Source organism: Mesorhizobium sp. WSM4887, assembly GCF_029625865.1.
Taxonomy (GTDB): domain Bacteria; phylum Pseudomonadota; class Alphaproteobacteria; order Rhizobiales; family Rhizobiaceae; genus Mesorhizobium.
This window is the reverse complement of record NZ_JARTVP010000004.1, coordinates 433328-489043: the sequence shown is the minus strand read 5'-3', so window position 1 is coordinate 489043 and position 55716 is coordinate 433328. Positions and strand designations below refer to the sequence as shown.

Below are 55716 nucleotides of genomic sequence, written 5' to 3'. Positions count from 1 at the left end.
CAGCGCGGCTTCATCACCAATCTGGAGCGGCTGCTGGTGGTGGTCGACGAGGGCGTCGTCGGCCGCTTCGCCGCCTACCTCGCCGGTGTCATCGGAGCCGGCAAGCCGACGACCGTGCTCCGTACAAGCGGCGAAAGCGAAGCCGACCCCGTCGAGGCGGCGCATCTGGACGAGATCGAGAAAGGCGCTGAGCAGGGCCGCGAGGCGGCGAAGGAAGCCGACGAGGAGCCCGCGCATGAAGCCCCCCTCACGCGCCGCCCGCATGACGCTCCGCTCTCCGCCGAGGCGGTCGCCAAGGAGGCGCGCAAGGGCTACGGCATGCTGCTCATCGGCCTCGGCCGAGCGGTGACCGCGAAGGGCGGCTTCTCGCGCCGGCTCAACGAGGTCGCGGGCGCCTTCGAGGGCCCGCTCTGCCTAGTGCTTAAGCCGGCCGGCGTCGGCCGGCAGATGCCGCGCCTTGGGCCGGGATCCGGCAGGATCCTGGTGCCGGTCAACGGCACGGCGAATGCGCGCCGCGGCGCGGAACTCGCGCTTGCCGTCGCCTCCGTCACCGGCGCGCCGGTCAAGGTCCTCTATGTCGCGCGTCCGGGTCGCGACGAACCGCGCGACACCGTCTCGCATCGCCGCAGGGAGGCTGTGCTGAAGGACATTGTCGCGCTTGCCGACCGTTATGGCGTCGAGATCGAGACTGCCATCCGCTCGAGGGCCGCCGCCGCCGATGCCATTGCCCGTCAGGCGGGCAGGAACGTGGCGCTGATCGTCATGGGCGTGGCGCGGCGGCCGGGCGAGGAACTCATCTTCGGCGAGACGACGAGCGGCGTGCTGCAGCGCTGCCCATGCCCGGTGATGCTGATCTCCGACGCGCGGCTGCGCCGCGACGACGAGGGCAGGGAGGCGCTGAGGTCAGGTACGGGCACGGGCTGAGGGCAGCTTCGGCCTGACGGTTCCAATGGCTGACGGCCGCACTTCACTTGCCTTCGAAAAAGCGATGGATCGCGGCGTCCAGCTTGCCGATGAGTTCGGCGTTGCGCGTGCTGCCAGCCCAGATCAGCGCATTGAGCCGCATGTCCTTGTTGAGGAAGTTCACCTTGCGGGATTCCAGCAGATATTGCGCGACTTCGAAGTGGCGTCCCTTGATCGCCTCGATGAGCGCGCTGTTGCGTCCCGTCTTGTCGGCGAGATTGACGTCGGCGCCATGCTCGACCAGCAGCTTGACGATATCGAGATGCCCGTTCCTTGCGGCTTCGATGAGCGGCGTCCTGCCGTAATAGTCGGCGCGGGCGTCGATATCGATCTGCGGATGCTTCAGCAGCGCCCGGATACAGGCGAGGTGACCCCTAGCCGCAGCCAGGCTCAATGGTGTGCTCTTCCATTTGTTTCTGCAGTTCACGTCGACCGCCGGGTGGCCGATCAAAGTTTCGAGCACGGCGGTGCGGCCGTTATGCGCCGCGAGGTGCAGGCTTGACCAGCCGTCTTCATCGGTCTGGTTGATATCCGCGCCCGCTGCGAGCTCCGCGCGCGAGGCTTCGGCATCGCCGCTCTCGGCCGCGACCAGCAGGCGGGACCAATTCCTTGTTTCTGCGGCTTCCAGGCCTGTGTCCACTGCAATATTCCCGACCACGGATGGCGCCGGCCCGGCCGGCATTCAGATGCAGCGTCTTCTCTCGCGGAGAGTTTCACACTCGCCGTCGTCGGGCAATGGATTTCGCGTCGGCGGTGCGGGCAACTCGAGGGGAGATGCCGGCAGGGCAGGTCCGAGCGTGGATCGCCGGCGCCCCATGCGACGGAGAGGGGCGTCGGCGCTTGACGCGCCGCGACCCCCTCTGTCGCCTTCGGCGACATCTCCCCCTCGAGGAGGGAGATTCATCTCGCTATGCCATCTGCAGCCGCTGCCGGCTCGGCTGCGGCGGGAAGGCGATCGCGATGCCGGCGGCGCCCAGGCCGACCAGCGCCGAGCCGATGAACAGCCAGGAATAGCTGGCATAGGCGTCGTAGATCATGCCGCCGGCGAGCGGGCCGAACGACATGCCGAGGCTGGAGAGCATGGTGGCGGCGCCGAACACCGTGCCGATGATGCGCGGCCCGAAATATTCGCGTGCCAGCACCGCATAGAGCGGCATGACGCCGCCATAGGTGGCGCCGAAGATGACGGCCAGCACGTAGAACTGCTCGAGCCGGCCGACCGCGAGATAGGCGGCGATCACGGCGGCCTGGATGGCAAGGCCGGTGATCAGCACCGGCTTGACCCCCAGCCGGTCGCCGAGCACGCCGTAGAGCAGGCGTCCGCCAAGGCCGGCAAGGCCCTCGACGCTATAGATCGAGACGGCAGCCATCGGCGCAACGCCGCAGGCCATCGCATAGCTGACCATGTGGAAGATCGGCCCCGAATGCGCCGCGCGCAGCAGGCGAAGAAGGTCATGCCCAGCACCAGGAACTGCGGCGAGCGCAGCGCCTGGCCGACGCTCATGCCGGGGTCGTCGGCGGCACGCGCCGGCATGCCGCCGTCGGCCGCCGCGCCGGCCGCCGGCGGCTGGCGTACCAGGAAGACGGCGGGCAGCAGGAGCACCCAGGCCATGACGCCGATGTCGAACATGGCGGTCCGCCAGTCATAGGCCGAGATCAGCCAGCGGGCGAAGGGCGAGATGGTCATCGGCGCCACTCCCATGCCGGCCGAAACCAGCGACACGGCAAGGCTTCGGTTGGTGTCGAACCAGGCGGTGGTGAGCGCGATCATAGGCGCGAAGAACGCGCTGGCCGCCAGCCCGACGATCACGCCGTAGCTGAGCTGGAAGATCAGCAGCGAGTTGGCGCGGCTCGCCACCACCAGCGCCAGCCCGAGCAGCACCGCGCCGGCAAGCACGACGGGGCGGGCACCGACGCGGTCATAGATCGCGCCCCAGGCGAAGCCGCCGATGCCCATCACCAGAAAATTCAGCGTCATGGCGCTGGAAATGCCGGCGCGCGACCAGCCGGTGTCGATCGACATCGGCTCGAGAAAGATCGCCAGCGAGAACATCGCGCCGAGCGCCACACAGGTCATCAGCGCGCCGGCCGCGACGATGACCCAACGATAGGAAGGATTCATGATTTTCTCCCGTGCCCAACGGCATCCTGTTTGATGCGGCACGGTTTTTCCAGGTCCATCGCGCCGCTTGCGCCCGAAGGACGCCGCTGCGGACACCGATCCTACAATCTGGTTGCATTTTTTATCCGGATTTTTGGGGGATGTTGGCCGATCGCCTTATGCTGGCGTTCCTTCACACCCCCTCTGTCCTGCGGGACTGTCCGACAGGACAGAGGGGGGTGCCTCGCGCCGACCCTCTTTAACTGTCAGCAGTCTTCCGCACCCACATTGACCATGTACCAGGCCCTTCTAGATTGAGCCGCAGCAGTCGGGAGGAGGCAACACGCCATGCAACTATATCGCGGCCGGCTCATCGACCACCTTCATCTGGTGGTGCGCGACGTCAAGGCGAGCCGGCGTTTCTACGGCGCGGTGCTCGAGGTGCTGGGCGTCCCGATCGGCGGCGAGGCCGAGGATTACTTCTGGGCGGACGAACTGTTCGTTTCCAGCGCCGATAGCCGTGCGGCCCAGGGCGTGCTGACCGGCCGTCACCATCTCGCCTTCCAGGCCAAGGACCGCGCCATGGTCGACTCCTTCTACCAAGCGGGCCTCGCCGCCGGCGGCAAGGACAACGGCGCGCCGGGCGAGCGTCCCTACCACCCCGGCTACTACGCCGCCTTCCTGCTCGACCCCGACGGCAGCAACATCGAGGCGGTGTTTCATGGCGAGGCGAAGCGTAGTGCGCCGGCGGTGGAGGTGAGTTTTTAGCGCGGCGGCGGGCGCCGTTATCTCCCCCCTAGCGGCCCCTAGCTAGCGGGGGAGAAAGCGCGACGCACCACCCCCTCGGCTACTTGCTCGCCACCCCGTCGGAGCATCGGGGCTGGGCATCGACGGGCATGAGTTCGAAACCGGCGGCGATGAGTTGCAGCTTCGTTTTCTCGAAATGCCGCTTGGCGCCGCTGTCGATCGCGGCCGGTGCTATCCCGTCACCAATCCGGACGCCATCCGCGTCATCCGCGAGGCTGCCATGCTGGTGCCGATCCGCTAAAATCCATCGATAGGGGGGTGCCTCGTGCAATGGCCATGACCGCCAAAGCGAACGCTATTCCTTCACCGCGCCCGTCATCGAGGAGACGTAGTGCTCGACGAAGAACGAATAAAGCACCACCACCGGCAGCGAGCCGATCAGCGCGCCCGCCATCAGCGCTCCCCATTCGTAGACGTCTGAGCGGACGAGCTCGGTGAGCACGCCGACTGGCACCGTCTTCTTCTCCGACGACTGGATGAAGGTCAGCGCGTAGATGAATTCGTTCCAGGACAGCGTGAAGGCGAATATGCCGGCCGAGATCAGACCGGGCACCGAAAGCGGCAGCACGATCTTGGTCAGGATCTGCCAGCGGGTGGCGCCGTCGATAAGCGCGCATTCCTCCAATTCGAAGGGGATCGAACGGAAGTAGCCCATCAACAGCCAGGTGCAGAACGGGATCAGGAAGGTCGGGTAGGTGAGGATCAGCGCGAAGGGCGTGTCGTAGAGACCGAGGTTGAACACCATCACCGACAGCGGGATGAACAGGATCGAGGGCGGCACCAGATAGGCGAGGAAGACGGCAAGGCCGACCTGGCGGGCGCCGGAGAACCGCAGCCGCTCGATCGCGTAGGCGGCGAGCACCGCAGCCGCCAGCGACAGGAAGGTGGCCGCCGTCGATATGATCACCGTGTTGAGCAGCCAGCCGGGGTAGGAGGTTTCCAGGAGCAAATAGCGTATGTGCTCCAGCGTCGGATGCACGACCCAGAACGGATTGTAGTTCACATAATCGGTCATCTCGACATTGGGCTTAACCGCCGTGATCGTCATCCAATAGAATGGAAACAGCAGCACGATGAGAAACACCAGCAGCGGCAGATAGACCGTGACCACCCGGCGCGGCAGGCTCTGCAGGTAGCCCATGCCGCCTTCGTCGGTGTCCAGGCGCTCGACTTCTCTGATCGCGGCCATATCAGTCTCCGCCGCCTTGCTGCCACCTGCGCCGTTGCAGGCCGAAATAGCTGAACAGGATCGCCGCCAGCAGGAAGGGGATCATGGCGACCGCGATTGCCGCGCCTTCGCCGAGCTGGCCGCCGGCAATGCCGCGCTGGAAGGACAAGGTCGCCATCAGGTGGGTGGCGTTCACCGGCCCGCCGCGGGTCAGCACATAGATCAGCTGGAAATCGGTGAAGGTGAAGAGCACCGAGAAGGTCATGGTGATGGCGATGATGGGCGTCAAAAGCGGCAGCGTCACATGGCGAAACAACTGCCAGCGGCTGGCGCCGTCCAGCGTGGCGGCTTCATAGAGCGACTGCGGGATGGTCTGCAGGCCGGCAAGCAGCGTGATGGCGACGAACGGGATGCCGCGCCAGACATTGGCCGCGATGACGGAAGCGCGCGCGTTGGTCGGATCGCCAAGGAAGTTGATGCGGTGGTCGATCAGCCCCATCTGCTGCAGCGCCCAGGACAGGATCGAGAACTGCGAATCGTAGATCCACCAGAAGGCGATGGCCGACAGCACCGTAGGCACCACCCAGGGCAGCAGCACCACCGCGCGGAAGAACGACTTGAAGGGCAGCTTCTCGTTGAGGATGAGAGCCAGCCAGAGGCCGAGCACGAATTTCAGGATCGAAGCGCTGACCGTGTAGAGCACGGTGTTGAAGACCGACAGCCAGAACACGCTGTCGCTCCAGAGATATTCATAGTTCTCGACACCGATATAGATGCCGGGCCGGCCGATGCGTGTGTCGGTGAAGCCAAGCCAGACGCCGAGTCCCAGCGGATAGGTGAGAAAGACCAGGAGCAGCGCCGCCGCCGGCAGCATGAAGCCGAGACCAAGAGTGTTCCGGCTCTCGGCAAGTCGCGAAAGCATCGACGGACGCCGCTGAACGGCAACGGATGACACGGCCATGGGCGCGGATTCCTCGCAACATGCGGTGGAGTGGTGGTGGCCGCGTGGTCCTTCCGTGCCCCGGAAGATCCCGACGCGGCCACCCTTGCTTCAGGTGCCCGGCAGGATCAGACGCGATAATAGCGGTTGGCGCGCTTTTCGGCCTCTTCCATCGCCTCTTGCGGCGTCGCCTGTCCCGTCACCGCCTTGGCGAACATGTCGACCAGCACATAATCGGCCATGGTCGCGGCCGAGGCATAGCCGAGCGGCCCGGCATAGCCGTTGGGTCGCAGCGTCGCCGAAGCTTTCGCGTAAGCGGCATTGTTCGGGTCGGCCTTCCACACCGGATTGTTGTCGAAAGCCTTCAGCGTCTGGCAGCAATAGCCGGCCGACGACGTGATCCAGTCCGACATCTGCGGGTCCTCGAACATGAACTGCAGATAGGCTTTGGCCGCATTGGGGTAGGGCGTGTAGTTGAAGATGACGGCTGTGGTCACCTGGAACAGCTCGACCGATTTCCCGACCGGACCGATCGGCAGATTGGTGGTGCGGATGTCCTTGGCTATCTCGGCCAGCTTCGGGTCGTTGTCCTTGTTGACCTTGGCGGTGTTGTAGGCCGAGATGCCGTTGGCGATCACGCTTATTTCGCCGGCCAGGAAGGCGCGGTTGTTGTTGACGTCGAGCCAGCTTTCCGTGCCGGGGATGAAGGTCTTGTAGAGCTCCTGCGCATACTGGATCGCCTTCAGCGTCTCGGGGCTGTTGATCGTCACCTTGCCGGCTTCGTCGACCATCTGGCCGCCATGGCTCCATAGCAGCCAATGCGCATAGTTGTTGCCGTCGCCGACGCCGTGGCCATGGGTGAACCCGGCGGGATGGCCCTTTGCCTTCAGCGCCTTGCACAGGTCGAGGAAACCCGCCGTGTCCTTCGGGAATTCCGAGAAGCCGGCCTCCTTCACCCAGCTTTCGCGATAGACGATGGCGTTGCCGATGGTGGCGAGCGGCAGGCCGAGGAACTTGCCCTCGCGCGTCGCATACTGCTTCGGGCCGTCGTGCCAGCCGCCATACTTCTTGCCGAGATGGTCGCCGAGTTCGGTCACGTCGAGCAGCTTGTCGGGATATTGGTGCGGGTCGTCGAACCAGACGAACATCAGGTCGGGACCGGAGCCGACATTGGCGGCGACGGCCGCCTTGGGCCGGATGTCTTCCCAGCTCTCCTTGTCGACGCGCACCTCCACGCCGGTCGCCTCGGTGAACCGCTTCGTATTCTTCAGCCATTGGTCCTCGTCGCCCTGCACGAAAGGCGACCAGCGCAGCAGCCGGAGCTTGGCGCCTTCCTCCGGCTTGTAGGTCAGGCCCTCCTGGGCGAAGGCGCTCGAGCCGACGAAGCGGCTGCCCAAGGCCCCGGCGGCCGCGCCGGCGGTCGTGCGGATCACGTCGCGTCTGGTGAACTTCATGCTCGTCTCCTCCTGTGGGTTTCCTCGTTGCGTGGTCTATGGCGCCGCTTCGATCCGCTGGCCCGTTTCGCCGTGAAACAGATGAATGGGGCCGGGTTCCACCGACAGCCGGATGGTTTCTCCCGGCGCGAAGGAATGGCGTTCGCGGAAATTGGCGACGATATCCTCTCCGCCGGCCGTCCGGCCGATGATCTGCACTTCCGAGCCGGTCGGCTCGATCACCACCACGGTGACCGGAATGCCGTCCTCGGCCAGCCGCAGATGCTCGGGCCGAACGCCGAGCACGACGGCTTCGCCGTTGCCGATCGCGGGTGGTTTCGACAGAGGCACGGAGACGCCACCCGAGCCCCGGAACGACGACGGCGCGCCGTCATTGGCGAATGTGCCCTTGAGCAGGTTCATGGCCGGCGAGCCGATGAAGCTCGCGACGAAGAGGTTGTTCGGCCGGTCGTAGAGCTCGAGCGGCGGCCCGATCTGCTCGACGAGGCCGTCATGCATGACGACGATCTTGTCGGCCATGGTCATGGCCTCGATCTGATCGTGCGTGACATAGATCGTCGTGGTCTTCAGCCGCTGGTGCAGTTCCTTGATCTCGGCGCGCATCTGGACCCTCAGCTTGGCGTCAAGATTGCTGAGCGGCTCGTCGAACAAAAACACCTGCGGATTGCGCACGATCGCCCGGCCCATGGCGACGCGCTGCCGCTGGCCGCCCGAAAGCTGGCGCGGATAACGCGACAGAAGCGGCACCAGCCCGAGGATCTCGGCCGCCCGCTTCACCCCGGCATCGCTCTCCGCCTTGGCCACTCCCTTCAGCATGAGCGAGAACGCCATGTTCTCGGCAACGGTCATGTGCGGATAGAGCGCGTAGTTCTGGAAGACCATGGCCACGTCGCGCTCCTTCGGCGCAACATCGTTGACGACACGGCTGCCGATCGAAATATGGCCGCGGGAGATTTTTTCCAGCCCGGCAATCATCCGCAGAAGCGTCGATTTTCCGCATCCCGACGGCCCGACCAGCGTGACGAACTCGCCGTCCTCTATGTCGACGCTGACGCCGTGCAGGATCTGGGTGGCTCCGAACGACTTGTAGACATCGCCAATCGCGACAGACGCCATCGAACTCCTCCCGATGGTCCCTGCGGGTTTCGCGGGGAGCCGTTTCCAATCAAGGTGTGGCTGAAACGGATGCCGGCAAGCATCCACCACTGGCGTCGGCGACGTTTGCCCCAGCTCCCCCCGGGTCACGCGACTGTGAAACGGTAGCGCTACCAAACCCGCCTGTAAAGCTGCGGCGCATGCCCTTAGACTTTCGTCTCAAAGGACAAATGAGCCAGCCTGCCGTGAGCTAAGTCAATCCAGGGCCGTGCCGCGTGGCCGCCGATCAGTCGGTGAAGAGCGCTGAATGCGCATTAGCAAGTACTAAGGTGTAGATTTCAACCTAGCCGAGAAAGAGCCGACAGTGCCCGTTTCCGCGCAGACGGGATTGGCAGCTGTCCCATTCGAGATGCGGTAATGCTGATAGCGGTGCTTCCGGTGTGGCCCTGCTGCCACCGCGGGAAGGGCGCGGCCGCTCCTTGGCCGTGTTCACCCGCCGATCAGAAACGCCGCAATCAGCTTCTGCAAGTTCCCGCCCGGACCGAACTCGACCTTGTCGAAGTCGCGGCTGGCCCGGCGCTGCGCCTTGGAAAGCTGGTCGAGATAATTCGTCAGCTCCGCCCTGATCTTGGTGCAGCCGGGGTCGTCGGCAACGGTGAGGCCGGTGCTGAAGGCGACGATCTTGTCCACCATGTCGACGATGCCGGCGCCGTGGACCTTCTCGTGTGCGGCGAGGCCGTCGGCAAACGCGTCCCACCGCGCCTGCACGGCGGGGGCAAGTTTTGCGGCGGGCTTCGGCAACGTGTAGGTGATGATCAGCTTCGGGCGAGCGGTCTTCAGCACGCAGGCGTCGCCTTCAGTCTGATAATCGCGCTGCCAGGTCAGCTTGAAGTTGGTCTGCGCGATTGCCCGCCGCCCGTTACCGGCCGAGTCCCTGCCGATCACAGGGCCTTTCTCGCCGATCGAGACATAGAGCGCCTCCACGCTTTGTCCTGAGATCGCATAGGTCTCGACCTTCTCGCTCGGCTTCCATTGGGCGAGGGCGGGTGAGGAGAGGAGCAGGGCGGAAAGCAGCAAGACGGATTTCATGAGGACTCGGCAGAATTCCGGGACGAGCCTCCGTGCATAGCGGTTGTCGGGGTAAGAGCAAAGACCGCGCGGCGCTTTCTCCCACAAGGCGGAGACAACGCCGTCGGAACCCGCTCCACCCGTCCGCCGTTTCCTTGTCATCGTTCCGCCCCAGGGAGACAAGGATGACCCGCAACGAGATCATTTCCGTTCTTGGCCCTGTCGACGAGGCCGTCATCGCCGACGTCGCGCTCACCGGCGCCAGCCTCGAGGAATTGCGCGAGGCCTTCGCCTGGATCGGCGCCGACGAGGCGCTGATGAACGAGGGTCGCGCGATGCCGGGCGCCAGGGTAGCGCGGCTGATCGAGATTCTCGAACCGCCCGAGGACGAGGCCGAAGCGCCGAGCGGGACGGAGTAGAGCGCGAATCCTGATCTCCCCCCTTGAGGCCTGAGGGGTCGTCTCACGCAGATCGCCGACGTTGTATTCCTCCGCGCAACGCGCCGGCACTTCACGCGCAGCGATCGCTCCATCGCCGTCGGCGACATTTCCCGATAAGGAGCGAGATAAGACTCCGGCGCCTCGCTCGGCCATTCATCCGATTTCGCTCGGTGCACCCTGTCCCGCAAGTCTAGGTGATTCCCCTACTTGCTCCTCCGACACCTCGGGCATAGCTTCTTCCTGCCTTGGGGGAGGAGGCTGCCTTGGATACCAGTGTCGTCATTGTCGGCGCGGGACCGGCGGGGCTGGCTGTCGGGGCCTGCCTGAAGCGGGCCGGAGTCGATTTCATCATCCTCGAAAGGGCGAGCGAGCTGGCGCCGGCCTGGCGGCGGCATTACCGGCGGCTGCACCTGCACACGGTGAAGTCCTTCTCGTCACTCCCTTTCGTGCCGTTCCCGAAAAACCACCCACGCTACGTGCCGCGTGAAAAAGTGGTCGCCTATCTCGATGCCTATGCCGCGCGTTTCAGCCTGGAGCCGCGCTTCGGCGTCACGGTGAAATCGATCCGCCGGGCGGGCGAAAAAATCGTGGTCGAGACCGATGCCGGGCCTTTCAACGCCCGCAAGATCGTCATCGCCACCGGCAACAACGCAGAGCCGATAACGCCGGCCTTTGCCGGCATCGAAACCTTCAAGGGAGAGGTGCTGCACAGCGCCGCCTACACCGAGGCCACGCCCTATACGGCCAAGAACGTGCTGGTCGTCGGCATGGGCAACACCGGCGCCGAGATCGCGCTCGATCTTGCCGAGAGCGGCGCGCATCCGACGATCTCGGTGCGCAAGGGCGTCCACATCGTGCCGCGCCAGCTCTTCGGCGTGCCGATCCAGATGGTTGGCATCGCCAGCCGGCCGATGCCGCGGGCGCTGAACGACTGGATGTTCCCGAAAATCCTCGACCTGGCGCTGGGCAGGCTGGAGCGATACGGCATCGTCAGGCCGAAGGAAGGCATCCTCAAGCAGATCGACGCCGGCCGCATTCCGGTCATCGATGTCGGAACTGTAGCAGCGATCAAGGCGGGCAGGATCGGCATTCTCCCCGATATCGTCAGCTTCACCGAGGACGGCGCAACATTCGCCGGCGGGCAGGAACAAAACTTCGACGCCGTAATCTTCGCCACGGGCTACCGTCCTGGCTATGACGGCATCCTGCCGGCGGAGCTGCGGCCGGGGAAGAGTGGAGTGAATCCACTCGCGACGGCGCTGGGTGTCTACCTCGTCGGCTTCTACAATCCGGTCACCGGCCTGCTGCGCGAGATCGGCATCGAGGCGCAGGCGGTGGCGAGGGATATCGCGGGGTGAGGCGTGGCGGAACTGCCGATCTCCCCCCTTGAGGGGCAGATGGTCGGAAGACCAGAGGGGGTCGCAGCGCCTTACGCGGTCCGCCACGAACACGACGCTGACGATTTACGGGAGACGACCCCCTCTGTCGCCTTCGGCGACATCTCCCCCTCAAGGGAGGAAATCAAGGCGCATAAATCGGGTGGCGCCCGCGCACGCCCCATGCGAAGCCAGCCTGGCCAAGGAGGGACGCACCCATGCTCACGCTCTACGATTATCTGCCCTCGCAAAATGCCTGGAAGGTTCGTGTCCTGCTTGGCCTGCTCGGCATCGCTTATGAAACCCGCATTGTCTCGATCTTCGAGGGCGAGAGCCGTACGGAGGCCTTCCTGAAGCTCAATCCGGCCGGCGCCGTTCCCGTGCTCGCCGTGGAGAATGGGGCGGCGATCGCCGAATCCAACGCCATCCTCGCTTGCGTCGCGGAGGGGACGCCCTACCTGCCGGCGGACCGGCTCGCGCGCGCCAAGGCCATGCAGTGGCTGTTCTTCGAGCAGTACTATGTCGAGCCGGTCATCGGCTCGCTGCGCTTCTGGTCTCTGACCGGGCGGCTGGAGCGCAATCAGGCGATGGTGGCCGGCAAGCGTGAGGCGGGCGCCCGCGCGCTTGGCGCTCTCGAGCGCAGCCTGCAGGACACCCCGTTCCTTGTCGGCGGCTCGCTCACCATCGCCGACATCGCCGTCTATGCCTACGGCCATCGCGCCGAGGATTGCGGCTTTTCGCTTGCCGACTATCCGGCGGTCAGCGCCTGGATCGATCGGGTGAGCGGGACGATCGGCTCAGGCTATCCCGTGCATCCCTACAGCATCGACCCGCATTCGGGCGGTTGAGCGCCGGAACAGAAGGCCCGGGGAGGGCGTTTGCCCAACCGGTGCGCTGGTTCCGTCGACGAACGGCGCCGGCAGCGCCGGCCTGTTTTCCAGCAACTGACAATGGAGGCCAGGAATGGTTCGCACCGTCGCTCTCGCAATCCTCGCTACCGGCATTGCCAGCCTGCCTGCTGTCGCGGCCGAGGAATGGTGGGTCGCCAGGGACGCCGTTTCGAAACAGTGCGAGATCGTGCCGAAGAAGCCCGACGGAACGCTGGTCGTCGATCTGGGCAAGAAGAGATACGCCAGCGAGGCCGAGGCCAAGAAGGCGATGGCGGCGCTGGCGGATTGCAATAAGCAGTAGGATTGACCGAGTTGATCTCCCCCTTGAGGACCCGAGAGCGGGGAGATTACCGCACCCCTACCGATCCACCATCGACATCGTCCGCTCGTTATAGCGCGGCCCCGATACCTTCTCAGGCGTCAGCGCCATGTCGAGCCCCAGCATCTCGGTGGCGTCGAGCTTGATGTCGGCGGCGGCGACATTCTCCTCCAGATAGGTCCGTCGCTTGGTGCCGGGGATCGGCACGATGTCGATGCCGAATTCCGGCCCCTTGGCCAGCAGCCAGGCGAGCGCCACCTGGCCGGGCTTGACCCCCTTGGCGACGGCGATCTCGCGGACCGTGGAGGCCGCGGCGACATTGGCGTCGAAATTTTCGCCCTGATAGCGCGGGTCGCCGCGCCGGAAATCGCCTTCGGGATAGTCTTCCGCCCGCTTGACGTCGCCGGCGAGAAAACCGCGGCCGAGCGGTGCGAACGGCACCAGGCCGATGCCCAATTCTGCAAGCGCCGGGATGATCTCGGGCTCGAGGTTGCGCTCCCACAGCGAATATTCGCTCTGCAGCGCCGAGACCGGGTGCACGGCATGGGCGCGGCGGATGTTGGAAACCCCCGCCTCCGACAGGCCGAAGAAGCGCACCTTGCCCTCCGCAACCAGCTCGCCGACTGCGCCCGCGACATCCTCCATCGGCACATCAGGATCGACGCGGTGCTGGTAGAGCAGGTCGATGCGGTCGGTCGCGAGCCGCATGAGCGAAGCCTCGACCACGTCGCGGATATGCTCCGGCCGGCTGTCGCGCCCGGTGCCATCCTGCTTGCCGTCGACGATGCGGAAGCCGAATTTTGTCGCGATCGTCACCTCGTCGCGCCGGCCCTTCAGCGCGCGTCCAAGCAGCTCCTCGTTGATGAAAGGCCCGTAGACCTCGGCCGTGTCGAGGAAGGTGCAGCCAAGCTCGATCGCCCGGTGGATCGTCGCGATCGACTCCGCTTCGTCGGCCGGGCCGTAGGATTGGCTCATGCCCATGCAGCCGAGGCCGATGGCCGACACGACGAGCCCCTGGCTGCCGAGTTTCTGCTTGCCGAGGCTCATTCATCTGTCTCCGGTAAGAAATTAGCACCCGCGAAATTATAATGCCGGGACGCGATGCGTCCAGCGCGGCCTCAAGCCATCGGCAGCATTCGGCGCATGATCAGCGAGGCATGGCCGCCGACGCCATGTGCGGCCGGCCGGCGCTCGACCACCTCGAAGCCGTGCTTGCGGTAGAAGGCGATCGCCCGCTCATTGCCCTCGATCACCTCCAGGGCGATGCTTGGAATGCCGGCATGGGCCGCAAGCACCGCGTGCAAGAGGTCGACGGCGAGGCCGCTGCCGAACTCTTCCGGCTCGATATGCAGCCGGTCGAGCATGACATCGCCCCTCTCGTCCATCGCTGCCATGGCATAGCCGGCGATCGATCCGTCGGTCCGCTCGGCCACGAACGACATCTTGTTGTCGTCGGCGAGCTCTTCGGCGAGCTTGTCGGGCGCATGTTTTTCGTCGGAGAGCCGGGCCACGGTTTCCTCACCCATGATCGGCGAATAGGTCCGCCGCCAGGATCCTCCCAGCAGCCGCGAGACGGCTGGCAGATCGTTCTTCGTCATCGCCCGGATGTGAGACATGTGCTTCCCTCGTTGCACTCCAAGATAGGGCGCGGCGCTGGCGACAGCCAATCTTCCCCTTGTTGTGGCGGAGATGCCGGCAGAGCAGAGGGGGCGCTGTCCCGCCGACGCATCGTAGTTTCTTGTTGGGAGATCGATAGCAACAAAGCGGCGGCCCTTATTGGCTCAAACGCCTCGGTCCTTCCGGTGCCTCTCTGGTCTGGCCTGCCGGCCGTCTCGCCCGCTTGACGGGAGCTTGGCGCTCCGTCGCCCGGTAGTGTCTCAGTTTGAAATTTGACCGGCTATCAACCGGCACCTCTCGCCTGTCGCGCCGGCCAGCGAACTCCTATATGCTTAGCGGAAAGCAACGGAGGTTTCATGCGCGGGCTTTATCGAGACGGACAGTGGGCGCAGATTTCGGACGGGAAGAACTCGATTCCGATACCAAGGGCGCGATACGAAGAACAGGCTTATTAGCCTCCCTTCGATAAACTGCCCACGAAAGAGCAGTACGAGGCAAAGAATGCCGGTAGGACCTAAAGGCCAGAGGCGCCCAGCCGACGTGATCGGCAACGCCGTCCGCGTCATGCGCATTGCCACTGGCGAGGAAGCCGAGGACACGCCGGACGACGGCAAGAGTGCCGCCGCCAAAGAGCTTGGTTCAAAGGGCGGAAAGAAGCGCGCCGCCAATATGACGCCAGAGCGGCGCGCCGAGATCGCTAAGAAGGCTGCTGCGAAGCGCTGGTCGAAATAACCGGCTTCACTGTGATTTCGATTTCGTCAGCAGCCCCGTAGGTCAATTGAAAGGCCATCTTCATTAAGTTGAGCCAAGCGACCCTCTGGACAGCATCCCAAGGGCCGCTTTGGGGTAGCTTCTGGATCAACGCAGCAATCAGCGGGTCTTTCGGGCCGCTTCCTCCACCGCTGCCGCCATTGCCCCCATTCTCAGCGGATGGCTGTTGCTGCGGCGTCTCGCCCGCAATAACGCCAGGTTGCACCAGCCGGTTTCGCCCATGTTCAAAAAAACCAGCCTGATCGGCGGATCGCTCAAAAGCTTGTCGGGCCCTGTCCCTCTGCTTTTCAGCAACGCCAAGCTGCACCATGTCGCGCTCTAGCGCTGCTGCTGGGGGAATGACGCCGCCCTTGTATTTATCGAACACCGCTCGGTAGAGCGGGACATTCAGGAAAGCCCTTGCCTTTGCGGCGCGCGCTTGGTTGGGGTCAACGACTTGCCGCCCCAATTCGGTTAGGCGGTGACGTGGCCCATCTCCTTCGAGGACACCGAACATCCTGGCTGTGTAAACCTGCACCCGGAATGTCGAACTCTTGGCGCTTTGGCTTGTCCATGCGGCCAACTGGTCGTCGTCGCATTCGCCCGTTCCGACATGAGCGTGGATAGCATCCGCAAATGCGACTGCTGACCTCAGGTCCATGTACGGAAATGAAATTGTAGAGCGTTGGCGAGTCCGCTGTTCTGGCTTCGACGCGCTGTCGATGGTTTCGGTCTGTCCGGTCATGTGGCTAGCTCCAGTCCATCCGCACGGATGGTCGCAATCCTCATTTAATGCCCATTCCCGCATTAGTCAATCACATAACACGGAATTTGGTTTCTAACCGTTGACTGCGGATAATGGCTCGCATATACCTGAGCCTCGTTTCGAAGGAGATTCGAATGTCCAGAAGAGTTCCGGGCCCCGCCAGTTCGCCGACCGGCGACCGGGGCCTGTGCAAATAGAAAAGCCGCCGCGCAACCGGATCAGGGAAACGCGGCGGCTCTAGGTCGGCAACGGCGGCGGCTGGTCGATAGGCCAGCCGCTCAGCGCTCGTAGCTCAGTTGGATAGAGCGAGTGGTTCGTACCCTCTAGGTCACCAGTTCGAGTCTGGTCGAGCGCTCCACCAAATCACTACAGCTGCCACTGTTAACATAGTGGCAGCTGTTTGTGAATCAATGATTGATGTGAAAACCTATGCTTGACACTAAGCATAAAAGTTCACATATTAGGGGCATGAACAAGCTGCCCCTCCAAACCCGCGTGCAAATCCTCACGATGCTTTGCGAGGGTTCTTCGATGCGGTCGATTTCCCGCGTTGCTGACGTGTCAATCAACACGGTTTCCAAGCTGTTGGTTGATGCCGGCAAGTTCTGTGCCGACCTTCACGATCGCGAAGTCCGCAATGTCACTTCCAAGCGCGTCCAGTGCGATGAAATCTGGTCGTTTGTCGGTGCCAAGGCCAAGAACGTTTCGACCATGAAGCAGCCGGTCGAAGGCGCTGGCGACGTATGGACCTGGACCGCCTTGGACAGCGACAGCAAGCTTATCATTTCCTGGCTGGTCGGCGGCCGTGACGGCGAATATGCACTGGCCTTCATGGATGACGTGAAGGACCGTCTTGCCAACCGCGTCCAGCTTACGACAGACGGCCACCGCGCCTATCTCAATGCGGTCGAGGAAGCCTTTGGAGCCGACATCGATTACGCCATGCTGGTGAAGCAGTATGGCGAGCCGGAAAGCAACAAGTCGCCGGAGCGCCGCTATAGCCCGGCCGTCTGCACTGGCGCGACCAAGACGCGGATCGAAGGCAACCCCGATCCGGTGCATGTCAGCACGTCGCATATCGAGCGCGCCAATCTCACCATGCGGATGGCAAACCGTCGTTTCACGCGCCTTACCAATGCGTTCTCAAAAAAGTTCGACAACCACGTCCACATGGTCGCGATCTACACCGTCTGGTACAACTTCATAAAGATGCACAAGGCGCTGAAGATGACGCCTGCAATGGCCGCTGGCGTGTCCAAGACGCTCTGGTCTATGGAAAACCTTTGCGAAAAGATGGACGCTGTAGCGCCGAAGCCGGGCAAGCGCGGCCCCTATAAGAAGCGGTAAGATTGTCCGTGGCAGATCGAGATCGTTGGATAGTTCATATCAAGGAGCTTCGCTCCCAAAATGGCGCGAGCCTCCTCGAAGCGGAACGCATCGCCTTGTCAGACCCTCACTGGCGGCGTTGGGTTGAACGCCAAATCAACACAGATGAGCGTTGTCGCAAGTTCGCGCGCGCTCACATGGCAACCAATCGTCAAGCCTCGTTAATCTACAAAGATGGCGATGCGCTGAAAGTGCGCTAGGTCGTGAACTCACAAACGCGGTGGGCGCTGGAAAGGTGAGACGCCACCGGCTAAAGTCGCACTATGAAGCCTGACACGATTACACTGTGGCGGCCGGTTGGCCCAGCCGAACTCGCGCTTATCCGCGAAAGCGGTATGTGTTCGTTCCCACCGCGTCTGCCGGATCAGCCCATTTTCTATCCCGTGCTTTCAGAAGACTACGCAATCAGGATCGCTCGCGATTGGAACGTGCCTCATAGTGGGGCGGGTTTCGTCACGCGCTTTGAGGTGCGGCGTGACTTCCTGGAGCAATACGACGTGCAGGAGGCAGGTGGGCGGGCGCTACGAGAATACTGGATACCTGCGGGAGAGCTTGATGCGTTCAACGCCGCTATCGTCGGGCCTATCGAGGTGGTGAGAGAGTTCCGCTGAGGCTTTCATACTGCGGCGGAGTCTGATGTCCCATGGCTCCGAAAATTCAAACTGAGACACTACCCGTCGCCCCGCCAAATTGACTCGCCCCCCGCTCTCATTCATCCTTAGAGACTGTTCAGCGCCAGCGTCTACAGAGTGAGCCATGGCCAGTCCCGTCGCCAGAGAAAAGTCCCGCCGCGCCGCGGTGAAGAAGGCGCTCGACCGCCACAAGGTCTACGTCACTGCGCAGAGCTTTTCCGGCGGCACCTACAGCGCCCGCGTGCTGGTCGACGGCGAGGCCTATTGGGTCGACGAATTCCGGCTGAGCCAGCTGCGGCAGGGTCTGACGCCGGCCGAGCTGGAATTGACGCCGGCGACCGACGATTGAGTGGAGTGCCTTCGTCATCCCAGGGCGGAGCAGGAGCGAAGCGACGTCGCGGAGACCCTGGGATCCATGCCGTGACCTGGACGCGTCACGACGGTCCAAGTTCTGCTCGGCTGCACTCGGCGGTAAAGGTCACGGCATGGATCCTCGGGTCAAGCCCGAGGATGACGACCGCGCGGGCTCGGGGGCGCGAAGGATCGCGGCCCTTGCCACTGTCGGCTACGCGCTTCGGCACTTAACCCATGCCAGCTCCCCAACTCAAAACCTACCGCGCCAAGCGCGAATTCTCCCGCACCCCAGAACCGGCGGGCGGCACGGCAGGCGAAAGCGGCAATCGCTTCGTCATCCACAAGCACCACGCCACCGCCGATCACTACGATCTGCGCCTCGAAGTCGGCGGCGTGCTGAAGAGCTGGGCGGTGCCGCGCGGGCCTTCGCTCAATCCGGCCGACAAGCGCCTCGCGGTCGAGACCGAGGATCATCCGATCGAATATATCGACTTCGAGGGCGTCATCCCCGAGGGCGAGTATGGCGGCGGGCCGATGATCGTCTGGGACACCGGCACCTGGGCGCCGATGGAGGATGTCGAAAAGAGCCTGCGCACCGGCGCCTTCAAGTTCCGCCTCGCCGGCCAGAAGCTCAATGGCGGCTGGATGCTGACCCGGCTGAAGCCCAAGCCCAAGAAGAACTGGCTGCTTTTCAAGGAGCGCGATCTCGCCTCCGACTCCGAGCTCGACATTCTCGAAGCGCGGCCGGAAAGCGTCAAGTCGGGCCGGCGCATCGAGGAACTGGCGGCGCCGCCGAAGAAGCCGCAGCGCCTGCCGCCGAAACCTGGCTCGCTGAAACCCGGCGCGCTGCCCGGCGCGGTCAAGGCAGACCCGCCAAGCCGCATCGAGCCGCAGCTCGCCGCGCAGGTAAGCGAGCCGCCCGATGGCGAGGACACCGGCACGCTCTGGCTGCACGAGATCAAATTCGACGGCTACCGCACCATGGCGCATGTCGTGGACGGGAATGTGCGGCTGATCACCCGCGGCGGCCTCGACTGGACCAAGCGCTACGGCGACCTGCCGCAGGCTTTTTCGCGGCTGCCGGCCAGCCGGGCGATCATCGACGGCGAGATCATGGTGCTGGACGACAAGGGCATCTCGCGCTTCGCGCTGCTGCAGGACGCGCTGGCCCAGGGCGCCGGCTCGAAGCTGCATTTCTACGCCTTCGATCTCCTGCATCTCGATGGCTGGGACCTGCGCAGGGCGCCGCTGCAGAAGCGTAAGGCGCTGCTTGCCGAACTGCTCGCCGGCCAGGCGGCAAACTCCGCCATCCAGTACAGCGACCACGTCGAGGGCGATGGCCGCGGGCTTTACGACCAGGCCTCGGACCTTGGGCTGGAAGGCGTCGTCTCGAAGCGCGCCGATGCCATCTACATGAGCGGCCGAACCAAGAGCTGGACCAAGGTCAAGGCGCAAAAGACGGATGATTTCGTCATCGCCGGCTACACCGTTTCCGACCGGGCGGAAGGGCTTGCGGCGCTGGGCATGGCCGAGTTCGTCGACGGCGAATTGCACTATCGCGGCAAGGTCGGCACCGGCTTCGACCGCGACATGGCGACCGACCTGCTGACCCGGCTGGAGCGGCTGACCGCCGGCGCCACGCCGCCCGAAGGCGTGCCGCGCGAGATCATGCGCGAGATGCATTGGGTGAAGCCGCTGCTGTCGGCACGCGTCCGTTATTCGAACCGCACCGCCGACAATGCGATCCGCCACGGCGTCTTCCGCGGCCTGCGCGATGTCGGCGGCCTGACCACGCCGGTTGCGGTCAAGCGCAAGCGGCTGATCGCCGAGTCCGACCTCGCCACCATCTGGGTCACCAATCCGGAGCGGCGGCTGTTCGGCAAGACCGGGCCGACCAAGCTCGACATTGCCGTCTATTACGCGCTGGTCGGCGATTTCATGCTGCCGCACATCATCGGCCGCCCGGTGTCGCTGGTGCGCTGCCCGACGGGGCGGCCGCAGGACTGCTTCTTCCAGCGCCACGCCTTCACCGGCATGCCGCCTTCGGTGGCGGTGTTCGAGAGCGTCAGTTCGGAAGGCGAGACCAAGACCTACCTCTCGGTCGAGGACGCCAAGGGCTATCTGGCACTGGCGCAGTTCGGCGTCGTCGAGTTCCACACCTGGGGCACGCACCGCACCAAGCTCGACAGGCCCGACCAGATCGTCTTCGACCTCGACCCGGGCGAGGGGATTTCCTGGCGCGAGGTGGTCGAGGCGGCCGTCCACATCAAGGGCGGGCTGGAGAGCCTCGGCCTGGTGCCGTTTGCAAAGACGTCCGGCGGCAAGGGCATCCACATCACAGTGCCGGTGACGCGCAAGCAGAACTGGAAGAAACTGCACCAGGCCTCGAGCACCATTTCCACTTTGCTCGCGGCAAGCGCGCCCGACACTTTCGTCACCGTCATGGGCAAGGAAAACCGCAAGAAGCGCATTTTCATCGACTTCCACCGCAACGCCCGCGGCCACACCTCCGCCGCTCCCTATTCGCTGCGCGCCCGCACCAACCTGCCGGCATCGACCCCGATGAGTTGGACCGATCTGGAGGCTATCGACGCGCCCGAGGATCTGAACTACGCCTCGCTGCCGGGACTGTTGGAGACCTCGGGCGATCCCTGGGCGGAGATCGACGAGGCCGCCAGGGATTTGCCGGTGGTTGAGGGAAAGTAAACCGCAGGCGTTGGCGATCCGTCACACCCCCCTCTGTCCTGCCAGCGTTCGGTTTCCATCTCCATCGACGCTTCCTACAATTTGAATTATCCTCCGCGCCAACCGGCCCAAGAACACTTCGTCAGCAATTTGCATGTACCATCAAGGGTCGGTGTAGCATTTCCGGAGCGCCAACCGTCCTTCGGACGAAGCGCCGGAGCATGATCCCGAAAAGTGGGAAACCGGTTTTCGGCAAAGATCAGGCTTCCAAAAAAAGTAAAACTGTCAGTGCATGGCCGCGTAGGAGTTCATCATGGCGCCCAGGGCAAGTTGGAAAGGTTACCTCAAGCTCAGCCTCGTCAGCTGTCCGGTCCGGCTTTATCCGGCCACCAGCGCGAGCGAGCGCATCTCGTTCAACCAGCTGCACAAGAAGACCCACAACCGCATCAACATGAAGCCGGTCGACCCCGAACTCGGCCTGGTCGAACGCTCGGACCTGGTCCGGGGCTACGAATATGAGGACAAGCAGTACATCATCATCGATGATGCCGATCTCGACGCGGTCCGGATCGAATCCAACCACACGATGAACATCGAGGCCTTCGTCGACGAGAATGAGGTCGACGTCATCTACCAGGACTCGCCCTATTACCTTGCCCCGGACGGCGCCATGGCCGAGGAGACCTTCGCGGTGCTGCGCGAAGCGATGCGCAGATCCGGCAAGCTGGCGATCGCCCGCCTGGTCCTTTCCAGCCGCGAGCGCGTGGTGACGATCGGCCCGCGCGAGAACGGCATGTTCGTCTGCACCTTGAGGAACCCCAACGAAGTGCGCGGCACGGCTGAATATTTCGGCAACATCCCGGCCGGCACGCCGGATCCGGAAATGCTCGATCTCGCCCAGGCGCTGATCAAGCAGAAGGAAACTCATTTCGATCCGAAGAATTACGAGGATCGCTACGAAGTGGCGCTGATGGGGATGATCCGCGAGAAGCTCAAAGGCCACAAGCCGATCATCGCGGCGGCGCCCGAACGCGGCAATGTCATCAACCTTATGGATGCGCTGAAAGCGAGCCTGTCGCAGTCGGCCAAGCCGCCGGCCAAGTCGAAGAGCAAGGCCGAGGAGGCGCCGGCCAAGCCGGCCAAGAAGGCGGCCGCCGCCGGCGGCGCGCCTGAGAACCCGCTGAAAGCGAACCTGTTGAAAGCCGCCGGCAAGAGCAAGAAGTGACGGGAGGGCCGGTGATCCTCCCCGGCGCCGTGTTCGGCGCCGTCGGCCCGCTGGCCGCGTTTCCGCTCAGGCTCGCCGCGCGCGAGGTCGAGCGCCGCCATGCCGAGTTGAGGCGCGGCGTCACCCGTCGCACCACCCATGTCGTGTTCGGCCGCACGCTGCTGGCCAAGGCGGCCACGGCAAGAACGGGCGATGGCGACATCGAGCGCCGCGTGCAGGCCGAGCGCGAAGCCGGGCGCGAATTGGTCAGCGAAAACGGCTTCCTGCGCTTGCTCGGCTTGTTGAAGGCGCCTCAGGCGTCGTCGCTGTCCCGGCAATCGCTGATCGACCAGTCGCGGCTTGCCGCCAGCGATCTCGACATGCTGTCGCTGTTCGACGCCTTCGAACGTGACGGCGAACCCTATTCCTTCCGCGACCTGATCCTGGCCAGAAAATATGCCGGGTTGATCGCCAGCGGCGCGACATGGGGCGCGATCGCGCGCTCGGTGCATCGCTCCGGCCCGGTCGCCTCGCTCACCGCCAAGTCGCTCAATCTCGGTTCGCAGCATGGCCGGCCGGACGCGATCTATCTCGACGAGGGCCGCAGCGAGCTCGACGGCCAGCTTCTCTTCGACCTCGGCTCACCGGAAGACGACACGCTGGAGCAGCTGTTCGCCGAGGCGGAAGCCGCGGAAGAGGAGGGGCGGCACGACGAGGCCGCAGCGCTCTACCAGCGCTGCATGGCGATCGATCCAAAAGATGCCATCGCCGCCTTCAACCGCGCCAACTGCCTGCGCGGCGCCGGCCGCGCAGCGGAAGCCGCGCATGATTATGCCCGCGCGATAAAGCTCGATCCCGGCTTCGTCGAAGCCTGGTTCAACCTCGCCGGCTTGGTGGGCGACGAAGGCAAGGTCGCGTCGGCGCGGCGGCACCTGCAGAAGGCGATGGCGCTCGACAAGGCCTATGCCGACCCGGTGTTTAACCTAGCCCGGCTTGAGTTCGACGCCGGCAATCTGGCCGAAGCCCGCCGGCTGTGGGCGCGCTATCTGGAGCTCGACGCGGAGTCCGAATGGGCAAGACTGGCGCAGAAGGGGATCCAGTTCGTGGATTTGCACATGGCCGGTGAGCGAGATGTTCGCGCTTGAGACGGAGTGCGGCCTTGCCAGGAAGCCCGCCCGATGACCTACTTCCTCTTCGACGGCCCCGACTCCGCCCCTGTCACCGTCCTGCTCGCGCATGGCGCCGGTGCGGCGATGGACTCGGCCTCAATGGCCGTGACAGCGAAGGCTCTCGCCACCGCCGGTTTCCGCGTCGCGCGCTTCGAGTTCCACTACATGGCTGCGCGCCGTTTTGGCTATCGCAAGCCGCCGCCGCGCGCCGAGACGGTGAACCCGGAATATGTCAAGGCGATCGGCGATCTGCGCGCCAAAGGCTTGACCGGCAAGCTCATCATTGGCGGCAAGTCGATGGGCGGGCGCGTCGCCTCGATGGTCGCCGACGAGATGTTTGCCAAGGGCGAGATCGCTGGCCTGGTTTGTCTGGGCTACCCCTTCCATCCGCCGGGAAAGCCGGAGCAACTGCGGACAAAACATCTCACCGACCTGAAGACCCCGACGCTGATCTTCCAGGGCACGCGCGACGAGTTCGGCACCAGGGACGAGGTCGCGACCTACGGGCTGTCAGCGGCAATAGAGGTGGTCTGGCTGGAGGACGGCGACCACGATCTCAAGCCCCGCAAGGCGGTGTCGGGTTTTTCGGTGGCGGATCACCTGAAGACGGTGGCGGAGACGATAAAAGCTCGGATGGCGCCTCTCGCTTCGTCATCCTAGGGCGAAGCAAGGAGCGAAGCGACGCGGCGCAGACCCTAGTATGCCGTGACGCTAAGGCATTGCAACGGCTCAGAATTTTCCCCCGCAGAGTTCCACGGCGATGGTCACGGCATGAATCCTCGGGTCAAGCCCGAGGATGACGAATGAAGAGGCGTCTTCGGCAAATGAAACTCGCCACCTTCAACATCAACAACATCAACAGCCGGCTGGAAAACCTCTTGGCTTGGCTCGTCAAAGCCAAGCCCGACGTCGTCTGCCTGCAGGAACTGAAATCCCGCGACACGCAGTTTCCGCTGACCCGGCTGGCGAAGGCCGGTTATGGCGCGGTGTGGAAGGGCGAGCCGACCTGGAACGGCGTCGCCATCCTGGCTCGCGGCGCCGAGCCGGTGCTGACACGCGACGCGCTGCCCGGCGACGATGCCGACCGCCAGGCGCGCTACATCGAGGCGGCGGTCAACGGCATCGTGATTGCCTGCCTCTACGCGCCGAACGGCAATCCGCAGCCCGGGCCGAAATTCACCTACAAGCTCGCCTGGCACCAGCGCTTCGCGGCGCATGCGAGCGAATTGTTCGACACCGGCCTGCCGGTGGTGCTTGCCGGCGACTTCAACATTGTGCCCGAGCCGCGCGACATCTACGCCACCCGCTCCTATGACTACAACGCGCTGGTGCAGCCTGAAAGCCGCGCCGCCTTTGCGGCGCTGATCGATCAGGGCTGGACGGATGCGCTGCGCAAGGTCTTTCCGAAGGAGGAGAAGCTCTACACGTTCTGGGACTACCGCCGGAACCGCTGGCCGCGAGACGCCGGCTTACGGCTCGACCACATTCTGTTGTCGAAGAAGCTGGTGCGGAAGCTGAAAGGAGCGGGCATCGATCGGGAGGTGCGTGCCGAGGAAAATGCCAGCGACCATGCGCCGGTGTGGGTGGAGTTGGCGACCTGACCTTCTTCCACAACAAAGGGAGAAGATTACGTCAGCGCTGTCCCTCGCAAATAATGGCTGTGCAGCAACGACGGCTCGCGTTAGCTTTCGCAGGACTACGAGGGGACGCGGACCTTATGCTTTTCAGCTTGAGTATTTTTCTCCAGCCAACGCTCTCCCGCCGTGGCTGACAACGCCCTCGTTCTCTTCATCTCCGTCCTTGTCATCGCCGGCGCCATTGCCCTCATCGCGCTCGCTTTGCGCCGGCGGCGCAGGCGCCGCAGGGCGCGCGGCAGTGCCAATCCGGCCGGCGACTATGCACCCCGCACCGCCTGGGGTCCGACATCCGGCAAGCTGAACTTCTCATCCTTCGTCTTCATGGATGTCGACGGCGATGGAACCTATGGTCAGGCCGACCGCCCGATTGCCGGCATCGTGGTGCGGCTGTTCGACGAGTCCGGCCGCTTCATCGTCGCGGCGCGAAGCAACGCTGCCGGTTTTGCCAACTTCCCGATGTCGTCGAAGCGGCGCAGCGGCGTGATCCGCTCGCCTGGAACCTTTCGCTTTTCAGTCTCCGTGCCGCCCGGCTGGCGCGCCAGCGGCGCCAACGAGAACCAGTCTGTGCGCGTGACGGATGCGCCCGGCTCGCTTGTCGGTTTGGCCGGAGAGGGCCTGCCAAGGCCCGTCGGCCTTACCCCTGCGCGCATGGTGAGCGGCAGGACGCCGGCCGCGGCCACCGCAACCCTATCCGTGATGGGCAAGGGCCAGCTGCTCGAAAGCCACCCGCTCGGCGCGGCCACCACCTTCGGCTTCCCGCTCGCCGCCGAGGCCGATCAGGTCGCGATCGCCGGCGGCGGGTTCGACCGGCGCCTCGCGCTGTCGGCCTATCCGGCCGACCTCGGCTTACTTGCGTCCGGGGCGCTTCAGCCCGATGCGGCGCTCAGCACCATCGGCTTCGACGACATCACCACGCGCGGCCTGAGCAAGATTCCTTCCGGGTACGCCGGACTCGACTGGTACAATCTCAACGCCATGTCGCGTGACCACACCAGGAACAGCGAAGGCTACGTCAACGGCAACGTCTCGGGCGCCTATATCGCCTATACCAGCAGCGGCCATCCGGCAGAGTTCGGCCGTGCGGCGCCTTTCGGCTTCCATTCGGTGATGCTGAGCGCCGCATGGCTGCGCTCGGAAGGGGAGAGCGCGCTGGTCGAAAGCTGGCTGGGGGACGAGTTGATCGCGCGCGACGAGGTCACGCTGTCGGCGCTGGCGCCGGTTCAATACGCGCCGATGCTGAAGGCGGTGACGCGCGTGCGTCTGTCGACCAAACATCACTGGCAGATGGTGTTGGATGATCTCGTGCTGGCGCTCTGATGCATGTCGCCGAAGCGCGGCGGCTTACGAATGGGATATGTCAAAGACGAACTATGTCGCCCAGAGGATGCCGCAGCTTCGGGAGAAGAAGTGCATTAAAACAAGGAATTGCAGCGCGTTGCCTGAATTTCGGTGCAACGCGCTGTAATGGTCAGAAGGTGAGCGAAGTGGCGCCGTTGGCGGTGACTGCCGAAAGCCTGCCCTTCTTGACCAGCCTTGGTTTCTCATAGGTTTTCTTCACGGGAATGATCACGCGCCTTTAGGGCGTGCCCTCTATCGGTACGCTAATCAATGGTCCATTCAGGTCGAACCGTTGACGAGCGAAATACCGCCTGCGACGGTCGCCGACAGCTTGCCTTTGCGGACAAGGCTCGGCTTCTCATAGGTCTTCTTCATGATTTCCCCCTTATTGCTGTCTCAAAATCGTTTAGGCCGGTGGCGGCACCTCTGTCGATGGTGCCAACTGCGCAGTAACTGCCGAAAGCCGACCTCTCTTTACCAGGCAAGGCTTCTCGTAAATCTTCTTCATGCTGTGGCTCTCCTGAAAATCCCGGGCGGATAATGTCATAAGAGCGTTTGCTGTCAACCAGCGCGGGTAGTCGAGCTTGTTATTCTTGGGGAGTGTGGCTTTCTGCTCACGTGCCGCTTGTTTATGGAGCGAAAGACATCACGCTTCGGTTCTGAGCATCGGGATATTGGCCGGCCGGCTGAGTAAAGCCGAAATTCGGCCGGCGGCGGGATTGAAGAAGTCACGCCGCGCCAAAGCACGTTTACCTTTCTTCGTGTGATCTCTTGCACTTAGCCTCGGCGAAAAGCTCGGCTAGAATGGCCGATGCGCCTTCCGCCAGTTGGAGTGGAGGCGCCTGGGGGATGCCGATGAAAAGATCGACCGACAGGCTGTTGGCGCTGGCGATGCTCGTCGTCGGCTTCGCTTGCTTCGCCAAGCTTTATCTGGCGCTGGGGGGCAAGCCCCCGGCCACGACGAGCGCCGGGATCTTCGGCGCGGCGGGCATGCTTTCGATTCTCGCCGGGCTTTCGTTCCTTGCCGGCCTGCTGCCGGGCGCGCCAAGGCATGAGCCTTCGGCGCCGCTGTTCGGCCGCGACGCTGCGACCGTGCCGGCCGGGCGTCCGCGGCTGCGCCGCATCGCGCTTGCCGTGCCGCTCATTGCCCTTGTCGTCATCCTCGCCGACCAGTTCGGCCGGTGGCGGGAAACAGGGGGCGATGCGGCCGCGCCGGCCAGGGAAGTCGCCTTCGCTCCGGCAGAGCCTGGGACCGAGCCGGCCTCTGCGCCTGTCGCGCCGGCGCCCACGGCCGCATCGTCCGAGCCGGCGGCCGCTCCGCCGCAGCCCGCCGCACCGGCGCAGCCTGCAACCACGCCGGCCCGGCAGACCGCGCTGGCGCCGGCCACGCCGCCGCAGACGCTGGCGCCGCCTCGGCCACCGCCCCCAGCCCAGCCGACCGCGCCGGAAGGCCACCGCGATGCCGTCGTCTGGCTGGCGGTGTCGGCCGACGGCCACCAGATCATGAGCGCCAGCACCGATCGCATGATCAAGCTCTGGGATATCGACGGCAAGCGGCTGATCCGCGACCTCGGCGTCCACAAGGACATGGCGCGCAGCGCGCTCTTCATGCCCGACGGCAGAAGCGCGCTCACCGCCGGCGACGACGGCGAGATCGTGCTGCGCCAGCTTTCCGATGGCACAGTGCTGCATGTCTTCTCGTCCGGAGCGAACGGCGGCGTCCGGCAACTGAAGATCAGCCCCGACGGCAAGCTCGCCGTCAGCGGCCACGACACCGGTTCCGTCGTCGTCTGGGATTTGCAGAAAGGCACGGTGCTGCATGTCCTGCCGGGCCACGATTGGTCGGTGAGTTCCGTCGCCATCTCGCCAGATGGCGCCAGGGCGCTCACCGGCAGCATCGACGGCGAACTGAAGCTCTGGGACATCCCTGCGGGCAAGCAGCTGCGCAGCTGGCACGGCCACGATCGCGGCGCCTATGGCGCGCTCTTCCTGGCCGACGGCCACCATGCGGTGACCGGCAGTGGCGACTACACGATAAAACTCTGGGACCTCGACACCTTCAAGGAGGTGCGCCGCTTCGACGGCCACTCCGGCACCGTCTATGCGCTCGCCTTATCGGCCGACGGCAAACGGCTCGGCTCCGCCTCGCTCGACGGCACGGCGCGGATCTGGAATATGGATACGGGCGCCGAGATCGCCGAGTTCGACCCCGGCACCGGGCCCATCTACTCGGTCGCCTTCGCCGCCGCCGGCACGCTTTTGACCGGCGGCATCGACCGCACCATCCGCAACTGGCCGGCGGCAGGAGGGGAGGGCACGGTGCTGTTCGCCGGGGCGCCGCAGTAGCAAAGTAGGAGACTGGCGACAGCTTGGGCGACATCCAATCTCCCCCCTTTGCGGGGGAGATGCCCAACAGGGCAGAGGGGCAAGCGAAGGAATGTGGCCTGTCTGAAGAAAGCCTGTACAAGTATTGTCCAAGCAGCCATCGTCACCATGTGAGCAACACTGCCGAATCCATCTATTTTGTCCTGCAGGAGATCGATCCTGCGACCGGTTCGGCGGTCGCCGAAGCCCGAATTCGCGTCTCAGACCTGGAAGAGCTTCGCGCGGTTCTGGCGTGCGACAGTCCACAGCTATCCGGTTCATGGCATTTGGACCCGGACGACCTCGAGCGACTTGGCGCGATATGCATTCCACCTCGCGAGCTTGATCGAAGGCTCAACCGCATCGAGTCCTGGCATCCAATCCGTGAGGTCCCGTATCTCGTTCATACGAATTTCGAGCTGCCGCTGATGCTGGAAGGTCGCAAGCCGCTGGCAGTCTTCCATGACGCTTATCCGGCGGAATGGCTGTCGGAAACGTTGGCTCGCCTCGACCCGTTTGTGCGCTCGGGCCGGTTGGTGCGTCATGTCATCGATACTCCCTTTACCGAAGCCGAGCACGCCCGTTTCCCCGACTTCCAAGGGTGGCGGCGCGCCTTCTTCTCACTCCCCGGGGAGGAGTGGCGGATAGACGCGTTTCTGCTGTTATTGAAAGTGTTCGCCAAAACCGGCTGGAACGAAGCTCTCGAGCGGATGGAGGGCTCGCTTCTCGGCTATGAAGATTGGCAGAACGACTGGTGGATCGAACGCAAGTCAAAACACCGAACTAGCACCTGTTCGATCGTCTGAATTGTCTGCAGGACAGCGCCGCCTCTGGCTTGCCGGCCATGTCCCCGACCTTTGGGGAGATCAGCAGATCGGCTACGGCGCCCTCCCTGCAACGTCGGCGGTTTGGCAAAAGCTTGCGCGACATCCAATCTCCCTCCTTGCGGGGGAGATGCCCGGCAGGGCAGAGGGGGGTGTGACGGATCGCGGCTTACGAATTTCGAGCCAACCTTCGCCGGACGAGTGATTGCTGACAAGAGGTTCGCCAAGCCATGAATATAGTCGAAGCCTCGATCGCCGACCTGCGCCGCGCGCTGGAAGACGGCACAGTCACAAGCGTCGAGCTCACCGGCGCGTACCTGCGGCGCATCGCCCATTACGACCGCCACGGCATAGCGCTGAACGCCGTGCCCATCCTCAATCCAAAGGTGTTCGAGGAGGCGGCAGCTTCCGACCGCCGACGCCGCGCGGGCAAAACGCTTGGACCGCTGGACGGCATCCCCTACACCGCCAAGGACAGCTACAAGGTGAAAGGCCTGACGGTCGCGGCCGGCTCGCCGGCCTTCGAGCATCTGATCGCCAGCGAGGACGCCTTCACGATTGCCCGGCTGCGCGCCGCGGGCGCGGTGCTCATCGGCCTCACCAACATGCCGCCGATGGCCAATGGCGGCATGCAGCGCGGCGTCTATGGTCGCGCCGAGAGCCCCTACAACAAGGATTATCTCACCGCCGCCTTCGCCTCCGGCTCGTCGAACGGCTCGGGGACGGCGACGACCGCGTCCTTCGCCGCCTTCGGGCTCGGCGAAGAAACCTGGTCGTCCGGCCGCGCGCCCGCCTCCAACAACGCGCTGGTCGCCTACACGCCGTCGCGCGGCGTGATCTCGGTACGCGGCAACTGGCCGCTGGTGCCGACCATGGATGTGGTGGTGCCGCATACGCGGAGCGTGCCGGACATGCTGGAGCTGCTCGACGTCATCGTCGCCGACGATCATGACACGCGCGGCGACTTCTGGCGCGTGCAGCCCTGGGTTTCGATCCCGAAGGCATCAGCGCTGAGGCCGACGAGCTATACCGGACTTCCCCTGCAAGGCGCGCTTGAGGGCAAGCGGCTCGGCGTGCCGAAAATGTATATCGGCAAGGATCTCGGCGCCGGCCGGCCGATCGAGACGCGCGCCTCGGTGCTGGAGCTCTGGCGGCAGGCCGCGCATGACCTGCAGGCGCTCGGCGCCGAGGTGGTCGAGGTCGATTTCCCCGTCGTATCGAACTATGAGCGCGACCGTCCGGGCGCGCGCTCCATGGTTGATCGCGGCCTGGTGCCGGAGGAATTTGCAAACCGCGAGATCTGGGACCTGTCAATCTGGTCGTGGGACGATTTCCTGCGCGCCAATGCTGATCCTGCGATTCCCGATCTCGCCTCGGTCGATGGCCCGAAAATCTTTCCACAGCCGCCGGGTACGCTGCCCGACCGCTATGGCGACGACGGCTTCGACCTGGCGGACTATGTCGAGCGGGCGAAGAACGGGGTGAGCCCGCTCGAGGCCATCCCCACCATTGTGGACGGGCTGAAGGGGCTGGAAGAGACGCGCCGCATCGACTTCGAGGACTGGCTCGACGCCAACCGCCTCGACGCCGTGGTGCTGCCGGCCGTCGCCGATGTCGGCCCGGCCGATGCGGATGTCAACGAGGCCTCCGCCGATCTTGCCTGGCGCAACGGCACCTGGGTCGCTAACGGCAATCTGGTCTGGCGGCATCTCGGCATCCCGACGGTGACGGTGCCGATGGGCACCATGGCCGATATCGGCATGCCGGTCGGCCTCACCTTCGCCGGCAAGGCCTATGACGACGTGGCGCTGCTGATGATGGCCGGCGGCTACGAGCGCGCCACCAAGCGCCGCACCCTCCCGCCACGCACGCCGCCGCTGGCGGATGATGTGTTTGCAGCGGGCAGGGGAGCGGCGGGTGCTGGCGACGCGCCGCTTGCTCTGGCGCTGAGCGCCGAGACGATCCATGCCGGCGACAGCGACGAAATCGCGATCACACTCGAGATCGATGCAGACGACGCAGGACTGGATACGGCAGCCGTGAAAGTCCACGTCAACGGCGAACCGGTCACCATGCGGGGAAGCGGCAACCGCCACACCGGCCGGATCGTCGTGCCGGCTTCGACACACGAGGGCTTTCACAGCGTCTGGCGCGGCGCTTACGGCTCGATCGTCACGGCGATCGTGAGCCTGGCGGACGGGCGGAGCGTCGGCGCTTATGTGGTGACGGGCGGGATTGGCTGAGGCGCCGAAATCGCCGATCTCCCCACACCAGGGGGACCACGCTCGTCGCGGTCCTTGACCCACCCCCCACCTCCGCTATCTTCGCGCCCATGCCAGACACCGCTCCCTCGGCCGCCGCTCCGCTGATCGTCATCGACCTCCAGACCGGCATGTTCGACGGCCGTTTCGATCCGCCGATCCATGATGCCGACGTCATTGCCGAGCGCGCGCGAAAATTGATCGATTGGGCGCGCAAAACCGGCCGCAAGGTGGCCTTCGTGCGTCATGACGGGCCGGCGGGGGATCCGCTGGCACCGGGCGCTTCCGGCTGGCCGGTATGGCCGCAGCTCGGCCAGGCGGCCGGCGAACCGACCTTCGGCAAGAGCGTCGGCAATGCCTTCTCCAACGCCGATCTCGGGCAGTGGGTCGCGGGGCAGGGCGTTCGCGACGTGGTGCTCATCGGCGCCCAGAGCGATTTCTGCGTTGCCGCCACGGTGAAAGGCGCTCTTGCCCAGGGCCTCGGCGTCACCGTCGTTTCGGATGCGCATTCGACGCTCGATTCCGAGGAGGAGAAAGCGCCCGACATCATCGTCCGGCACAACAAAGCCTTCGCCGAGCAGGGCGCGCGGCTGACGACGACCGCGGCGCTGATTGGGGGCTGAGGGCTTGGCTCCTCCTTCTTCCTTGTGGGAAGAACGTGTCGCCGAAGGCGACGGATGAGAAGGGAAAACCAACCAAGGAGCGCTCATGCCAATTCCCTCCCTGCCTGCCGAAGGTGGCTGCCGCTGCGGCCGCGTGCGCCTCAGGATCTCCGCCAAGCCGCTGCTCACCATGGCCTGCCATTGCACCGGCTGCCAGAAGATGTCGTCGAGCGCTTATTCGCTGAGCGCCGCCATTCCCGCGGATGGCTTCGAGATCACCAAGGGCGAGCCGGTGATCGGCGGCCTGCGCGGCGCTTCGAAGCACTATTTCTGCGGCTACTGCATGAGCTGGATGTTCACCCGGCCGGAGGGGCTCGACTGGTTCGTCAACCTGCGCCCGACCATGCTGGACGACCCCGCCTGGTTCACGCCTTTCGTCGAGACCTGGACCAGCGAGAAGCTGCCCTGGGCCGAGACGCCCGCCCTGCACAGCTACGCGGCCTTGCCGGCCTTCGAGGAATATGACGGGCTGGTCGCGGAATACGCCAAGTCCCAGGCCTGATGGCCAAAAACAAAACGGCGACCCGGGTCAGATCGCCGTTCAGTACAAGGTCGACGCGGCCGTTGGGGGCGACATTGTTGGGGATGTGCTTGGGCGTCCGCGTCGACCAAGGCGGCCTCGTACCGCAGCCTGGACTATGGCATGTTTTTCTCGTGCCGAAACTTCCGCGATAGCGGAATAGGCAGGCGACAGGGACTTCCCCACCGCCGCTTGGAATTAAGGTTAACGGCGGCGCAGGCGATCGGGCGCGCGATCTGCCAACCGCGGGTGACAGAGAACTTCGGCGAAACACTTTCTATCCCGATCCGCATTGACCTCTGCCTGCCGAGGGACGACGACTGATGCATCATTGCTGATGGATTGCATCTTGCCCCGCTTTCTCAACGCAAAACTCGCCGACGGCTCCCTGGCCGACCTCACCGTCGCCGGCGGCCGCTTCAGCGCCATCACGCCCGCCGCCAATGCCGCCGGCGCGCCGCCAGGCGCCGTCGACCTCGCCGGCCAGCTCGTGCTGCCGGCCTTCATCGAGGGCCACATCCATCTCGACACCTCCTTCTATGGCGATGTCTGGCGCCCGCACATTCCCTGCACCAACGGCTTCGACGTGCGCGAGCGGGTCGCCTTCCAGATGCGGAACCTCGAGCAGGCCGCGCCGATGGACGAGCGCGCGAAAAACCAGCTCGAGCTTTGCGTTGGCAATGGCAGCCTTGCGATGCGCAGCCATGTCATGGTCGACGCCGCGGTCGGGCTGAAACATGTCGAGACGATCCTTGCCGTGCGCGAAAAATATCGCGAGCTGATCGACATCCAGCTCGTCGCCTTCCCGCAAAGCGGCATCCAGTCGTCGCCCGGCACCGCCGAGCTTCTGGACGAGGCTTTGAAGCTCGGCTGCGATCTGATCGGCGGGCTGGACCCGGCAAGCTTCGACCGCGATGTGAAGAGCCATCTCGACGTCGTCTTCGGCCTTGCCGAAAAACACGGCGCCGGAATCGATATCCACCTGCATGACGGCGGCACCCTCGGCCTGTTCGAGATCGAGGACATCGCCGCGCGGAGCACGGCACTGGGCATGCAAGGCAAAGTCGCTGTCAGCCACGCCTATGCGCTGGGCGACATTTCCGCCGACGCGCTGGCCAAAGCCGGCGAGCTGCTCGCCGCCTCCGGCGTCGCCATCATGACCAACGCGCCCGGCAACCATCCTTTCCCGCCGGTGGCGGCATTGCGCAAGGCGGGCGTCACGGTCTTTGCCGGCTCCGACAACATCCGCGATTCCTGGTGGCCCTACGGCGATGGCGACATGCTGAACCGCGCCAACATGATCGGCTACCGCTCCGGCTTCTACGAGGATTGCGAGTTGGAAGCCGCCTACGACGTGGTGAGCCATGCCGGCGCCAGGGCGCTAGGGCTCGAAGGCTATGGCATCGCCGTCGGCGCCAAGGCCGATTTCGTCGCGCTCAGGGCCGAGCATGTGCCGGAAGCGGTCGTGGCGGTGCCGAAGGAGCGGACCGTGTATCGCGCGGGCAGGGAAGTGGTCAGGGACGGGAAGGTGGTCGATCGGGCCGGCCTCACCGGGCTGCGATCCACCGGCCTGCGATCTGCTTGACAGTCCGATAGCCGTACCGCATTTTTCCGGCGAGGCAGGGGAGATTTCGCCATGAAGAAAGAATATTCGAAGCCGACGTTCGTCCGCAAAGGCCGGCTCTCGGCGCAGACCGCGCAGCAATTTCCTTCCGGCGCTACGGACTAACACCTGACGCCTATCTTGACGGACAAGGCAATCAGTAATTGTGCGCCCGTTATTGCCGGCAGCGCCGCCTGTTGGCGCTCGCCTCTAGTGCCGCGACGTCGAAACCCAATTTAATTCGCACACAAATGTTTCAGGCCGCTTCGGCTTCGTGAAGCATTTCACCGTCTGCGCGCAATCGCCTGGTTACAGACGCACCTCAAAAGCGGCGCCCGGAGGGCGGCCGCCAACTCTGCCGCTGCTTTGTGGAGGTTGCGATGTTTAAGAGCCTTAACCGAATCCGCGCCGCGTTCGCGCAGGCGAGCAGGCGCCGCAGGACGACGCGCGAGCTGAACGAACTGCCGCCGGAGATCCGTAAGGACATCGGATGGCCCGATTCCGCCCGGGACGACGAGATTCGATTGCCTTTCTAGAGCAATTTCAGGAAAAGTGTGAAGCGGTTTTCCGTCCAAAATTGCGTCAAAACAAAGAGATAGGACATTTCGCCGTTTCCGTGAAACGGTGAAACGTCCTAATGCCTGTCGCCCAAGAGTGCGGAGCGGTTTTTTGGGATAAGGGCATGCGTCGAAGCAAAGCCTCGGCCTGCGGTGACGTGATGCTGGCAGCACGGGACGACGAACGCGCCGTCCGTGCTGCCTGGCCGGACGGTCAGCCGGCGGGCTTGTAGGCGCCGGCAGCCTTGTTGGCGACCGCGAGCACCGCTTTCATGTCGAGTTCTTCGAGGACGACCAGCTCGCTCAACGAGCCGCTCGCGCGCACGGCAAGGGCCATGCCCATCCCGGCGACCTGATCCGGCACCTCGCCATTGACGACGACGTCGTAAATGCCGCGCGTGAACATAAGGCTGCTCATCCTGCCACCGACGCTTTCAAAGACCGCCTGGACTGCAGCTTCGCGGTTCGATCCCTGCATCAGCCCTTTGGCCGCATGGGGTTCGTACTTTGCCAGTATGGTGACCTTCATTGCTATCTCCTCCAAATATCATTGCCTCAGGCTGCTCATTGGGTTGAGCAGCCGAGGTTTGTTTCACTGACATTTGACCTGGTCACGGACCGCCTGGGCATTTTGGCCAACAGGCGGTTCAGCCGGAGCACGGCTTCGGCTTGCGACAATATGCGCCCATTCTAATATTGCGACAATCCCGCGATGAGCGGACCGCCGTCGTGCCTGATATCTCCATCAGGATACGTGGGCCAAATGTCGTCAGAGCGATGCGCCATGGCCGTTTTGTGTATTCACGCGACGGACGTGGCCTGATAATAGGTCAACCAACCTGACCTAAATTACTGAAATGAAGCACTGCGGGAGGTGCGCTTTGACCCTGTTGAATCTTCTGGCCTCGCGCTCCTCGCGCATGAAGGCCTCGGAAATCCGCGAGCTCCTCAAACTGCTTGATCAGCCCGACATCATCTCGTTCGCCGGCGGTATTCCCGATGCCTCGCTGTTTCCGGCCGAGGCCATCGGCGACGCCTATCAGGCCGTGCTCGGCGGCGCGGAAGCGGGGGCCGCGCTGCAATACCAGGTCAGCGAAGGTTTTCTGCCGCTGCGCAAATGGCTGGCCGGCTATATGGGCAGGCTCGGCATCCGATGCGACGAGGGCAACATCTTCATCACCTCCGGCTCGCAGCAGGCGCTCGACTATCTTGGCAAGCTGTTTCTGTCGCCGGGCGATACCGCGCTGGTCACCTGGCCGACCTATCTCGGCGCGCTGCAGGCCTTCAACGCCTACGAGCCGCGTTACGACCGGCTGAACATTGCCGGCGGCAACATGACGCCGGAGGCCTATCGCGCGGCAGCCGCGGGCAACGGCGGCAAGGTGAAATTCGCCTATCTGGTGCCGGATTTCGCCAACCCGACTGGCAACACGCTGGATAGCAAGCAGCGCGAGGCGGTGCTCGACCTCGCCGGCGAGCTCGACATCGCCGTCATCGAGGACGCCGCCTATCGGGCGCTGCGGTATGACGGCGAGGCGGTGCCGCCGATCCTGGCGCTGGATTGTGCCCGCTCGGGCGGCATCGACAATGCCCGCACGCTCTTTTGCGGCTCCTTCTCCAAGATCCTGTCGCCAGGCATGCGCGTCGGCTGGGTCTGCGCGCCGCGCCATGTGGTGGAAAAGCTGGTGCTGATGAAACAGGCCTCCGATCTGCACAGCCCGTCGATCAACCAGATGGTCATGCATCGCGTTGCCGAGACCATCTTCGACGCCCAGGTGGAGAAGCTGATCGGTGCCTATCGCCGTCGCCGCGACGCGCTGCTCGGCGCGCTCGAGGAAAACATGCCGGACGGCATTTCCTGGAGCCGGCCGGAAGGCGGCATGTTCGTCTGGCTGACGCTGCCCGAAGGCACTGACGCCACCGCGTTGCTGGCGCGTTCGGTAAAAGAGGCGCGCGTCGCCTTCGTGCCGGGCAACGCCTTTTATGCCGACGGCACTGGCCGCAACACGCTGCGCATGTCCTTCACGCTGGCCGACGACCGCGCGGTGGGCGAGGGCGTGCCGCGATTGGCGAAGCTGCTGAGGTAGCCAATTTCCTCAAAGAGAGATCGACAGCCGGCTATCACCTCCTTCTCGCGCAGGCGTGATTGGTAGTGCGCAGCCGTGATTATAGCCCCGCCGATTCTTCGGCTAGGGTCGCGGCCGATCCAACACCCCCTGGATCGGCAGGCAGCGAAGTCCCACCTTCAAGGCCTCAACGAAAGGGCCCCGACGGCTTCCACCGGCGGGGCTTTTTTGTGTCGGCGATCCGGCGCGAATCGAAACCGCCCTACTTGTTGCAGTTCTGCATGTTCGAGGTCGTATTGCCGCTGGCCGTGTTGTTGTCGGTATCGTTGGCGCCCGTATCCTTGCAGCGATCCTGCATGCCGGCCGGCTGGTTCGTCGAATTCGTGGAATTCATGGAATTCGTGGAATTCGTGGTGGTCGTATCCGTGCCAGGGGTTGTCGGCGTGGTGACCGTGGCACCGCCCGTCGCACTGCCCGAGGCGCCGCCAGTCGTGCCCGAGACGCCGCCCGAAACGCTGCCGCTGGCGTCGCCGCTCGCGCCGGCTGTCTGAGCCATGGCGCCCGAGGTCGCGAGCGCCAGGGTAAGAACGGAAGCTGCGAGAATCTTCTTCATCATCAGGAAATCTCCATTGGTTTGCATCGTTGACTAAGTTTCCAACGGAGCTTTCCAGGGGATGTTCCGGCTGAAAAAATTCGTGAAGAACCGCATAGCTCTGTTTTTCTGAGCCAACAGCGAGATCGGGTGGCGGCACTTTCAGGAAGGGCCGGCAAGGACAAATCGTGTCGCCCGGGTTGGCGAGAGGGGGGATAGTATACACGCATCGCCGCGCGTGACACTGGTCATCCGCAGTGCTCCGGATCCTCTCCTTGTAAGGGAGATCGGCAGCTCCAGCGCCTGCCGACCCGTCACGCAAAGTTGCTCGGCTCCGGCGCGCCTTTCGGATAGACTTTGGGCAATCCAAGTAGAAGGAGTGAAGCCATGACTTCGCGCCTCAGCCTGATTGGACTTGCCTTCGCTGCCTTCGCCACTCAGGCATCCGCCTTCGAGATCTCCAGCCCGTCGGTTTCCAACGACAAGTGGGACGCAAAATATCTCGGCGACAAGCCCGGATGCGGCGGCAAGAGCGTCTCGATCGCGCTTGCCTGGAAGGACCCGCCGGCGGGCACCAGGAGCTACGCGCTCACCATGTTCGATCCCGACGCCAACGACGGCAAGGGGTTCTGGCATTGGCTTGCCTGGAACATCCCGGCAAGCGCCAAGGGCCTCGCCGAAGGCGCCAGCTCCAAAGGCGGCAAGCGCCTGCCGAAGGGCACGGTGTCCGGCATGGGCGGCGTCGGTCGCACCGGCTATTTCGGCCCATGTCCGCCGCCCGGCAGCGGCACGCACCACTATGTCTTCACGCTCTATGCGCTGAGTGAGGCGAAGCTGCGCACGCCGGAAAATCCGTCGCCCGAAATGGTGTCGGTCGCGGCGAAGAGCCAGGCGCTGGCGGAGGCCAGTGTGACGTATACCTACGGGAGGTAGCTGATCTCCCCCCTCGAGGGGGGAGATGGCCGGCAGGCCAAAGCGGGTCGATGCGCGTAGCGCCGACGCCCGAAGAACAATAAGAGGGCAAGTTGGCGCATCATGCGCGCCGACCCTCTCTGTCGCCTTCGGCGACATCTCCCCCGCAAGGGGAGATCAGCAGCTCACTCCGCCGCTTGCAACCTGTCCTGCGTCTTCGTCTCGAAATCGCTGGCGTCGTGGCGCTCGTGCAACTGATAGGCCGGATCGCCGGAGATGCGGTTGACCATGCGGCCGCGCCTTACCGCCGGCCTGGCGTCGATCGCATCGGCCCAGCGCTGCACGTGCTTATATTCATGCACGGCGAGGAACTGCGCGGCATCGTTGTAGCTGCGGCCTTTGGCGAGCCCGCCATACCAGGGCCAGACCGCCATGTCGGCGATGGTGTAATCCGGCCCGGCGAGATACTCGCTTTCGGCCAGCCGCCGATCCAGCACGTCCATCTGCCGCTTGGTTTCCATGGCGAAGCGGTCGATGGCGTATTCGATCTTCTCCGGCGCATAGGCGTAAAAATGCCCGAAGCCGCCGCCGAGATAGGGCGCCGAGCCCATCTGCCAGAACAGCCACGAGAAGGTTTCGGCCCTCGCTGCACGCTCCGTCGGCAGAAACTCGCCGAATTTTTCCGCCAGATAGGTGAGGATCGAGCCCGACTCGAACACGCGCACCGGCTTCGGCTCGCTGCGGTCCATCAGCGCCGGGATCTTGGAGTTCGGGTTGACCTCGACGAAGCCCGAGCCGAACTGGTCGCCGTCATTGATGCGGATCAGCCAGGCGTCGTATTCGGCGCCCTTGTGGCCGCGCGCCAGCAACTCCTCCAGCATGATCGTCACCTTCTGGCCGTTGGGCGTGGCCAGCGAATAGAGCTGCAGCGGATGCTTGCCGACAGGCAATTCCTTCTCATGCGTCGGCCCGGCAACTGGCCGGTTGATGGAGGCGAAGGTGCCGCCATTCGGCTTGTTCCAGGTCCAGACTTTCGGCGGGTTGTACTGGTTCATCTCGGGAGGCCTTGTTGCTGGTGGGCGGATGCGGGGTTCGTTGGCGCAAGATTTAGGTGCGGTTGCGCGGGCGTCAAAGAAAAAAGTTCAAATTTCGTTGAACTAATGCTTGGGCCAGCAGCGCCCCGCCTTTTCCGTCAGGGACAGATGCCCTTGCACCGCGTCCCTTTGGCCATACTTATAGAAAAAGACCCGCAATTCAGGATCGACGATGACCATCGAAAAAATCTCGCGCTCCGTCGTGGCCGTGCGCGCCACGGTTCCGGACGACGCCTTCACCGCCAATGCGCTGGGCACGCGCCGTGAGGGCAGCGGCGTGGTGATCCGCGACAGCGGGCTGGTTCTCACCATCGGCTATCTCATCACCGAGGCCGAGGAGGTCTGGCTGACCGACCAGGACGGCCGCGTGGTTGCGGCGCATGCGCTGGCCTATGACCAGGAGACCGGCTTCGGCCTGGTGCAGGCGCTGGCGCCGCTCGGGCTGCCGGCAGTCAAGTTCGGCAATGCCAGGAAGGCCAATATCGGCGACGCCGTGACGCTTGCCGACGGCATCGGCCAGCAGGTCGACGCCCACATCGTCACCAAGCAGGAATTCGCCGGCTATTGGGAATATCTCATCGACGAGGCGATCTTCACCGCGCCGGCGCATCCGTCGTGGGGTGGTGCTGCGCTGTTCGACCGTGACGGCAAGCTGCTCGGCGTCGGCTCGCTGCGCCTGCAGATGAGCCGCGCCGGCGAGGTTGCCGACATCAACATGATCGTGCCGATCGACCTCCTGACGCCGATCCTCGACGATCTGATCAAGCGCGGCCAGGTCGCCAAGCCGCCGCGCCCGTGGCTCGGCGCCTTCTCGGCGGAGTCGAACGGCATGGTGGTGGTGATGAGCGTCGCCGAAGGTGGTCCCGCGGCAAAGGCTGGCCTTCGCCAAGGCGACATCATCTCCGACGTGCGCGACGGCGAGGTTGACGGTCTCGCCGACTTCTATCGAAAACTCTGGCAAAACCCGGCCGGCGCGGAAATTCCGTTGCGCGTCGTGCGCGACGGCCGTGAGACCTGGCTTCGCGTAAAATCGGCCGACCGCAACTCCTTCCTCAAGAAGCCGCAGCTGCAGTAACGTGCATCCAAGGCTGCTGAAGACCTTTCTCGCGATCGCGCGCACACGCAACGTCACGCGCGCGGCGGGCGAGCTCAATCTCGCGCAGTCGAGCGTCAGCGACCAGATCCAGTCGCTCGAGGCCGAGCTGGGCGCGACGCTGTTCACACGGTCGCGGCAAGGGCTGGACCTGACCCCGGCCGGCGAGGCGCTGCAAGCTTACGCCGAGGAATTGCTGGCGCTCGCCGACGACGCCCGGGCCGCCATCGATGCCACCAAGGCCGAGACGGCCGGCAGCCTGTCGATCGGCGCGCTCGAGACGATCGCTTCGGCAAAACTTCCCGGCTGGCTCGCCGATTTCCAGGCCGTTCATCCCGACATCGACATCAGGCTGAAAATCGCAGGCAGCGGCGAGTTGCGCCGCAGGCTGGGAGAGGGCGGGATCGACGTCGCCTTCTGCTTCGACAGACCGGGCGCCAGCGAGCCCGACGAGCGCTTCGCCAGGCGCCCCGTCGCGGCCGAGCCGCTGGTGCTGATCGCGCCGCCGGGCGAGAACCGGGCGGATGTCGATCTGGCGGAGCTTGCCGAAAAGCGTTTCGTCGCCACCGAAACCGGATGCGTCTACCGCGCCATGGTCGACACGGCCTTCACCGAGGCGGGCCTCGGCGGACCGAAGCTCGCGGCCGAGGCTGGCAGCATTGACGCCATCGCCGGCCTGGTGGCGGCCGGCGCAGGCTTCGGCCTTGTGCCGCGGCTGGCGGTCGCCGCGGCGCTCGATCGCGGCGAGGTGGCCGAGATCGCATGGCCGGGCCCGATCCGCTCGGCGGAGCTGGTCATGATCTGGCGGCGCCGGCGCGTCCAGCCGCCGGCGCTGAAGCTCTTGCTCGCGGCGATGGGCGAAAACTTCGCGATCGTCAGACCAGCCGCTGCCCGCCCTCGACATGCAGCGTCGTTCCCGTCGTAAAGCCGTTGCCCATCAGGAAGCGGATCGCGTCCGCAATGTCTTCCGGCCGTCCGACCCGTCCCGCCGGCGGGCGCTTCGCCATCGCGGCAAGCGTCTCGTCCTTCGCATCGCCGGCAACGAATTGCCAGATCGGCGTGTCGACCCAGCCGGGCGAGACGGCATTGACGCGGATCGGCGCCAGCTCGATGGCCAAGGCCCGCACCAGCCCTTCGAGCCCGGCGTTGACGGCCGCGACCACCGAGCCGCGCGCGGCCGGGCGGTAGGCGGCAATGCCGGAGACGAAGGTGAGCGAACCATTGGCCGAAAGTTTCGGCGCGCCATGCTTGGCCAACAGCAGCGGCCCGTAGAACTTGCTGTCGACAACCTTTTGCGCCGCCGAAAGCTCGATCTCGGGCAAAAGCCGGTAGGCGCCTTCGATATCGGCCGCCGTGCTGACGATATGCTCGAGCCGGCGCGCGAACAGCGCCGCGACCTCGGCCTCGCGGCTGATGTCTGCCATCGCCGTTGCCAGCGCGGCCGGGCGATCGAGCTCATCGCGCGCGGCGTTCAGCCTCGCTGCATTGCGCCAGGCGATGATGACGCCGGAGCCTTCGGCGAGGCAGCGCCTGGCAAGCGCCAGCCCCATGCCCGAACTGCCGCCGACGATCAGGATTTTTGTCTCGTCCATGTCCATGCCTTTCCTTTGCATGGACGGTGATGTGGCAAGCCGGCCGGCGGAGCGGAAACGGAAGAAACCGATAGTGTTATCGGAGAGTCCGATGGTTGGCTGGCGCGGCTTTATAATTCAGCCAGCAGGGCAGTCGGCGCGCGAAGGAACGCGGCCTTAAACTCCCCACGACTATAAGCGGCGACGACGACTCGACAGGATTGCGCGACAGCGCGCCCTCTGGCCTGCCGGCCGTCTCCCAACAAAGGGGAAGATCGGAGCCTCGGCTCACGCAAAAGAAGGAACACCGATGGCCCCCATCAAGGTCGACCCGAGCAAGGTCCACGAGTTCTCGGACGCTGAAAGCTTCTACGCCTGGCTCAGCCAAAACCACGCCGGCGAAAGCGAGGTCTGGATCAAGATCCACAAGGTTGGCTCTGGCCTTCCTTCGATCACGCCGAAGGAAGCGATCGACGTCGTGCTCTGCTTCGGCTGGATCGATGCGGTGCGCAAGTCGCTCGACGAGAAGAGCTTTCTGCAGCGCTACACGCCGCGCGGCAGGAAGAGCATCTGGAGCAGGATCAACGTCGACAACGTCGCGCGCTTGATCGAAGAGGGCCGCATGACGGAGCATGGCCTGCGCGAAGTCGAGGCGGCCAAAGCCGATGGCCGCTGGGACCGCGCCTATGGCGGCTCGAAAGAGATGACAATTCCGACCGACCTGCAGGCCGCGATCGATGCCGAACCGAAGGCCAAAGCGATGCTGGCAAAGCTTTCGGCGCAGAACCGTTTCGCGCTCGCCTTCCGCGTCCACAACATGAAGACCGAGGCGGGGCGCAAGAAGAAGATCGAGACGTTCGTCGAAATGCTGAAGCGCGGCGAGACGATCTATCCGCACAAGAAGTAGGGCACGATCCGGACCGGACGACCGCGCCAGCGACCCGGTAAGCAAAAACGCCGCCTTTGAGGGACGGCGTTTCCGGGAAGCGATGATCCCGAACCCTGTTGAAGCGGTCCGGGATCATCCGGTCATGAAGTCTTTGGCCAATTGCTGAAAAGCCAAAAGCCGGCGACGCGCCTTATGCGGCGAGCTTCTTGCCGTGCTTCTTGAGGGTGCGCTTCTTGGTGTGGTGCTTCACATGATGCTTCTTGGCGTGATGCTTCGAGTGCTTCTTCACGTGATGCTTGCGGGCGTGACGGCGAAGATGCTTGACGTGCTTCTTGTGCGGGCCGTTGGCGTCCGGCTTGGCCGTCTCGGTGGCCGCAGCCGGAGCCGCGGTGGTCGTCGTGGTCGCAGCCGTCGTGGTCGCGGCAGCGTTGGCTTCGGTAGTGCCGAGCGCCGGCACCGCGAAAGCAAGCGCGACCGCCAGGCCGAGAACGGAGAGAAGGGTCTTTTTCATAAGTCGGCATTCCTTTTTCGAAGATCGATATCAGGTTGTCGCTGGCCGTAGTTCGGCTGCTCCGGTGCCGCTTATGACAGCCGGTCTTTTCGCGAGTTTTTCCGGGCTGTTGAATCTTGTTTCCGGATTGTGTCTGGCGGGGAGGGGGCGCTTGCTGGTCAATTCGACCTGCCCCGGCTGGGTCGCGACATGGGCGATGCCGGCGGCCGCCCCGTCGCGCAAGGCGCGGCCGGCATCGTCTGCGCCGCAACCTTGCCCGACGGTCCGACCGGCGGCTTTTTAGCGATGGCAAGCGGCTGCCCTGGTGAAGGGACACCATGCTGCCCCCAACCTATCCGCATGCTACGAAAATAGCATTCCCGGCCAGCGAAATGTGATGCTAGGCTCGCGCCCGTGCACCCAAGGCGCGCGGCGGCCCAGCCGCAAACGAGCAGGCCCGCAAGAATAGGAGTGGCAGGCGGGATCGAGGCCTCAATCCACAATCCGACGGAACTGTTGAACCATTGCGAGGTCCGCCGCGTTTCCCGTGGTTGACCACAAGGGAGGAACTACCAGTGAAAGCATCCTATCTCGTCTCCGCCGCGCTCATTGCGGCATCCGCAATGCCGGCGGCGGCTGGCGAAATCTCGGACGGCAAGGTCAAGATCGGCATCTTGAACGACCAGTCCGGCGTCTATGCCGATTTCGGCGGCAAATGGTCGGTCGAGGCCGCCAAGATGGCGGTCGAGGATTTCGGCGGCAAGGTGCAGGGCGCGCCGATCGAGATCGTCAGCGCCGACCACCAGAACAAGCCGGACATCGCCTCCAACATCGCGCGCCAGTGGTACGACACCGAGCAGGTCGACGCGATCATGGAGCTCACCACGTCTTCCGTCGCGCTCGCCGTCCAGGGGCTTTCCAAGGAAAAGAAGAAGATCGACATCGTCACCGGCGCCGCCTCCACCGACCTCACCGGCAAGCAGTGCTCGCCCTATGGTTTCCACTGGGCCTACGACACCCACTCCCAGGCGGTCGGCACCGGCGGCGCGCTGGTGCAGCAGGGCGGCGACAGCTGGTATTTCATCACCGTCGACTATGCATTCGGCTATTCGCTGAAGGACCAGACCGCCAAGCTCGTGGAATCCAGTGGCGGCAAGGTGCTGGGCGAGGTGCGCTATCCGCTTGGCTCCACCGACTATTCCTCCTTCCTGCTGCAGGCGCAGTCCTCCGGCGCCAAGATCATCGGCCTAGCCAATGCCGGCCTCGACACCTCGAACTCGATCAAGCAGGCGGCCGAGTTCGGCATCGTCGCCGGCGGCCAGCGGTTGGCGGCGCTGCTCTTCACGCTGGCCGAGGTGCATGGCCTTGGCCTGCAGGCGGCGCAGGGCGTTGTGCTGACGGAAGGCTATTACTGGGACCGCGACGATGTGAGCCGCGATTTCGCGCAACGCTTCTTCAAGCGCACCAACCGCATGCCAAACATGGTCCAGGCCGGCACCTATTCGGCGGTGACGCAGTATCTGAAGGCCATCGACAAGGCCGGCACCGACGAGACTGAAGCGGTGGCCAAGCAATTGCATGAGATGCCGGTCAACGACGTGTTCACGGTGAACGGCAAGGTGCAGGCCGACGGCTCGATGGTGCACGACATGTATCTCTACCAGGTCAAGAAGCCGGAGGAGAGCAAGAAGGACTGGGACTACTACACCTACCTGGCGACCATTCCCGGCGACAAGGCCTTCATGAAAGCCGAGGACAGCGGCTGCCCGCTCGTCAGCAAGTGACGCTCGACACCGCCACCGCCGTCCGCCGGGACGGCATCGACCAGACGCCGCGGGTGGTGCTTTCCGCCCGCGGCCTGCGGCGCGACTTCGCCGGATTCGTCGCCGTGAAGGATGTCGACCTCGACGTCCACCACGGCAGGATCCATGCCTTGATCGGCCCGAATGGCGCCGGCAAGACCACCATCTTCAACCTGTTGACCAAATTCCTGCAGCCGACCAGCGGCACCATCCAGCTGCTCGGCACCGACATCACCCGCACGCCGCCGGCCAAGGTGGCGCGCATGGGCCTTGTACGCTCCTTCCAGATATCGGCGATCTTTCCGCATCTCAGCGTGCTCGACAATGTGCGCGTCGCGCTGCAGCGTCCGGGCGGGCTGGGCTATCAGTTCTGGCGCCCGGTCTCGGCGCTGGACCAGCTGACGCCCCGGGCGCGCGAGCTGCTAGCCATAGTCGGGCTCGACGACGCCGCGCATCGGCTGGCGGGCGATCTCTCCTATGGCAGGAAGCGTGTGCTGGAAATCGCCACCACGCTGGCGCTCGATCCAAAAGTTCTGCTGCTCGACGAGCCGATGGCCGGCATGGGGCATGAGGATGTCGGCACGATCTCAGGCATCATCCGCTCGCTGGCGAAAGACCGCGCCGTGCTGATGGTCGAGCACAACCTCACCGTCGTTGCCGATCTCTGCGACTGGATCACCGTCATGCAGCGCGGCCAGGTGCTTGCCGCCGGCGACTACGCGACTGTGAGCCAGGACGAGCGCGTGCGCGTCGCCTATATGGGGACCGAGCATGAGTGAGCCACTGCTTGCCGTGCGCGACCTTCATGCCTGGTACGGCGAGGGCCATGCGCTGCACGGCGTCAACCTCGAAGTCCTGCGCGGCGAGACGGTTACGCTGCTTGGCCGCAACGGCGTCGGCAAGACGACGACGCTGCGCGCCATCATGGGGCTGATCCGCAAACGGACGGGCAGCGTCACTTTCAATGGCAAGGACCTGATCCGCCTGCCGCTGCACCGCGTCGCCCACCAGGGCATCGGTTTCGTGCCGGAGGAGCGCGGCATCTTCGCCACGCTCACCGTCGACGAAAATCTGATCCTCCCGCCGGTGGTGGCCAAGGGCGGCATGAGCGTGGAGGAGATCTTCGACCTCTTCCCCAACCTCAAGGAACGTCGCAACAGCCAGGGCACGAAGCTTTCCGGCGGCGAGCAGCAGATGCTGGCGATCGCCCGCATCCTGAGGACCGGCGTCGAAATGCTTTTGCTCGACGAGCCGACCGAAGGCCTTGCGCCGGTCATCGTCCAGCGCATCGGCGAATTGTTGGCGACGCTGAAGAAGCGTGGCATGACCATCCTTTTGGTCGAGCAGAATTTCCGCTTCGCCGCCCGCATCGCCGATCGCTTCTACCTGATGGATCACGGCAAGGTGGTGGAAGGTTTCCCGGTCGGCCAGCTTTCCGCGCACACCGACAAACTGCACGAGGTGCTGGGGGTATGATGGCCAAATGACCATGATCTTCGGCATCCCCATCCAAGCCTTGCTCGGCCAACTGCTTGTCGGCCTGATCAACGGCTCTTTTTACGCCATGCTCAGCCTCGGGCTGGCCGTCATCTTCGGGCTCTTGCGCATCATCAATTTCGCCCATGGCGCGCTCTATATGTTCGGCGCCTTCATCGGCTATCTGCTGCTCGTCCATCTCGGCATCGGCTACTGGCCGGCGCTGATCATCGTGCCTTTGGCCGTCGGCCTGTTCGGCATCGTGGTGGAGCGCGTAGCACTGTCGCGGCTCTACCGGCTCGACCCGCTTTATGGCCTGCTTTTCACCTTCGGCCTTGCGCTGGTCATCGAAGGCGTGTTCCGCTTCTATTATGGCGTCTCCGGCAATCCTTACGCGGTGCCGACCCTGCTTGCCGGAGGCACCAATCTCGGCTTCATGTTCCTGCCCAATTACCGCGGCTGGGTGGTGGTGGCCTCGCTCATCGTCTGCATCGGCACCTGGCTGCTGATCGAAAAGACCAGGCTCGGCTCCTATTTGCGCGCCGCCACGGAGAACCCCGAGCTGGTGCAGGCTTTCGGCGTCAACGTGCCGCTGCTGCTGACGCTCACTTATGGGCTGGGCGCAGCACTTGCCGGGCTGGCCGGCATTCTTGCGGCGCCCGTCTACCAGGTCAGCCCGCTGATGGGATCGGACCTCATCATCGTCGTCTTCGCCGTCGTCGTGGTCGGCGGCATGGGCTCGATCCTCGGCGCCATCGTCACCGGCTACATGCTCGGCCTCGCCGAGGGCCTGACCAAAGTTTTCTATCCGGAGGCCTCGAACCTGGTGGTCTTCGTCATCATGGCAATCGTGCTTTTGCTCCGCCCCGCGGGCCTGTTCGGAAGGGACGCGTAAGATGAGCGAGGCGACCCTTCACGCAGAGCGCGCCGCTGCCTCCGTCCGGCTGGAACGGGCGCTTGTGGCGCTGGGGATCATGGCGCTCGTCGCCGCCCCGTTCGTCATCTACCCGATCTTCGTCATGAAGATGCTGTGCTTCGCGCTGTTCGCCTGCGCCTTCAACCTGCTCCTCGGCTACACCGGGCTGCTTTCCTTCGGCCACGCCGCCTTCTTTGGCGGCGCCGCCTATTTCTGCGCCTATGCCGTGAAAGCCTGGGGCTGGCCGCCCGAGGCCGGCATCCTGCTCGGCGCTGCGGGCGCGGCAGGCATGGGCCTCGTCGTCGGCTTCCTCGCCATCCGCCGGCAAGGCATCTATTTCGCCATGATCACGCTGGCGATGGCGCAGATGTTCTATTTCTTCTGCGTGCAGGCGCCCTTCACCGAAGGCGAGGACGGCATCCAGGGCGTGCCGCGGGGCCATCTCTTCGGCATGCTCGACCTCAACGTGCCGATGAACATGTATTTCTTCGTGCTCGCCATCTTCCTGATAGGCCTTTTCGCCATCTGGCGCATCGTCAACTCGCCCTTCGGCATGATCCTGCGCTCGATCCGCGAGAACGAGAACCGTGCCATTTCGCTCGGCTATTCCGTCGGCCGCTACAAGCTCGCCGCCTTCGTCATGTCGGCGGCCCTTGCCGGCCTCGCCGGCGCGGTGAAGGCGATCGTCTTCCAGTTCGCGACCCTCACCGACGTCACCTGGCAGATGTCGGGCGAGGTCATCCTGATGACGCTTCTTGGCGGCATCGGCACCATGGTCGGCCCGGTGGTCGGCGCCGGCCTCGTCGTCGGCCTCGAGAACACGCTTGCCACCTCCGGCTTCCCGGTGACGATAGCGACCGGCGTGATCTTCATGGTCTGCGTGCTGATCTTCCGGCGCGGGATCGTGGGGGAGATCTATGCGCGGTTGCTGGGGAGGGAGGGCGGCAAGAGCTCTTAAGCAGCCGCCTCGAACCGTTTAATTTCCTTGAGCTCTTCCTGCAGCGACGCGCCCTCCACGGCCAGGTCGTAACTGGCTTGCATGTTCATCCAGAACTGTGGCGTGGTCCCAAAGAATTTGGCGAGACGCAGAGCGGTGTCCGGCGTAACGGGCGTGGTCTCGTTGGCGAGGCGCTCGATGCGGGTACGTGGGACGTGAAGCTTTTTCGCCAGGGTGTAGGGCTTCAGGTCGAGTGGCTCAAGGAACTCGGCCCGCAATATCTCGCCGGGATGAATAGGCTTATCGAGGTTGATCATTGGTTCCGCTCCTGTCGGACAGAGCTGGTTGGTTTAGCTAATGGTAGTCGGTGATCTCCACATTGTCCGCTCCTCCATCGGTCCACCGAAAGCAAACACGAAATTGGTCGTTGATACGGATTGAGTACTGACCGGCGGGATCGCCCTTCAGCGCTTCAAGCCGATTTCCCGGTGGGACTTTGAGGTCGGCCAGTTCGGCTGCGTTGTCCAGCATGAACAGTTTCCGCTGAGCGACACGAATGAGATCTGCCGGAAATCCTTTCGGAGCCTTACCTGTCGAAATCGCTTCAGTGGTCTTGTCTCTGAACGAACGTATCATCCACCACTGCCCCTCGTAACGTATCTTTGCATGATACGTCTCCGAGATCAAGCGCAGAGTATCATGCCGCGATACGAAATGCCCCGAGGGATCATGTTGAGTGAGGTGCGCCCCACCGGCACCTCCAGCCCGACCTTTACCCGATCCATCGCAACGAACGTGCGAAACCGCCTGACGTTGTTGTTCTCAAAAAACAATCGCCGGGTCAGCGCCTCGTAGTCGGCCATTGTCGCCACGGTGACGACCAGGATGAAGTCGGCCTCGCCGGTCACGTAATAGCATTGCTGCACTTCCGGCACCGCGGCGAAGCCACGCTTGGCGGCGTCGATCAGCTCGGCCCGCTCGCTCTCCACCTCGACCTCGACGAAGATCGTGATCGGATGGCCGACCTTGGCCGGATCGACCAGCGCGACATTGGCGCGGATGACGCCCATTTCCTCCATGTGCTTGATGCGCCGCTGCACGGCCGGCGCCGAGAGGTTCACCGTCTCGCCGATAATGCGCTGGGGCGTGCTGTTGTCCTTCTGCAGGATGGCGAGGATGGCGCGGTCGAAGGCGTCGAGGTCGGGCAAAATGGACATGACAGCATCTAAACGAAACAAACTTGCATTTCAGGTGCCGAAACAGAGCGCCTTTCTCACTGGACTTGCAATAAATTTCAGCCAACAAGACAGAGAGAGCCGATCCATGTTCCTCCTTAACCACCACCCGAGCCATCGCCAGCCGCTGACCGATGAAGACGCCGCGACGCTTGGGCTCGCCGGAGCCGCCGAGGCCGAGCGCTTCCTGGCCGCACGCGACAACCATGCCGAGACGCCGCTGCATGCTTTGCCGGCGCTGGCCGGCGAACTCGGAATCGCCGCGCTCCACATCAAGGACGAGGGTAAGCGCCTCGGCCTCGGCAGCTTCAAGGCGCTGGGCGGCGCCTACGCCGTCATCCGACTGGTGCTGGAAGAGGCCGAGGAACGGCTCGGCCGCGCCATCGATGTCGCGGAATTGCATGGGCCCGACGTGCAGGCGATTGCGGCCGGGATGACCTTCGCCTGCGCGACCGACGGCAATCATGGACGCTCGGTGGCGCAGGGCGCCGGCCTGGTCGGTGCGCGCTCCGTCATCTTCGTCCATTCGGGCGTAAGCAGCGAACGCGTGGCGGCGATCGCCCGCTTCGGCGCCGAGATCGTGCGCATCGCCGGCGATTACGACCAGTCGGTCAGGGAAGCCGCCCGTGTCGCCGCCGAGCGCGGCTGGACCGTCGTCTCCGACACATCCTGGCCGGGCTATGAGCGCATCCCGGGGCTGGTGATGCAGGGCTACACCGTTATCGTGCGCGAAGCGCTGAGGCGCTTGCCGCAGCCGCCCACCCACGTCTTCCTGCAGGCCGGCGTCGGCGGCCTTGCGGCTGCGGTGGCCGGCCATTTCGCCATCGTGCTTGGCGAGGATCGCCCTGCGGCAATCGTGGTCGAGCCCGCGCGGGCGGCGTGCGTCTACGCCACCGCGAAGGCGGGGCGTCCAGTCGCGATTGCGCACAGCAAGCCCACGGTGATGGCGATGCTCGAATGTTACGAGCCGTCATTGGTCGCTTGGCGCGTCCTGTCGCGGCTCGGCGATGCTTTCATGACCGTGGACGAGGACGACGCGGTTTCGGTGATGAACCGCCTGGGGCGGCCTTCAGGCACTGATCCGGCGATCGTTTCCGGCGAGAGCGGCGGGGCGGGGCTCGCCGGGCTGATCCGCGCTGCCGGCGACAAGAAGATGCGCGGGGCTCTCGGCCTCGATGCCCATTCGCGCGTGCTCATCATCAACTCCGAAGGCGCGACAGACCCCGGCCGCTATGCCGAGCTGGTCGGGATGGCGCCGGACGAGGTTGCGCTGGCGAGGCAGCCGGCATGAGCAATCTGACGATCAATGCCGACCGTCTGCTTGGCCGTATCGAGGAGCTCGGCAGCCTCGGTCGCGATGCGCAGGGCCGGCTCGTCCGCGTTGCCGCCTCCGACATGGACAAGCTTGGCCGCGACCGCCTTGTCGGTTGGCTGGAAGAGGCAGAGCTCGACGTCGCCATCGATCGTATGGGCAACATCTTCGGCATCTGGCAGGGCGACGCCGAGGCAGGCCAGGAAGCGGTGATGCTCGGCTCGCACATCGACACGGTGATCGACGCCGGCATCTATGACGGCTGCTACGGCGTGCTTGCCGGCCTCGAAGCGATCGAGAGCCTGAAGGAGGCAGGATTCGCGCCGGCGCGCCCGCTTGTGGTCGCCGCCTTCACCAATGAGGAGGGCGTGCGCTATTCGCCTGATATGATGGGCTCGCTGGTCTTTGCCGCCGGCCGGGATATCGAAGAGGCGCTGGCCTCGATCGGCACCGACGGCTCGGTGCTGGGTAAGGAGTTGGAGCGCATCGGCTATGCCGGCCGACATCAGCCCGGCTTCCTCAAGCCGCATGTCTATGTCGAGCTGCATGTCGAACAGGGGCCGGTGCTGGAGCGCGAGGGCATCGCCATCGGCGCGGTCGAGAACCTGCAGGGCATTTCCTGGCAGCGCATAACCATCGACGGCGTGGCCAACCATGCCGGCACCACGCCGATGTCGATGCGCCAGGATGCCGGCGTCGCCGCCGCGCGGGTGATCAGCTTCCTCGCTGACCGAGCCAGCGCCTCGCCGACGCCCACGGTCGCCACCGTTGGCACCATTGCTTTCGAGCCAAACGCCATCAACGTCATCCCGTCGCGGGCAATCTTCACCATCGACCTTCGCGATCCGAACGAAATGCATCTTCGCGAAGCGGAAGCGGCGCTCGCCGCCTTCCTGGACGACCTTGCTGCAAGCGCCGGCGTCACCATCCATGCCGAAAGCCTGGCGCGCTTCGAGCCGGTGACGTTCGATGCCGGCATCGTCTCGCTGATCGAGGATGGCGCCAGAGCCGCCGGCCTCTCCTGCCGGCGCATGACGTCGGGCGCGGGGCACGACGCGCAGATGATTGCCCGCATTGCGCCGTCCGCGATGATCTTCGTGCCGAGCCGGGGCGGCATCAGCCACAGCCCGGACGAGTTCACCGCCGCCGACGAACTGGTTGCGGGCGCCAATGTCCTGCTTGGCGTCGCCGCCCGGCTGGCAGCCGCCTGATCGCGGAACCAAACGGTATGTTGTCGACGGCAGGTGCCGCCAAGGCGAAACACCACCAAAAATAGTCATCTCGAAACGTTGCGTGCCACCAAGGCGGGAATCCGGCGACATCTGATCGAAACAAACTTCAATCACTAGCCAGATCAGGGAGCGCGATTCTCGCGCGCGTCAAAAAAGTTCAGTGTATCGAAGAAAGAATAGCATGCTGCTCATCAACCAGCGCCCCGAACACAACCAGCCGCTGGTGCCGGCCGACGCCGAGGCCCTCGGCCTGGCGGGCGCCGACCGGGCCGAGCATTATCTGAGGGCTCGCGACGACCATGCCGAAACGCCTCTCTATGCCTTGCCGGCGCTGGCCAATGGCCTCGGCATCGCAGCACTGCATGTCAAGGACGAGGGCCAGCGTCTTGGCCTTGGCAGCTTCAAGGCGCTGGGCGGCGCCTATGCCGTCATGCGGCTGGTGCTGGAAGAGGCCGGCAAGCGCTTCGGTCGCGAAGTCGATATCTGCGAAATTAACGATCCGAAGCTGCGCGCTATCGCCGCCCAGATGACCTTCTGCTGCGCCACCGATGGCAACCACGGCCGATCGGTCGCGCAGGGGGCGGGCCTCGTTGGCGCGCGTTCGGTCATCTACGTCCATGCCGGCGTCAGCGCCGAGCGCGTGGCGGCCATCGCCCGCTTCGGCGCCGAGATCGTGCAGGTCGAGGGCGGTTATGATCAGGCGGTCCGCGAAGTCGCCCGGGTCGGCGCCGAGCGCGGCTGGAAGATCGTCTCCAACACCTCCTGGCGCGGCTACGAGCGCATTCCGGGGCTTGTCATGCAGGGCTACACGGTGATCGTGCGCGAGGCGCTGCGGCACATGGCCGAACCGCCCACGCACGTCTTCCTGCAGGCCGGCGTCGGCGGTTTTGCGGCGGCGCTTGCGGGCTATATGGCAATTCTGCTCGGCGAGGGGCGGCCGAAGGCCGTGGTGGTCGAGCCGAGGCGCTCGGCTTGCGTCTACGCCTCGGTGGAGGCCGGCCGTCCCGTAACGATCGCTCCTCAGCTGTCGACGGTGATGGCGATGCTGGAATGCGCCGAGCCGTCCCTGATCGCCTGGCGGGTGCTGGCCCGCGTCGGCGACGTCTTCATGACCGTCGACGAAGACGACGCGGTCGCGGTGATGAACCGGCTGGCCCGGCCCTTGGACAACGATCCGGCCATCGTTTCCGGCGAGAGCGGCGGCGCGGGGCTTGCCGGGCTGATCCGCGCAGCCGGAGACAAGGGCATGCGCGCGGCTCTCGGGCTCGATGCGACGTCGCGTGTCCTCGTCATCAATTCGGAAGGCGCGACCGACGCCGGCCGTTACACCGAGCTGGTCGGGGCGGTGCCGCGGGAGCTGGAGCTGCAGATCGCCTGAAGGATTTTCAGGAAAGCGGGCTTCCCCCCGGAATCGATGGAAATGAAGCGCAACTTCGGGAAGACTCGCCTGGAACGAGCGCTGGGGAAAGAGAAGATGGCTGACCTCGACCAGCAGCAGCTGCATCGCGCGATGACGGCCTGGCGGCGCGACCTCCACGCCCACCCGGAATTCGGCTTCGAGGAAAAGAGCACCGCCGCCTTCGTGGCGGAGAAGCTTCGCGCCTTCGGGCTCGAAGTCGCGGAAGGCATCGGCGGCACCGGCGTTGTCGGCACGCTGGCCAGGGGCAGCGGCAATCGCGCGATTGCGCTGCGCGCCGACATGGATGCGCTGCGCATCGCCGAGCAAGGGACGCGAGCCTGGACCTCGCAGACGCCCGGCATCATGCATGCGTGCGGCCATGACGGCCACACCGCCATGCTGCTCGGCGCGGCGAAGCTGCTGGCGGAAGAAGGGGGCTTCGACGGCACGGTGCGGTTCATCTTCCAGCCGGCCGAGGAGTGGGGCAGGGGCGCGCTTGCGATGATCGAAGACGGGCTCATCGAACGCTTTCCCTTCGAGGAAATCTTCGGGCTGCACAATATGCCGGGCTTGCCCATCGGCCACTTCGAAACCCGGAGCGGTCCGATCATGTCGGCCGAGGACAATTTCGAGATCGTGCTGAAAGGCTTGGGCGGCCACGCCGCCAGGCCGCACGACGCTCGCGAGACGCTGATTGCCGCCTGCGCGCTGGTCGTCAACCTGCAGACCATCGTCTCGCGACGCCTGAGCCCCGTCGATATCGGCGTCGTCTCGGTCACCGAGCTCATCACCGACGGCACCCGCAACGCGCTGCCCGGCCTCGCCCGCATCCTTGGCGACTGTCGCAGTTTCCGGCCCGAGGTGAGCGCGGCGATCGAGAAGGAGATGCGCGGCATCGCCGAAGGCACGGCGCAGGCCTATAACGTAGCGGCTGAGGTCACTTACACGCGCGAGTTCGTGCCCTTGATCAACGACGCGGCGCTGGTGAATGAGGCGCTTGCTGCGGCCCGAACGGTGCTGGCCGGCGATGCCGTCGGCATCGCCGCCGAGCCGATGACCGCCTCGGAGGATTTCGCCCGCTTCCTCACCGAAGTGCCCGGCTGTTTCGTCTTCCTCGGCAACGGCAATTCCGCCACGCTGCACAACCCGGCCTACGATTTCAACGATGAAGGCCTGCTGCATGGCGCGCGTTTCCACGCGGCGGTGGTGCGGCGAAGGCTGGCGGCGGGGTAAGGGCGTCTGCGATTGGCGAAAGCGGCGGAGCTTCTGCTTCGTCATCCTCGAGCTTGACCCGAGGATCCATTCGATGACCTTTGGCGTAGAGTTCGGCAGCGCAGAATACTGTAGCTGTTGCAACGCTTTAGCGTAACGGCATGAATCCCAGGGTCTGCGCGCGTCGCTTCGCTCCTTGCTTCGCCCTCGGATGACGAAGCAGATGGGCCGCGATCCTTCGCGCCCCCCTGTTCTGCCGGACCTTTCCTCCAAAAAGCGGGGAGATTGGCAGCTTCACCCCAGTAACCCTTTTTTGTCAGCTTTCATGCACTATGCCCGAACGGGGACGGCAAGAACGAGGGCATGGCGGACGACACCAAACGCAACGGCGAATTCTGGGCGCTGGCGCTCGATCGCGCCCAGCTCGGCCTATGGGACTGGAATCTCCCGACGGGCGATTGCTACTATTCGCCGACCTGGTGGAAGATGCTGGGTTATGCCGAGGGCGAGCTCGATACCTCCGATCTGTGGCTGAAGC

At 64.5% G+C, this 55716-nt stretch carries 58 protein-coding genes, 1 tRNA gene and 2 pseudogenes (2 of these 61 only partly in view); 40 read left to right on the top strand and 21 right to left on the bottom strand.

Going from position 1 to position 55716, the window contains the following annotated elements:
• A protein-coding gene (locus P9230_RS19375; protein ID WP_278120473.1) for a cation:proton antiporter crosses the window boundary here: on the top strand, positions 1-924 show its 3' end. It extends 1386 nt beyond the left edge of the window; the window shows 924 of its 2310 coding nt (coding positions 1387-2310); the start codon falls outside the window, past its left edge; the stop codon is at positions 922-924.
• 43 nt (positions 925-967) lie between these two features.
• On the opposite strand, the gene P9230_RS19370 is transcribed toward P9230_RS19375, so the two are convergent.
• Both P9230_RS19370 and P9230_RS19365 read right to left on the bottom strand, forming a co-directional pair.
• Positions 968-1603, bottom strand: a complete 636-nt coding sequence (locus tag P9230_RS19370; RefSeq protein WP_095824673.1) for an ankyrin repeat domain-containing protein — start codon at positions 1601-1603, stop codon at positions 968-970.
• A 268-nt stretch (positions 1604-1871) separates the two neighbouring features.
• A pseudogene (locus tag P9230_RS19365) lies at positions 1872-3085 on the bottom strand (MFS transporter).
• 327 nt (positions 3086-3412) lie between these two features.
• On the opposite strand from P9230_RS19365, the gene P9230_RS19360 reads away from it, so the two are divergent.
• The gene (locus P9230_RS19360; RefSeq protein WP_127214324.1) at positions 3413-3832 is read left to right on the top strand and encodes a VOC family protein; all 420 of its coding nucleotides are present in this window, start codon (positions 3413-3415) and stop codon (positions 3830-3832) included.
• Positions 3833-3986: 154 nt separating this feature from the next.
• On the top strand, positions 3987-4112 hold the full coding sequence (locus tag P9230_RS19355; RefSeq protein ID WP_259979814.1) for a hypothetical protein: 126 nt from the start codon (positions 3987-3989) through the stop codon (positions 4110-4112).
• A 54-nt stretch (positions 4113-4166) separates the two neighbouring features.
• On the opposite strand, the gene P9230_RS19350 is transcribed toward P9230_RS19355, so the two are convergent.
• The 5 genes from P9230_RS19350 to P9230_RS19330 all read right to left on the bottom strand — a co-directional run bounded on the left by P9230_RS19350 (position 4167) and on the right by P9230_RS19330 (position 9617).
• Positions 4167-5060, bottom strand: coding sequence for a carbohydrate ABC transporter permease (locus P9230_RS19350; RefSeq protein WP_067001185.1), 894 nt, complete (start codon positions 5058-5060; stop codon positions 4167-4169).
• 1 nt (position 5061) lies between these two features.
• A complete protein-coding gene (locus P9230_RS19345; RefSeq protein ID WP_095801403.1) occupies positions 5062-6000 on the bottom strand; it encodes a sugar ABC transporter permease in 939 nt (312 codons plus the stop codon).
• A gap of 107 nt (positions 6001-6107) precedes the next feature.
• Positions 6108-7433, bottom strand: a complete 1326-nt coding sequence (locus tag P9230_RS19340; RefSeq protein ID WP_127214326.1) for an ABC transporter substrate-binding protein — start codon at positions 7431-7433, stop codon at positions 6108-6110.
• Positions 7434-7469: 36 nt separating this feature from the next.
• Positions 7470-8549 carry a sn-glycerol-3-phosphate ABC transporter ATP-binding protein UgpC gene (gene ugpC / locus P9230_RS19335; protein WP_278120467.1) on the bottom strand — a complete coding sequence of 360 codons (1080 nt, stop codon included), beginning with the start codon at positions 8547-8549 and terminating at the stop codon, positions 7470-7472.
• 468 nt (positions 8550-9017) lie between these two features.
• A complete protein-coding gene (locus P9230_RS19330; RefSeq protein ID WP_067322475.1) occupies positions 9018-9617 on the bottom strand; it encodes a DUF922 domain-containing protein in 600 nt (199 codons plus the stop codon).
• Positions 9618-9781: 164 nt separating this feature from the next.
• Between P9230_RS19330 and P9230_RS19325 the strand changes: the two genes are divergently transcribed.
• The 4 genes from P9230_RS19325 to P9230_RS19310 all read left to right on the top strand — a co-directional run bounded on the left by P9230_RS19325 (position 9782) and on the right by P9230_RS19310 (position 12603).
• Complete coding sequence (locus tag P9230_RS19325) at positions 9782-10015, top strand: hypothetical protein (protein ID WP_067001193.1); 234 nt, start codon at positions 9782-9784, stop codon at positions 10013-10015.
• Positions 10016-10299: 284 nt separating this feature from the next.
• Positions 10300-11394: an NAD(P)/FAD-dependent oxidoreductase gene (locus tag P9230_RS19320; protein ID WP_278120465.1), complete on the top strand. Its 1095-nt coding sequence runs from the start codon at positions 10300-10302 to the stop codon at positions 11392-11394.
• A gap of 236 nt (positions 11395-11630) precedes the next feature.
• Positions 11631-12260, top strand: coding sequence for a glutathione S-transferase family protein (locus P9230_RS19315; protein WP_095824534.1), 630 nt, complete (start codon positions 11631-11633; stop codon positions 12258-12260).
• A 115-nt stretch (positions 12261-12375) separates the two neighbouring features.
• Complete coding sequence (locus tag P9230_RS19310) at positions 12376-12603, top strand: hypothetical protein (RefSeq protein WP_095801397.1); 228 nt, start codon at positions 12376-12378, stop codon at positions 12601-12603.
• A gap of 57 nt (positions 12604-12660) precedes the next feature.
• Here the strand turns inward: P9230_RS19310 and P9230_RS19305 are convergent, their stop codons facing one another.
• Both P9230_RS19305 and P9230_RS19300 read right to left on the bottom strand, forming a co-directional pair.
• Positions 12661-13668: an aldo/keto reductase gene (locus P9230_RS19305; RefSeq protein WP_095801396.1), complete on the bottom strand. Its 1008-nt coding sequence runs from the start codon at positions 13666-13668 to the stop codon at positions 12661-12663.
• A gap of 71 nt (positions 13669-13739) precedes the next feature.
• Complete coding sequence (locus tag P9230_RS19300) at positions 13740-14237, bottom strand: N-acetyltransferase (RefSeq protein WP_066998508.1); 498 nt, start codon at positions 14235-14237, stop codon at positions 13740-13742.
• 502 nt (positions 14238-14739) lie between these two features.
• Here P9230_RS19300 and P9230_RS19295 point away from each other — a divergent pair.
• Positions 14740-14970 (top strand): RNA-binding protein, encoded by a 231-nt coding sequence (locus P9230_RS19295; RefSeq protein WP_278120461.1) that lies wholly within the window; start codon positions 14740-14742, stop codon positions 14968-14970.
• Here P9230_RS19295 and P9230_RS19290 read toward each other — a convergent pair.
• Positions 14936-15733 carry a hypothetical protein gene (locus tag P9230_RS19290; RefSeq protein WP_278054094.1) on the bottom strand — a complete coding sequence of 266 codons (798 nt, stop codon included), beginning with the start codon at positions 15731-15733 and terminating at the stop codon, positions 14936-14938. The two genes, P9230_RS19295 and P9230_RS19290, sit on opposite strands and share 35 nt — an antisense overlap.
• Before the next feature lie 302 nt (positions 15734-16035).
• Between P9230_RS19290 and P9230_RS19285 the strand changes: the two genes are divergently transcribed.
• The 10 genes from P9230_RS19285 (at position 16036) to P9230_RS19240 (ending at position 26138) form a co-directional block, all read left to right on the top strand.
• A tRNA-Thr gene (locus P9230_RS19285) sits at positions 16036-16112 on the top strand.
• Between the two features lie 110 nt (positions 16113-16222).
• Positions 16223-17101, top strand: coding sequence for an IS1 family transposase (locus P9230_RS19280; protein WP_278120459.1), 879 nt, complete (start codon positions 16223-16225; stop codon positions 17099-17101).
• Positions 17102-17403: 302 nt separating this feature from the next.
• Positions 17404-17751: an ADP-ribosylation/crystallin J1 gene (locus P9230_RS19275; RefSeq protein WP_278120458.1), complete on the top strand. Its 348-nt coding sequence runs from the start codon at positions 17404-17406 to the stop codon at positions 17749-17751.
• Between the two features lie 145 nt (positions 17752-17896).
• On the top strand, positions 17897-18121 hold the full coding sequence (locus P9230_RS19270) for a hypothetical protein (protein WP_067322499.1): 225 nt from the start codon (positions 17897-17899) through the stop codon (positions 18119-18121).
• A gap of 239 nt (positions 18122-18360) precedes the next feature.
• Entirely contained in the window at positions 18361-20832 is a 2472-nt protein-coding gene (gene ligD / locus P9230_RS19265; RefSeq protein ID WP_278120455.1) for a DNA ligase D, read from the top strand.
• 292 nt (positions 20833-21124) lie between these two features.
• Positions 21125-22036, top strand: coding sequence for a Ku protein (locus tag P9230_RS19260; RefSeq protein ID WP_095801394.1), 912 nt, complete (start codon positions 21125-21127; stop codon positions 22034-22036).
• An 11-nt stretch (positions 22037-22047) separates the two neighbouring features.
• A complete protein-coding gene (locus P9230_RS19255; RefSeq protein ID WP_278120453.1) occupies positions 22048-23160 on the top strand; it encodes a tetratricopeptide repeat protein in 1113 nt (370 codons plus the stop codon).
• A 33-nt stretch (positions 23161-23193) separates the two neighbouring features.
• On the top strand, positions 23194-23844 hold the full coding sequence (locus P9230_RS19250; protein WP_278120451.1) for an alpha/beta family hydrolase: 651 nt from the start codon (positions 23194-23196) through the stop codon (positions 23842-23844).
• Positions 23845-24008: 164 nt separating this feature from the next.
• Positions 24009-24785, top strand: a complete 777-nt coding sequence (locus P9230_RS19245; RefSeq protein ID WP_278120505.1) for an exodeoxyribonuclease III — start codon at positions 24009-24011, stop codon at positions 24783-24785.
• Between the two features lie 162 nt (positions 24786-24947).
• Entirely contained in the window at positions 24948-26138 is a 1191-nt protein-coding gene (locus tag P9230_RS19240) for a hypothetical protein (protein ID WP_278120449.1), read from the top strand.
• A gap of 151 nt (positions 26139-26289) precedes the next feature.
• Here P9230_RS19240 and P9230_RS19235 read toward each other — a convergent pair whose 3' ends face one another.
• From P9230_RS19235 to P9230_RS19225, 3 genes and pseudogenes are all read right to left on the bottom strand, one after another.
• On the bottom strand, positions 26290-26379 hold the full coding sequence (locus P9230_RS19235; RefSeq protein WP_164746769.1) for a lasso RiPP family leader peptide-containing protein: 90 nt from the start codon (positions 26377-26379) through the stop codon (positions 26290-26292).
• A 59-nt stretch (positions 26380-26438) separates the two neighbouring features.
• On the bottom strand, positions 26439-26534 hold the full coding sequence (locus P9230_RS19230) for a putative RiPP precursor (RefSeq protein ID WP_278120447.1): 96 nt from the start codon (positions 26532-26534) through the stop codon (positions 26439-26441).
• Positions 26535-26604: 70 nt separating this feature from the next.
• Positions 26605-26667 (bottom strand): annotated as a pseudogene (locus tag P9230_RS19225) (putative RiPP precursor); the annotation flags it as partial.
• A 347-nt stretch (positions 26668-27014) separates the two neighbouring features.
• Between P9230_RS19225 and P9230_RS19220 the strand changes: the two are divergent.
• The 7 genes from P9230_RS19220 (at position 27015) to P9230_RS19190 (ending at position 34929) form a co-directional block, all read left to right on the top strand.
• Complete coding sequence (locus tag P9230_RS19220; RefSeq protein WP_278120445.1) at positions 27015-28505, top strand: WD40 repeat domain-containing protein; 1491 nt, start codon at positions 27015-27017, stop codon at positions 28503-28505.
• A gap of 23 nt (positions 28506-28528) precedes the next feature.
• On the top strand, positions 28529-29329 hold the full coding sequence (locus P9230_RS19215) for a hypothetical protein (RefSeq protein ID WP_278120443.1): 801 nt from the start codon (positions 28529-28531) through the stop codon (positions 29327-29329).
• Between the two features lie 248 nt (positions 29330-29577).
• Complete coding sequence (locus P9230_RS19210; protein ID WP_278120440.1) at positions 29578-31590, top strand: amidase; 2013 nt, start codon at positions 29578-29580, stop codon at positions 31588-31590.
• Positions 31591-31679: 89 nt separating this feature from the next.
• Positions 31680-32231 (top strand): isochorismatase family protein, encoded by a 552-nt coding sequence (locus P9230_RS19205; protein ID WP_127246774.1) that lies wholly within the window; start codon positions 31680-31682, stop codon positions 32229-32231.
• A gap of 85 nt (positions 32232-32316) precedes the next feature.
• Entirely contained in the window at positions 32317-32772 is a 456-nt protein-coding gene (locus P9230_RS19200; RefSeq protein WP_067322530.1) for a GFA family protein, read from the top strand.
• A gap of 355 nt (positions 32773-33127) precedes the next feature.
• Positions 33128-34375: an amidohydrolase family protein gene (locus P9230_RS19195; protein WP_127246776.1), complete on the top strand. Its 1248-nt coding sequence runs from the start codon at positions 33128-33130 to the stop codon at positions 34373-34375.
• A gap of 398 nt (positions 34376-34773) precedes the next feature.
• Positions 34774-34929, top strand: a complete 156-nt coding sequence (locus P9230_RS19190; protein WP_095801385.1) for a DUF1127 domain-containing protein — start codon at positions 34774-34776, stop codon at positions 34927-34929.
• A 235-nt stretch (positions 34930-35164) separates the two neighbouring features.
• On the opposite strand, the gene P9230_RS19185 is transcribed toward P9230_RS19190, so the two are convergent.
• A complete protein-coding gene (locus tag P9230_RS19185; protein ID WP_095801384.1) occupies positions 35165-35479 on the bottom strand; it encodes a GYD domain-containing protein in 315 nt (104 codons plus the stop codon).
• Positions 35480-35807: 328 nt separating this feature from the next.
• On the opposite strand from P9230_RS19185, the gene P9230_RS19180 reads away from it, so the two are divergent.
• A complete protein-coding gene (locus P9230_RS19180) occupies positions 35808-37037 on the top strand; it encodes a PLP-dependent aminotransferase family protein (protein ID WP_278120437.1) in 1230 nt (409 codons plus the stop codon).
• A gap of 241 nt (positions 37038-37278) precedes the next feature.
• On the opposite strand, the gene P9230_RS19175 is transcribed toward P9230_RS19180, so the two are convergent.
• The gene (locus P9230_RS19175) at positions 37279-37632 is read right to left on the bottom strand and encodes a hypothetical protein (protein ID WP_095824669.1); all 354 of its coding nucleotides are present in this window, start codon (positions 37630-37632) and stop codon (positions 37279-37281) included.
• A 363-nt stretch (positions 37633-37995) separates the two neighbouring features.
• Here P9230_RS19175 and P9230_RS19170 point away from each other — a divergent pair, with 363 nt between their 5' ends.
• Positions 37996-38541 (top strand): YbhB/YbcL family Raf kinase inhibitor-like protein, encoded by a 546-nt coding sequence (locus P9230_RS19170; protein ID WP_127240615.1) that lies wholly within the window; start codon positions 37996-37998, stop codon positions 38539-38541.
• 164 nt (positions 38542-38705) lie between these two features.
• Here P9230_RS19170 and yghU read toward each other — a convergent pair whose 3' ends face one another.
• The gene (gene yghU, locus P9230_RS19165; RefSeq protein WP_095801381.1) at positions 38706-39575 is read right to left on the bottom strand and encodes a glutathione-dependent disulfide-bond oxidoreductase; all 870 of its coding nucleotides are present in this window, start codon (positions 39573-39575) and stop codon (positions 38706-38708) included.
• Between the two features lie 211 nt (positions 39576-39786).
• On the opposite strand from yghU, the gene P9230_RS19160 reads away from it, so the two are divergent.
• Both P9230_RS19160 and P9230_RS19155 read left to right on the top strand, forming a co-directional pair.
• On the top strand, positions 39787-40689 hold the full coding sequence (locus P9230_RS19160) for a S1C family serine protease (protein ID WP_278120435.1): 903 nt from the start codon (positions 39787-39789) through the stop codon (positions 40687-40689).
• Position 40690: 1 nt separating this feature from the next.
• Complete coding sequence (locus tag P9230_RS19155; RefSeq protein WP_278120433.1) at positions 40691-41632, top strand: LysR family transcriptional regulator; 942 nt, start codon at positions 40691-40693, stop codon at positions 41630-41632.
• On the opposite strand, the gene P9230_RS19150 is transcribed toward P9230_RS19155, so the two are convergent.
• A complete protein-coding gene (locus tag P9230_RS19150) occupies positions 41583-42305 on the bottom strand; it encodes an SDR family oxidoreductase (protein WP_278120431.1) in 723 nt (240 codons plus the stop codon). The genes P9230_RS19155 and P9230_RS19150 overlap by 50 nt on opposite strands.
• Positions 42306-42588: 283 nt before the next feature.
• Here P9230_RS19150 and P9230_RS19145 point away from each other — a divergent pair, with 283 nt between their 5' ends.
• Positions 42589-43185 (top strand): YdeI/OmpD-associated family protein, encoded by a 597-nt coding sequence (locus P9230_RS19145; protein WP_278120430.1) that lies wholly within the window; start codon positions 42589-42591, stop codon positions 43183-43185.
• Positions 43186-43357: 172 nt separating this feature from the next.
• On the opposite strand, the gene P9230_RS19140 is transcribed toward P9230_RS19145, so the two are convergent.
• A complete protein-coding gene (locus P9230_RS19140) occupies positions 43358-43678 on the bottom strand; it encodes a hypothetical protein (RefSeq protein WP_278120428.1) in 321 nt (106 codons plus the stop codon).
• 554 nt (positions 43679-44232) lie between these two features.
• Here P9230_RS19140 and P9230_RS19135 point away from each other — a divergent pair.
• Genes P9230_RS19135 through P9230_RS19115 form a run of 5 tightly spaced genes read left to right on the top strand, consistent with a single transcriptional unit; the run spans position 44233 to position 48809 of the window.
• Positions 44233-45441 carry an ABC transporter substrate-binding protein gene (locus tag P9230_RS19135; protein ID WP_066998453.1) on the top strand — a complete coding sequence of 403 codons (1209 nt, stop codon included), beginning with the start codon at positions 44233-44235 and terminating at the stop codon, positions 45439-45441.
• Positions 45438-46238 carry an ABC transporter ATP-binding protein gene (locus P9230_RS19130; RefSeq protein WP_245418863.1) on the top strand — a complete coding sequence of 267 codons (801 nt, stop codon included), beginning with the start codon at positions 45438-45440 and terminating at the stop codon, positions 46236-46238. The genes P9230_RS19135 and P9230_RS19130 overlap by 4 nt, the downstream gene beginning before the upstream one ends.
• Entirely contained in the window at positions 46231-46935 is a 705-nt protein-coding gene (locus P9230_RS19125) for an ABC transporter ATP-binding protein (RefSeq protein ID WP_066998451.1), read from the top strand. Before P9230_RS19130 ends, P9230_RS19125 begins: the two co-directional genes overlap by 8 nt.
• Positions 46936-46942: 7 nt before the next feature.
• Complete coding sequence (locus P9230_RS19120; protein WP_066998448.1) at positions 46943-47830, top strand: branched-chain amino acid ABC transporter permease; 888 nt, start codon at positions 46943-46945, stop codon at positions 47828-47830.
• Between the two features lies 1 nt (position 47831).
• Positions 47832-48809: a branched-chain amino acid ABC transporter permease gene (locus P9230_RS19115; protein ID WP_067322567.1), complete on the top strand. Its 978-nt coding sequence runs from the start codon at positions 47832-47834 to the stop codon at positions 48807-48809.
• On the opposite strand, the gene P9230_RS19110 is transcribed toward P9230_RS19115, so the two are convergent.
• From P9230_RS19110 to P9230_RS19100, 3 genes are read right to left on the bottom strand one after another with little or no spacing between them, the layout of a single operon-like run.
• Positions 48806-49105 (bottom strand): HigA family addiction module antitoxin, encoded by a 300-nt coding sequence (locus P9230_RS19110; protein WP_067322571.1) that lies wholly within the window; start codon positions 49103-49105, stop codon positions 48806-48808. The genes P9230_RS19115 and P9230_RS19110 overlap by 4 nt on opposite strands.
• 37 nt (positions 49106-49142) lie before the next feature.
• Complete coding sequence (locus P9230_RS19105) at positions 49143-49424, bottom strand: type II toxin-antitoxin system RelE/ParE family toxin (RefSeq protein ID WP_278111476.1); 282 nt, start codon at positions 49422-49424, stop codon at positions 49143-49145.
• A gap of 47 nt (positions 49425-49471) precedes the next feature.
• On the bottom strand, positions 49472-50005 hold the full coding sequence (locus P9230_RS19100) for an Lrp/AsnC family transcriptional regulator (RefSeq protein WP_278120427.1): 534 nt from the start codon (positions 50003-50005) through the stop codon (positions 49472-49474).
• A 106-nt stretch (positions 50006-50111) separates the two neighbouring features.
• Here P9230_RS19100 and P9230_RS19095 point away from each other — a divergent pair, with 106 nt between their 5' ends.
• The 5 genes from P9230_RS19095 to P9230_RS19075 form a co-directional block, all read left to right on the top strand.
• Complete coding sequence (locus P9230_RS19095) at positions 50112-51314, top strand: diaminopropionate ammonia-lyase (protein WP_278120425.1); 1203 nt, start codon at positions 50112-50114, stop codon at positions 51312-51314.
• The gene (locus P9230_RS19090) at positions 51311-52546 is read left to right on the top strand and encodes a Zn-dependent hydrolase (RefSeq protein ID WP_278120423.1); all 1236 of its coding nucleotides are present in this window, start codon (positions 51311-51313) and stop codon (positions 52544-52546) included. Before P9230_RS19095 ends, P9230_RS19090 begins: the two co-directional genes overlap by 4 nt.
• Positions 52547-52748: 202 nt before the next feature.
• On the top strand, positions 52749-53945 hold the full coding sequence (locus P9230_RS19085; protein WP_095824508.1) for a diaminopropionate ammonia-lyase: 1197 nt from the start codon (positions 52749-52751) through the stop codon (positions 53943-53945).
• 96 nt (positions 53946-54041) lie between these two features.
• Positions 54042-55199 (top strand): M20 aminoacylase family protein, encoded by a 1158-nt coding sequence (locus P9230_RS19080; protein ID WP_278120421.1) that lies wholly within the window; start codon positions 54042-54044, stop codon positions 55197-55199.
• 342 nt (positions 55200-55541) lie between these two features.
• Positions 55542-55716 carry the beginning of an EAL domain-containing protein gene (locus P9230_RS19075; RefSeq protein ID WP_278120418.1) on the top strand. 1928 nt of this gene lie beyond the right edge of the window, so 175 of the gene's 2103 nt are visible here — the first part of the coding sequence; its start codon is at positions 55542-55544; its stop codon lies off the right edge, out of view.

Excerpts from the sequence above, each read along its gene's own strand:
- P9230_RS19360 (WP_127214324.1), top strand. The coding sequence starts at position 3,413 with ATGCAACTATATCGCGGCCGGCTCATCGACCACCTTCATCTGGTGGTG.
- P9230_RS19350 (WP_067001185.1), bottom strand. The coding sequence starts at position 5,060 with ATGGCCGCGATCAGAGAAGTCGAGCGCCTGGACACCGACGAAGGCGGC.
- P9230_RS19345 (WP_095801403.1), bottom strand. The coding sequence starts at position 6,000 with ATGGCCGTGTCATCCGTTGCCGTTCAGCGGCGTCCGTCGATGCTTTCG.
- P9230_RS19340 (WP_127214326.1), bottom strand. The coding sequence starts at position 7,433 with ATGAAGTTCACCAGACGCGACGTGATCCGCACGACCGCCGGCGCGGCC.
- ugpC (WP_278120467.1), bottom strand. The coding sequence starts at position 8,549 with ATGGCGTCTGTCGCGATTGGCGATGTCTACAAGTCGTTCGGAGCCACC.
- P9230_RS19330 (WP_067322475.1), bottom strand. The coding sequence starts at position 9,617 with ATGAAATCCGTCTTGCTGCTTTCCGCCCTGCTCCTCTCCTCACCCGCC.
- P9230_RS19325 (WP_067001193.1), top strand. The coding sequence starts at position 9,782 with ATGACCCGCAACGAGATCATTTCCGTTCTTGGCCCTGTCGACGAGGCC.
- P9230_RS19315 (WP_095824534.1), top strand. The coding sequence starts at position 11,631 with ATGCTCACGCTCTACGATTATCTGCCCTCGCAAAATGCCTGGAAGGTT.
- P9230_RS19310 (WP_095801397.1), top strand. The coding sequence starts at position 12,376 with ATGGTTCGCACCGTCGCTCTCGCAATCCTCGCTACCGGCATTGCCAGC.
- P9230_RS19305 (WP_095801396.1), bottom strand. The coding sequence starts at position 13,668 with ATGAGCCTCGGCAAGCAGAAACTCGGCAGCCAGGGGCTCGTCGTGTCG.
- P9230_RS19300 (WP_066998508.1), bottom strand. The coding sequence starts at position 14,237 with ATGTCTCACATCCGGGCGATGACGAAGAACGATCTGCCAGCCGTCTCG.
- P9230_RS19295 (WP_278120461.1), top strand. The coding sequence starts at position 14,740 with ATGCCGGTAGGACCTAAAGGCCAGAGGCGCCCAGCCGACGTGATCGGC.
- P9230_RS19290 (WP_278054094.1), bottom strand. The coding sequence starts at position 15,733 with ATGACCGGACAGACCGAAACCATCGACAGCGCGTCGAAGCCAGAACAG.
- P9230_RS19280 (WP_278120459.1), top strand. The coding sequence starts at position 16,223 with ATGAACAAGCTGCCCCTCCAAACCCGCGTGCAAATCCTCACGATGCTT.
- P9230_RS19275 (WP_278120458.1), top strand. The coding sequence starts at position 17,404 with ATGAAGCCTGACACGATTACACTGTGGCGGCCGGTTGGCCCAGCCGAA.
- P9230_RS19270 (WP_067322499.1), top strand. The coding sequence starts at position 17,897 with ATGGCCAGTCCCGTCGCCAGAGAAAAGTCCCGCCGCGCCGCGGTGAAG.
- ligD (WP_278120455.1), top strand. The coding sequence starts at position 18,361 with ATGCCAGCTCCCCAACTCAAAACCTACCGCGCCAAGCGCGAATTCTCC.
- P9230_RS19260 (WP_095801394.1), top strand. The coding sequence starts at position 21,125 with ATGGCGCCCAGGGCAAGTTGGAAAGGTTACCTCAAGCTCAGCCTCGTC.
- P9230_RS19250 (WP_278120451.1), top strand. The coding sequence starts at position 23,194 with ATGACCTACTTCCTCTTCGACGGCCCCGACTCCGCCCCTGTCACCGTC.
- P9230_RS19245 (WP_278120505.1), top strand. The coding sequence starts at position 24,009 with ATGAAACTCGCCACCTTCAACATCAACAACATCAACAGCCGGCTGGAA.
- P9230_RS19230 (WP_278120447.1), bottom strand. The coding sequence starts at position 26,534 with ATGAAGAAGACCTATGAGAAGCCGAGCCTTGTCCGCAAAGGCAAGCTG.
- P9230_RS19220 (WP_278120445.1), top strand. The coding sequence starts at position 27,015 with ATGAAAAGATCGACCGACAGGCTGTTGGCGCTGGCGATGCTCGTCGTC.
- P9230_RS19210 (WP_278120440.1), top strand. The coding sequence starts at position 29,578 with ATGAATATAGTCGAAGCCTCGATCGCCGACCTGCGCCGCGCGCTGGAA.
- P9230_RS19205 (WP_127246774.1), top strand. The coding sequence starts at position 31,680 with ATGCCAGACACCGCTCCCTCGGCCGCCGCTCCGCTGATCGTCATCGAC.
- P9230_RS19200 (WP_067322530.1), top strand. The coding sequence starts at position 32,317 with ATGCCAATTCCCTCCCTGCCTGCCGAAGGTGGCTGCCGCTGCGGCCGC.
- P9230_RS19195 (WP_127246776.1), top strand. The coding sequence starts at position 33,128 with ATGGATTGCATCTTGCCCCGCTTTCTCAACGCAAAACTCGCCGACGGC.
- P9230_RS19190 (WP_095801385.1), top strand. The coding sequence starts at position 34,774 with ATGTTTAAGAGCCTTAACCGAATCCGCGCCGCGTTCGCGCAGGCGAGC.
- P9230_RS19185 (WP_095801384.1), bottom strand. The coding sequence starts at position 35,479 with ATGAAGGTCACCATACTGGCAAAGTACGAACCCCATGCGGCCAAAGGG.
- P9230_RS19180 (WP_278120437.1), top strand. The coding sequence starts at position 35,808 with ATGAAGCACTGCGGGAGGTGCGCTTTGACCCTGTTGAATCTTCTGGCC.
- P9230_RS19175 (WP_095824669.1), bottom strand. The coding sequence starts at position 37,632 with ATGATGAAGAAGATTCTCGCAGCTTCCGTTCTTACCCTGGCGCTCGCG.
- P9230_RS19170 (WP_127240615.1), top strand. The coding sequence starts at position 37,996 with ATGACTTCGCGCCTCAGCCTGATTGGACTTGCCTTCGCTGCCTTCGCC.
- yghU (WP_095801381.1), bottom strand. The coding sequence starts at position 39,575 with ATGAACCAGTACAACCCGCCGAAAGTCTGGACCTGGAACAAGCCGAAT.
- P9230_RS19160 (WP_278120435.1), top strand. The coding sequence starts at position 39,787 with ATGACCATCGAAAAAATCTCGCGCTCCGTCGTGGCCGTGCGCGCCACG.
- P9230_RS19150 (WP_278120431.1), bottom strand. The coding sequence starts at position 42,305 with ATGGACATGGACGAGACAAAAATCCTGATCGTCGGCGGCAGTTCGGGC.
- P9230_RS19145 (WP_278120430.1), top strand. The coding sequence starts at position 42,589 with ATGGCCCCCATCAAGGTCGACCCGAGCAAGGTCCACGAGTTCTCGGAC.
- P9230_RS19140 (WP_278120428.1), bottom strand. The coding sequence starts at position 43,678 with ATGAAAAAGACCCTTCTCTCCGTTCTCGGCCTGGCGGTCGCGCTTGCT.
- P9230_RS19125 (WP_066998451.1), top strand. The coding sequence starts at position 46,231 with ATGAGTGAGCCACTGCTTGCCGTGCGCGACCTTCATGCCTGGTACGGC.
- P9230_RS19120 (WP_066998448.1), top strand. The coding sequence starts at position 46,943 with ATGACCATGATCTTCGGCATCCCCATCCAAGCCTTGCTCGGCCAACTG.
- P9230_RS19115 (WP_067322567.1), top strand. The coding sequence starts at position 47,832 with ATGAGCGAGGCGACCCTTCACGCAGAGCGCGCCGCTGCCTCCGTCCGG.
- P9230_RS19110 (WP_067322571.1), bottom strand. The coding sequence starts at position 49,105 with ATGATCAACCTCGATAAGCCTATTCATCCCGGCGAGATATTGCGGGCC.
- P9230_RS19105 (WP_278111476.1), bottom strand. The coding sequence starts at position 49,424 with ATGATACGTTCGTTCAGAGACAAGACCACTGAAGCGATTTCGACAGGT.
- P9230_RS19100 (WP_278120427.1), bottom strand. The coding sequence starts at position 50,005 with ATGTCCATTTTGCCCGACCTCGACGCCTTCGACCGCGCCATCCTCGCC.
- P9230_RS19095 (WP_278120425.1), top strand. The coding sequence starts at position 50,112 with ATGTTCCTCCTTAACCACCACCCGAGCCATCGCCAGCCGCTGACCGAT.
- P9230_RS19090 (WP_278120423.1), top strand. The coding sequence starts at position 51,311 with ATGAGCAATCTGACGATCAATGCCGACCGTCTGCTTGGCCGTATCGAG.
- P9230_RS19085 (WP_095824508.1), top strand. The coding sequence starts at position 52,749 with ATGCTGCTCATCAACCAGCGCCCCGAACACAACCAGCCGCTGGTGCCG.
- P9230_RS19080 (WP_278120421.1), top strand. The coding sequence starts at position 54,042 with ATGGCTGACCTCGACCAGCAGCAGCTGCATCGCGCGATGACGGCCTGG.